This window comes from Aquipseudomonas alcaligenes, assembly GCF_003205495.1.
Classification (GTDB): Bacteria; Pseudomonadota; Gammaproteobacteria; order Pseudomonadales; family Pseudomonadaceae; genus Aquipseudomonas; species Aquipseudomonas alcaligenes_B.
On the sequence record NZ_QJRX01000008.1, the window covers coordinates 55235 to 110459 of the forward strand.

General features: G+C 69.3%; 53 protein-coding genes (2 of these 53 cut by a window edge). 30 read left to right on the plus strand and 23 right to left on the minus strand.

Annotated elements, in window-relative coordinates:
• The 3 genes from DMO17_RS19725 to creB all read left to right on the plus strand — a co-directional run.
• On the plus strand, nt 1-139 hold the 3' portion of the coding sequence (locus DMO17_RS19725) for a hypothetical protein (RefSeq protein WP_181418795.1). It extends 17 nt beyond the left edge of the window; only the last 139 of its 156 coding nucleotides appear in the window; its start codon lies off the left edge, out of view; the stop codon is at nt 137-139.
• Nucleotides 140-241: 102 nt separating this feature from the next.
• Nucleotides 242-1354 (plus strand): PEP-CTERM sorting domain-containing protein, encoded by a 1113-nt coding sequence (locus tag DMO17_RS19730; RefSeq protein WP_110683364.1) that lies wholly within the window; start codon nt 242-244, stop codon nt 1352-1354.
• Nucleotides 1355-1576: 222 nt separating this feature from the next.
• Nucleotides 1577-2263, plus strand: coding sequence for a two-component system response regulator CreB (gene creB / locus DMO17_RS15405; RefSeq protein WP_110683365.1), 687 nt, complete (start codon nt 1577-1579; stop codon nt 2261-2263).
• On the opposite strand, the gene DMO17_RS15410 is transcribed toward creB, so the two are convergent.
• Entirely contained in the window at nt 2260-6075 is a 3816-nt protein-coding gene (locus DMO17_RS15410; RefSeq protein WP_181418796.1) for an AAA family ATPase, read from the minus strand. The genes creB and DMO17_RS15410 overlap by 4 nt on opposite strands.
• A 241-nt stretch (nt 6076-6316) precedes the next feature.
• On the opposite strand from DMO17_RS15410, the gene creC reads away from it, so the two are divergent.
• The 6 genes from creC (at nt 6317) to DMO17_RS15440 (ending at nt 11511) form a co-directional block, all read left to right on the plus strand.
• The gene (gene creC / locus DMO17_RS15415; protein ID WP_110683367.1) at nt 6317-7741 is read left to right on the plus strand and encodes a two-component system sensor histidine kinase CreC; all 1425 of its coding nucleotides are present in this window, start codon (nt 6317-6319) and stop codon (nt 7739-7741) included.
• Nucleotides 7742-7805: 64 nt separating this feature from the next.
• Entirely contained in the window at nt 7806-8063 is a 258-nt protein-coding gene (locus tag DMO17_RS15420; protein ID WP_110683368.1) for a hypothetical protein, read from the plus strand.
• Nucleotides 8063-9076, plus strand: a complete 1014-nt coding sequence (locus DMO17_RS15425) for a hypothetical protein (protein WP_110683369.1) — start codon at nt 8063-8065, stop codon at nt 9074-9076. The genes DMO17_RS15420 and DMO17_RS15425 overlap by 1 nt, the downstream gene beginning before the upstream one ends.
• A 92-nt stretch (nt 9077-9168) precedes the next feature.
• Entirely contained in the window at nt 9169-9603 is a 435-nt protein-coding gene (locus DMO17_RS15430; RefSeq protein WP_110683370.1) for a CBS domain-containing protein, read from the plus strand.
• A gap of 207 nt (nt 9604-9810) precedes the next feature.
• On the plus strand, nt 9811-11157 hold the full coding sequence (gene creD / locus DMO17_RS15435) for a cell envelope integrity protein CreD (RefSeq protein WP_110683371.1): 1347 nt from the start codon (nt 9811-9813) through the stop codon (nt 11155-11157).
• A gap of 48 nt (nt 11158-11205) precedes the next feature.
• A complete protein-coding gene (locus tag DMO17_RS15440) occupies nt 11206-11511 on the plus strand; it encodes a hypothetical protein (RefSeq protein ID WP_110683372.1) in 306 nt (101 codons plus the stop codon).
• Nucleotides 11512-11593: 82 nt separating this feature from the next.
• Here the strand turns inward: DMO17_RS15440 and DMO17_RS15445 are convergent, their stop codons facing one another.
• Nucleotides 11594-12214, minus strand: a complete 621-nt coding sequence (locus DMO17_RS15445; RefSeq protein WP_110683373.1) for a glutathione S-transferase family protein — start codon at nt 12212-12214, stop codon at nt 11594-11596.
• 159 nt (nt 12215-12373) lie between these two features.
• Here DMO17_RS15445 and DMO17_RS15450 point away from each other — a divergent pair, with 159 nt between their 5' ends.
• Both DMO17_RS15450 and DMO17_RS15455 read left to right on the plus strand, forming a co-directional pair.
• Entirely contained in the window at nt 12374-12640 is a 267-nt protein-coding gene (locus DMO17_RS15450; RefSeq protein WP_110683374.1) for a DUF4212 domain-containing protein, read from the plus strand.
• Between the two features lie 8 nt (nt 12641-12648).
• Nucleotides 12649-14415, plus strand: coding sequence for a sodium:solute symporter family protein (locus tag DMO17_RS15455; protein ID WP_110683375.1), 1767 nt, complete (start codon nt 12649-12651; stop codon nt 14413-14415).
• A gap of 44 nt (nt 14416-14459) precedes the next feature.
• Here the strand turns inward: DMO17_RS15455 and DMO17_RS15460 are convergent, their stop codons facing one another.
• Together DMO17_RS15460 and DMO17_RS15465 are read right to left on the minus strand one after the other, a co-directional pair.
• Nucleotides 14460-15374 (minus strand): ion channel, encoded by a 915-nt coding sequence (locus DMO17_RS15460; RefSeq protein WP_110683376.1) that lies wholly within the window; start codon nt 15372-15374, stop codon nt 14460-14462.
• Between the two features lie 4 nt (nt 15375-15378).
• Entirely contained in the window at nt 15379-15939 is a 561-nt protein-coding gene (locus tag DMO17_RS15465; RefSeq protein ID WP_110683377.1) for an NADPH-dependent FMN reductase, read from the minus strand.
• A gap of 204 nt (nt 15940-16143) precedes the next feature.
• Between DMO17_RS15465 and DMO17_RS15470 the strand changes: the two genes are divergently transcribed.
• Nucleotides 16144-16323 carry a hypothetical protein gene (locus DMO17_RS15470; protein WP_110683378.1) on the plus strand — a complete coding sequence of 60 codons (180 nt, stop codon included), beginning with the start codon at nt 16144-16146 and terminating at the stop codon, nt 16321-16323.
• 24 nt (nt 16324-16347) lie between these two features.
• Here the strand turns inward: DMO17_RS15470 and DMO17_RS15475 are convergent, their stop codons facing one another.
• The 4 genes from DMO17_RS15475 to DMO17_RS15490 form a co-directional block, all read right to left on the minus strand.
• Nucleotides 16348-16779 carry a PaaI family thioesterase gene (locus tag DMO17_RS15475; protein ID WP_110683379.1) on the minus strand — a complete coding sequence of 144 codons (432 nt, stop codon included), beginning with the start codon at nt 16777-16779 and terminating at the stop codon, nt 16348-16350.
• Between the two features lie 29 nt (nt 16780-16808).
• Nucleotides 16809-17696, minus strand: a complete 888-nt coding sequence (locus DMO17_RS15480) for an alpha/beta hydrolase family protein (protein WP_110683380.1) — start codon at nt 17694-17696, stop codon at nt 16809-16811.
• Nucleotides 17686-18285 carry a TetR/AcrR family transcriptional regulator gene (locus tag DMO17_RS15485; protein WP_220034083.1) on the minus strand — a complete coding sequence of 200 codons (600 nt, stop codon included), beginning with the start codon at nt 18283-18285 and terminating at the stop codon, nt 17686-17688. Before DMO17_RS15485 ends, DMO17_RS15480 begins: the two co-directional genes overlap by 11 nt.
• A gap of 78 nt (nt 18286-18363) precedes the next feature.
• Nucleotides 18364-19248, minus strand: a complete 885-nt coding sequence (locus DMO17_RS15490; RefSeq protein ID WP_110683381.1) for a LysR family transcriptional regulator — start codon at nt 19246-19248, stop codon at nt 18364-18366.
• Nucleotides 19249-19390: 142 nt separating this feature from the next.
• Here DMO17_RS15490 and DMO17_RS15495 point away from each other — a divergent pair, with 142 nt between their 5' ends.
• Together DMO17_RS15495 and speB are read left to right on the plus strand one after the other, a co-directional pair.
• Nucleotides 19391-20464: an extracellular solute-binding protein gene (locus DMO17_RS15495; protein WP_110683382.1), complete on the plus strand. Its 1074-nt coding sequence runs from the start codon at nt 19391-19393 to the stop codon at nt 20462-20464.
• Between the two features lie 57 nt (nt 20465-20521).
• Nucleotides 20522-21484 (plus strand): agmatinase, encoded by a 963-nt coding sequence (gene speB / locus DMO17_RS15500; RefSeq protein WP_110683383.1) that lies wholly within the window; start codon nt 20522-20524, stop codon nt 21482-21484.
• 93 nt (nt 21485-21577) lie between these two features.
• On the opposite strand, the gene DMO17_RS15505 is transcribed toward speB, so the two are convergent.
• Nucleotides 21578-23755 carry a malate synthase G gene (locus DMO17_RS15505; protein ID WP_110683384.1) on the minus strand — a complete coding sequence of 726 codons (2178 nt, stop codon included), beginning with the start codon at nt 23753-23755 and terminating at the stop codon, nt 21578-21580.
• 203 nt (nt 23756-23958) lie between these two features.
• Between DMO17_RS15505 and DMO17_RS15510 the strand changes: the two genes are divergently transcribed.
• A complete protein-coding gene (locus DMO17_RS15510; protein WP_110683385.1) occupies nt 23959-24408 on the plus strand; it encodes a GNAT family N-acetyltransferase in 450 nt (149 codons plus the stop codon).
• Between the two features lie 14 nt (nt 24409-24422).
• The gene (locus tag DMO17_RS15515; protein ID WP_110683386.1) at nt 24423-24941 is read left to right on the plus strand and encodes a glycine cleavage system transcriptional repressor; all 519 of its coding nucleotides are present in this window, start codon (nt 24423-24425) and stop codon (nt 24939-24941) included.
• Nucleotides 24942-25642: 701 nt separating this feature from the next.
• On the opposite strand, the gene rarD is transcribed toward DMO17_RS15515, so the two are convergent.
• The 3 genes from rarD to DMO17_RS15530 form a co-directional block, all read right to left on the minus strand.
• Complete coding sequence (rarD, locus tag DMO17_RS15520; RefSeq protein WP_110683387.1) at nt 25643-26539, minus strand: EamA family transporter RarD; 897 nt, start codon at nt 26537-26539, stop codon at nt 25643-25645.
• 316 nt (nt 26540-26855) lie between these two features.
• A complete protein-coding gene (grxC, locus tag DMO17_RS15525; RefSeq protein ID WP_110683388.1) occupies nt 26856-27110 on the minus strand; it encodes a glutaredoxin 3 in 255 nt (84 codons plus the stop codon).
• Between the two features lie 13 nt (nt 27111-27123).
• The gene (locus tag DMO17_RS15530; protein WP_110683389.1) at nt 27124-27642 is read right to left on the minus strand and encodes a carboxymuconolactone decarboxylase family protein; all 519 of its coding nucleotides are present in this window, start codon (nt 27640-27642) and stop codon (nt 27124-27126) included.
• A gap of 129 nt (nt 27643-27771) precedes the next feature.
• On the opposite strand from DMO17_RS15530, the gene DMO17_RS15535 reads away from it, so the two are divergent.
• Nucleotides 27772-28596: an AraC family transcriptional regulator gene (locus tag DMO17_RS15535; protein WP_110683390.1), complete on the plus strand. Its 825-nt coding sequence runs from the start codon at nt 27772-27774 to the stop codon at nt 28594-28596.
• A gap of 60 nt (nt 28597-28656) precedes the next feature.
• On the opposite strand, the gene DMO17_RS15540 is transcribed toward DMO17_RS15535, so the two are convergent.
• Complete coding sequence (locus tag DMO17_RS15540; protein WP_110683555.1) at nt 28657-29535, minus strand: LysR family transcriptional regulator; 879 nt, start codon at nt 29533-29535, stop codon at nt 28657-28659.
• A gap of 107 nt (nt 29536-29642) precedes the next feature.
• Here DMO17_RS15540 and DMO17_RS15545 point away from each other — a divergent pair, with 107 nt between their 5' ends.
• Entirely contained in the window at nt 29643-30644 is a 1002-nt protein-coding gene (locus DMO17_RS15545) for a zinc-dependent alcohol dehydrogenase family protein (RefSeq protein WP_110683391.1), read from the plus strand.
• A gap of 108 nt (nt 30645-30752) precedes the next feature.
• On the opposite strand, the gene DMO17_RS15550 is transcribed toward DMO17_RS15545, so the two are convergent.
• From DMO17_RS15550 to DMO17_RS15590, 10 genes are all read right to left on the minus strand, one after another.
• Nucleotides 30753-31229: a nuclear transport factor 2 family protein gene (locus DMO17_RS15550; protein ID WP_110683392.1), complete on the minus strand. Its 477-nt coding sequence runs from the start codon at nt 31227-31229 to the stop codon at nt 30753-30755.
• A gap of 33 nt (nt 31230-31262) precedes the next feature.
• The gene (locus DMO17_RS19595) at nt 31263-31472 is read right to left on the minus strand and encodes a hypothetical protein (RefSeq protein WP_146224923.1); all 210 of its coding nucleotides are present in this window, start codon (nt 31470-31472) and stop codon (nt 31263-31265) included.
• A 45-nt stretch (nt 31473-31517) separates the two neighbouring features.
• Nucleotides 31518-33572 carry a pyridoxamine 5'-phosphate oxidase family protein gene (locus tag DMO17_RS15555; RefSeq protein WP_110683393.1) on the minus strand — a complete coding sequence of 685 codons (2055 nt, stop codon included), beginning with the start codon at nt 33570-33572 and terminating at the stop codon, nt 31518-31520.
• A gap of 50 nt (nt 33573-33622) precedes the next feature.
• The gene (locus DMO17_RS15560; protein ID WP_110683394.1) at nt 33623-34249 is read right to left on the minus strand and encodes a glutathione S-transferase family protein; all 627 of its coding nucleotides are present in this window, start codon (nt 34247-34249) and stop codon (nt 33623-33625) included.
• A gap of 144 nt (nt 34250-34393) precedes the next feature.
• Nucleotides 34394-35296 carry a LysR family transcriptional regulator gene (locus tag DMO17_RS15565; protein WP_110683395.1) on the minus strand — a complete coding sequence of 301 codons (903 nt, stop codon included), beginning with the start codon at nt 35294-35296 and terminating at the stop codon, nt 34394-34396.
• A gap of 3 nt (nt 35297-35299) precedes the next feature.
• On the minus strand, nt 35300-36196 hold the full coding sequence (locus tag DMO17_RS15570; RefSeq protein WP_181418797.1) for a LysR family transcriptional regulator: 897 nt from the start codon (nt 36194-36196) through the stop codon (nt 35300-35302).
• Between the two features lie 100 nt (nt 36197-36296).
• Nucleotides 36297-37271, minus strand: coding sequence for a serine/threonine protein kinase (locus DMO17_RS15575; RefSeq protein WP_110683397.1), 975 nt, complete (start codon nt 37269-37271; stop codon nt 36297-36299).
• Between the two features lie 97 nt (nt 37272-37368).
• The gene (gene modB, locus DMO17_RS15580) at nt 37369-38058 is read right to left on the minus strand and encodes a molybdate ABC transporter permease subunit (RefSeq protein ID WP_110683556.1); all 690 of its coding nucleotides are present in this window, start codon (nt 38056-38058) and stop codon (nt 37369-37371) included.
• Entirely contained in the window at nt 38045-38782 is a 738-nt protein-coding gene (gene modA, locus DMO17_RS15585) for a molybdate ABC transporter substrate-binding protein (protein ID WP_110683398.1), read from the minus strand. The genes modB and modA overlap by 14 nt, the downstream gene beginning before the upstream one ends.
• Before the next feature lie 61 nt (nt 38783-38843).
• Nucleotides 38844-39578: a ComF family protein gene (locus DMO17_RS15590; RefSeq protein WP_110683399.1), complete on the minus strand. Its 735-nt coding sequence runs from the start codon at nt 39576-39578 to the stop codon at nt 38844-38846.
• Between the two features lie 58 nt (nt 39579-39636).
• On the opposite strand from DMO17_RS15590, the gene bioB reads away from it, so the two are divergent.
• The 12 genes from bioB to DMO17_RS15650 form a co-directional block, all read left to right on the plus strand.
• Complete coding sequence (bioB, locus tag DMO17_RS15595) at nt 39637-40689, plus strand: biotin synthase BioB (protein WP_110683400.1); 1053 nt, start codon at nt 39637-39639, stop codon at nt 40687-40689.
• Between the two features lie 117 nt (nt 40690-40806).
• Nucleotides 40807-41976: an 8-amino-7-oxononanoate synthase gene (gene bioF / locus DMO17_RS15600; protein ID WP_110683401.1), complete on the plus strand. Its 1170-nt coding sequence runs from the start codon at nt 40807-40809 to the stop codon at nt 41974-41976.
• Entirely contained in the window at nt 41969-42700 is a 732-nt protein-coding gene (locus DMO17_RS15605; protein WP_110683402.1) for an alpha/beta fold hydrolase, read from the plus strand. Before bioF ends, DMO17_RS15605 begins: the two co-directional genes overlap by 8 nt.
• On the plus strand, nt 42693-43496 hold the full coding sequence (gene bioC / locus DMO17_RS15610; RefSeq protein WP_110683403.1) for a malonyl-ACP O-methyltransferase BioC: 804 nt from the start codon (nt 42693-42695) through the stop codon (nt 43494-43496). The genes DMO17_RS15605 and bioC overlap by 8 nt, the downstream gene beginning before the upstream one ends.
• Nucleotides 43497-43524: 28 nt before the next feature.
• Nucleotides 43525-44202, plus strand: coding sequence for a dethiobiotin synthase (bioD, locus tag DMO17_RS15615; protein ID WP_110683404.1), 678 nt, complete (start codon nt 43525-43527; stop codon nt 44200-44202).
• Between the two features lie 95 nt (nt 44203-44297).
• A complete protein-coding gene (locus tag DMO17_RS15620; protein ID WP_110683405.1) occupies nt 44298-44594 on the plus strand; it encodes a hypothetical protein in 297 nt (98 codons plus the stop codon).
• Between the two features lie 59 nt (nt 44595-44653).
• Entirely contained in the window at nt 44654-45415 is a 762-nt protein-coding gene (locus DMO17_RS15625; protein WP_110683406.1) for a putative metalloprotease CJM1_0395 family protein, read from the plus strand.
• Between the two features lie 168 nt (nt 45416-45583).
• Nucleotides 45584-47389, plus strand: coding sequence for a phenylacyl-CoA dehydrogenase (locus DMO17_RS15630; protein WP_110683407.1), 1806 nt, complete (start codon nt 45584-45586; stop codon nt 47387-47389).
• A 167-nt stretch (nt 47390-47556) separates the two neighbouring features.
• The gene (locus DMO17_RS15635) at nt 47557-48849 is read left to right on the plus strand and encodes a GGDEF domain-containing protein (protein ID WP_110683557.1); all 1293 of its coding nucleotides are present in this window, start codon (nt 47557-47559) and stop codon (nt 48847-48849) included.
• Between the two features lie 193 nt (nt 48850-49042).
• Nucleotides 49043-50821 (plus strand): acyl-CoA dehydrogenase C-terminal domain-containing protein, encoded by a 1779-nt coding sequence (locus tag DMO17_RS15640; protein WP_110683408.1) that lies wholly within the window; start codon nt 49043-49045, stop codon nt 50819-50821.
• Nucleotides 50822-51038: 217 nt separating this feature from the next.
• Nucleotides 51039-54605, plus strand: a complete 3567-nt coding sequence (locus DMO17_RS15645; RefSeq protein WP_110683409.1) for a DUF2339 domain-containing protein — start codon at nt 51039-51041, stop codon at nt 54603-54605.
• Nucleotides 54602-55225 carry the beginning of a DUF3999 domain-containing protein gene (locus tag DMO17_RS15650; RefSeq protein ID WP_110683410.1) on the plus strand. The gene runs 690 nt beyond the window's last position, so only the first 624 of its 1314 coding nucleotides appear in the window; it begins with the start codon at nt 54602-54604; its stop codon lies off the right edge, out of view. The genes DMO17_RS15645 and DMO17_RS15650 overlap by 4 nt, the downstream gene beginning before the upstream one ends.

Sequence of the window (55225 nt, forward strand, 5' to 3'; positions counted from 1 at the left end):
GGCCATCTGCCTGGCCCTGTCCTTCTCCCTCTCCGCCTGGGCCGCCGAGGCCGGCATCGACACGCCGCACGAGGCCGCCGGCGAGCTGCCGCCCAAACCCCACCAGCCCACCTCGCCGCACGCGCCCCGGCAGCAATAGGGCTGCGAACGCTGGGCGAACGTTGCGCCGGACAATGGCCCGGGCCGGTGATGCTCCCGAGGGCGTCACCGGCGTTATCCGGCAGATGAAAGGGTGACAAGGATGAAGGATTTGCAGTACCAGGCCTGGCCGACCAGCTCCGCGCTGACCGCCCGGCTGCTCGCGGTGGAACCCGAGTTCATTGGCCTCGAACGCATCGCCGGGCTGGCCGGCGACGGCTACCTGCGGATTGGCGCGGTGAGCGCGGACGGCCTGCACGTGGTCGGCATGCTCGCCGATCCCGCCGACGCCCTGCACCTGCGTGCGTTCATCTGGACCCGCGCCGGCGGCCTGCAGCCGCTGGCCGGCCTGAATGGCGGGCGCTATTGCGCGGCGGAGGGCATCAGCGCCTACGGCCGGGTGGTGGTCGGCACCGCCGAGGATGGCGAGGCCGGCGGCGCCGACCGCGCCTTCCGCTGGACCCGCCAGGGCGGCCTGCACAACCTCGGCACACTCAATGACGGCCGTTACTCCCAGGCCTATGCCTGCAGCGCCGACGGCCTGGTGGTGGTCGGCGATGCCGCCGACGGAGCCGCCGGCCATGCCTGCCGCGGCTTCTACTGGACCTTCGCCAGCGGCATGCGCAGCCTCGGCGTGCTCAACGGCGGCCTGACCAGCCATGCCTGCGCGATCAGCGCCAACGGTCGGGTGATCGCCGGCTACGCCGACGATGGCGCCCGCGACAACGCCCGCCGTGCCGTGCGCTGGACCGAGCAGGACGGCCTGCGCAGCCTGGGCACGTTGAACGGCGGCCACTATTCCACGGCCACGGCGATCAGCGCCGACGGCAGCACCGTAGTCGGGGTGGCCAGCGACGGCCAGGCCGGCGAGGCCCTGCGCGCCTTCATCTGGCGCGAGGACACCGGCATGCGCAGCCTCGGCGGGCTCAACGGCGGCCTGGTGTCGCGGGCCAACGCCCTCAGCGCCGATGGCGCGGTGGTGGTCGGGGTGGCCAGCGACGGTCATGCCGGCGACGAGGAGCGCGGCTTCGTCTGGACCGCCGAAGACGGCATGCGCACGGTCGAGGACTGGCTCTACGCGCACTCGCTGGCCGCCGCCGCGGTGCCGGTGGTGCAGGTCAGCGGCATCAGCGCCGACGGCCAGCTGCTGGTCGGTCAGCTGGAGGGCGAGCGCGCCTTCATCGCCAGCGTGCGACCGCGCTGGCCACTTGCCTGAGTTCGGGCGCCACGGACGGCGCCCTTGCTTTGCACTGTTTGTCACGGGTGGACAGGGACGTCGCCCACCTATTTCGGGAGACCTCACCATGGAGCAATGGCTGATCGCCGGCGCGCTGCTGCTGATCTACCTCAGCGGCCTGTATGTGGCCGGGCGCGATTGACGCCATGGGCGGCATGCGGCACCGTGCCCGGCAAGTTCCAGCCCGCCCGCACGGACGCCATGCCGCACATCCTCATAGTCGAAGACGAAGCCGCCATCGCCGACACCCTGGTGTTCGCCCTGCAGGGCGAGGGCTTCACCACCACCTGGCTGAACCTGGCCGAGGCCGCGCTGGAGTATCAGCGGCGCACCCCGGCGGACCTGCTGATCCTCGACGTCGGCCTGCCCGACATCAGCGGCTTCGAGGCCTGCAGGCGGCTGCGGCGCTTCTCCGAGGTGCCGGTGATCTTCCTCACCGCGCGCGACGCCGAGATCGACCGGGTGGTGGGCCTGGAGATCGGCGCCGACGACTACGTGGTCAAGCCGTTCAGCCCGCGCGAGGTGGCGGCGCGGGTGCGTGCCATCCTCAAGCGCATGGCACCGCGCCCGGCCGAGCCGCCGCTGGAGGCGCTCGGACCGTTCCGCGTGGATGCCGAGCGGGTGCAGATCCACTACCGCGAGCAGCTGCTGGTGCTGACCCGGCACGAGTTCCGCCTGCTGCAGGCGCTGCTGGCGCAGCCGGAGCGGGTGTTCTCCCGCGAGCAGCTGCTCGATGCCCTCGGCGTGCCGGCCGATGCCGGCTACGAGCGCAACATCGACAGCCACATCAAGAGCCTGCGTGCCAAGCTGCGCCAGGTGGCGGCCGACGCCGAGCCGATCCAGACCCATCGCGGCCTGGGCTACAGCTACAGCCCGAAGCGCGCCTAGCCGGCCAGCAGCGCCGCGGCGTCGCGCAGGTCCGGCGGCGCCACGCCCTCGTCGAAGCTCGCCAGCGCCTCGCGCAGCGCCTCGCGGTGGGCCGCCGTCGGCTGCCAGCGCAGGCGGGTCATGGCCAGGCGCAGGCGCCAGGCGTTGGCGCCCAGGCGTTCGGCCAGCGCCCCGGCCTCGTCCAGCAGCGCCGCCACGCCGGTGGCGCGGCCCAGCGCGAGCATGGCCTCGGCCTGCAGGCGCAGCACCTCCGGCAGCAGGTAGTAGTCGCCGCGGCGATGGGCGATCGGCACCAGGCGGCTGGCCAGCTGCAGCACCTCCTCGTGGCGCTGCAGGCGCAGCAGGGCGTCCAGCTGCAGGCTGCCGAGGGTCACCTCGATGCTCGACATGGACTGGCGGTTGCCGGCCACGCCGCGCTCGATGTCGGCCAGGCCGCCGGCGTCGCCCTGGGCCACCCGGGCCCAGCCGGCCATCACGTCGGCGATGTCGTGCCACACCTGCAGGCCGTTGCGCTGGCAGTGGCCGATGGTCTCCGCGGCCATCTGCGCCACCTGCTGTGGCTCGCGCAGCAGGCAGTGGAGCATGGAGGTGAACACCAGCGAATAGCAGATGGCGTTGGCGAAGCCGCCGCCGCGCACCTCTTCGAGCAGCTCGGCGCAGACCTGGCGCGCGCGTCCCGGCTGGCCGGCCACCCAGAGGCCGAGCAGCAGGTAGTTGCGCGCGTTGACCAGCGGGTCCTCGCCGTAGTCGCGCAGGCATTCCAGGCGCGCCTCCGGCTCGCACTGGCCGATCATCGCCTCGGCCAGCTCGCGGCTTTCGCGCAGCGGCTGGCCCCAGAAGGAGCCGACCAGGTAGCAGTTCTGTCCGAGCAGGCGGTTGGCCAGGCGCCCGGTGCGCTCGGCGGCCTCCAGCACCTGGCGGCCGAGCACCCGTACCTGGTCGTGCGACACCTGCGAGCCGGCGCCGCCCCACAGGCCGAACAGGGTGCGGAAGCGCAACTGCGGGTCCTCCACCGCGGCGGCCAGCGCCTCGGCGCGGGCGAAGGCGGCCAGGGTGGTGGGCGCGCCGTAGCCGTCGGCGGAGTTGAGCACCGTGCCCAGGGCCAGCTGCAGCTCCAGCTCCAGGCTGTCGCGTTCGGCGCCGGCCGGCAGCTCGACCAGGCAGGCCAGGGCGCGCTGCAGGCAGTCAGCGGCCTCGCGGTTGGCCGACAGGCGCCGGGCGTTGGCGGCGGCCCGCTGCCAGTGCGGGATGGCCTCGGCGGCCAGGCCGGCCTCGGCCAGGTGATGGGCGAGCTGGGCCGGCGCCTGCCGGGCCCGGGCCGGGAAGTGCTGCAGGAGGATCTCGGCGATGCGCCCATGGCCGCGTCGGCGCTGGGTACGGGTCTGCGACAGGTAGGCGGCCTGGTGGATCAGCGCGTGCTTGAACTGGTACAGGCTCGACTGCCGGCCGGGGTTGACCAGGCCGCTGCGCAGCAGGTCCTTGAGGTGGCCGTGCAGCAGCGCCGGGTCGCCCTCGTGCAGGGCCTCGAGCAGTTCGATATGGAACTCGCGGCCGATGCCGGCGGCCAGCTGGGCGGTGGCGCGGGCGGCGCCGAGCCGGTCGATGCGTGCCATCAGCAGGTCGTTGAGGGTCAGCGGCAGGCCCTGCTGGGCGTCGTCGCTGGCCGCCCACTGCACCAGTTCCTCGATGAACAGCGGCACCCCGTCGGCCAGCGCCAGCACCCGCTGCAGCTCGCCGCGCTCGAGGCCCTCGGCCAGCCCGGCGACCATGCCGCGGGCCAGCTCGGTACTCAGGTGCGGCAGCTCCAGGTGGTGCGCGCCGGCGTCGATCCAGGGCTGCGCGGCGAACTCCGGGCGCGCGCTGAGCAGGAGCAGCAGCGGGCGCTGCTGCGGCTCGCGCAGCAGGCGCTCGAACAGCTGCAGGGTCGAGGAGTCGGCCCAGTGGGCGTCCTCCAGCACCAGCAGCAGCGGTTGCTGGCGGTTGGCGCGGACGATGGTCAGCAGGGCCTCGTGCATGCGCTCGCGCCACAGCTCGGTGGGCATCCCGTGCACCGGCGAGGTCGGCGGCAGCGGCAGGTCGAGCAGGTCGGCGATCAGGTCGCGGCCCTCGGCGTCGAGGTCGAATACCCGCAGCACCTCGTCGAGCCGCTGGTAGCGCTGCTCCGCAGTGGTGTCCGGGCGGAAGCCGGCCAGGCCGCGGATCAGTTCGGCGCAGGGGTACAGCGGATCGCTGCGGTGCGGCTCCAGGCAGCGCAGCTCGACCTGGCGGCCGGGCAGGGTGACCGGTAGGCACTTGCCCAGCTCGTGGATCAGGCGCGACTTGCCCACCCCCGGGTCGCCCGACAGCAGCAGGCCCTGGCTGCGCCTCTCCTCGTGCACCTGCTGCCACAGTGCGAGCAGCTGCTGCAGCTCGGCGTCGCGGCCGACCAGCGGGGTCAGCCGCGGCTGCGCGGCCAGGCGGTGGCGTGCCGCGCTGGCCGCCTCGGCGCGGTAGATGGTGCCGGCGCTGGCGCCGGTGCCGAGCAGGCACAGCTGCAGCGGCAGGCAGCGGAAGTAGCCCTGCACCAGGCGGAAAGTGGCGCTGCTCAGGGTCACTTCCTGGTAGCCGGCGAGCTGGCGCACCTGGATCGCCAGGTCGGAGGTGAAGCCGGTGGCATCGGGCATCTGCTGGCCCGGCGCGGTGACGATCTGCCCGGTGTGCAGGCCGCAGCGCACCTGGGCCGGCTCGCAGGCGGCGGCCAGCGACAGGGCGGCCTGCACGGCGATGCGCGCGGCATCCTCGCGCGCCTGGGGATAGCCGAAGTAGGCCAGCAGGCCGCCGCCGTGGGCCTGCACCAGGTAGCCGCCGTGGGCGCGGATCACCTGGGCGCACTGCGCCTGGGGCTCGGCCAGCAGGGCTAGGGCTTCCTCGGGGTCGGCGCTGGCGCCGGTGGAAATCTCGCAGTACAGCACGGTGACCTGGCGCAGCTCGGCCGGTGGTGGCGGCAGCGCCACCGCGCGTGCCGGCGCCGGGATGGGCGCCGCGCCCAGCTCGCCGCGGCTGATGCGCTGCTGCAGGGTCTGGCACTCCCTGCTCGGGTGCACGCCCAGCTCCTTCCACAGCTGGTTGCGGAAGCTCTCGTACTGCGCCAGGGCGGCGGCGCTCTGGCCGTTGCGGCTGAGCAGGCGCATCAGGCGCTGTTGGCCGCTCTCCTGCCAGGGGTCGAGTTCCACCAGGCGGCGGGCGTGGGGCAGGGCGCGCTGCAGCTCGCCGTGCTGCTCGAAGTGGTTGCTCAGGTGTTCCAGCAGGGCCAGGGCGTGGCAGCGCAGCGACTCGCGCTGCAGCAGCAGCCAGTCCTCGAAGTCGGGGCAGTCGGGCAGGTCGAGGCCGGCGAGGAAGTCGCCGCGGTACAGCGCCACCGCCTCCTCCAGTTCCGCGATGCAGCTGGGGCACTGCTGGCAGGCCGGGCTCGCGCTGCAGCGCTGCGGCGTCTGGCGAAAGCGCAGGGCGTCGATGCGCCCGGCGGGCAGGAAGCGCAGGCTGTTCTTGCCGGCAGCGAACAGTTCCAGGCCGGTCGGCGCCTCTAGCACCCGGCGCAGGTCGGACAGGGTGCGCCGCAGGTTGCCGCGCCAGGTGCTGGCCGGGCTGGACTCCCAGAGCAGGGCGGCGAGGGTCTCGCGGCTGTGTTCGCGCGTGTGCTCCAGGCTCAGGTAGGCGAGCAGGGCGCGCATCTTGTCGTAGTTGAAGCCGTCCAGCGGCTGGCCGTGCCAGAGGGCGGCGAAGTTGCCGAGCAGGTTCAGCTGCAGCGGCGTGGCGGAGGTGACAGCATCCATGTCGGGGCTTTTCCGGCCGGTGGGCTCGGGCTCTGGGCGGGTGGGGCAGATCCGGTTCTGTTGTACGGTATGCTGGCCTTGTCGTTCGCGCATCCCGCCGCCCATTCGGGCGGTGTCGGCCATGACCGCGACGCTATTCTGCCACCGAAGCGGCGCGCGGCGACAGCCACGCCGGGCGCCCGCCACAGCACAGGGACGTAAGCATGTCATCGAGCCAGCTGCAGCGCACGGGAGGGCGGCCATGCCGCTAGGCGTCCGGATCTTCCTGGTGTACTTCCTGTTCGTCGGCCTGGCCGGCTGGTTCGTGCTGAGCACGGTGATGGACGAGATCCGCCCCGGCGTGCGCCAGTCCACCGAGGAGACCCTGGTGGACACCGCCAACCTGCTGGCCGAGATCCTGCGTGACGAGGTCAGGAGCGGCCAGCTGGCCCAGGGCCGCCTGCCGGCGCTGCTGGAGTCCTATGGCCGGCGCCAGCCGCAGGCGCAGATCTGGGGCGTGGAGAAGCGCGCGGTGAACCACCGCATCTACGTCACCGACGCCCGCGGCATCGTCCTGCTCGATTCCAGCGGCGTGGCCGTGGGCCAGGACTATTCGCGCTGGAACGACGTCTACCTGACCCTGCGCGGCCAGTACGGCGCGCGCTCGACCCGCGAGGACCCGGCCGACGAGGACAGCTCGGTGATGTACGTGGCGGCGCCGATCAAGGATGGCGAGCGGATCATCGGCGTGGTCTCGGTGGCCAAGCCGAACCAGTCGCTGCAGCCCTACATCGAGCGCTCTCAGCGGCGCCTGGGCTGGCTCGGCGCCGGGCTGATCGGCCTCGGCCTGCTGATCGGCGGGGTGTTGTCCTGGTGGCTCAGCGGCTCGCTGCGCAAGCTCACCCGCTACGCCCAGGCGGTCAGCCAGGGCCAGCGCGCCGAGCTGCCGGCCCTGCGCGGCGGCGAGCTGACCCAGCTGGCCCAGGCGGTGCAGAAGATGCGCACCGAGCTGGAGGGCAAGGCCTACGTCGAGCAGTACGTGCACACCCTGACCCACGAGCTGAAGAGCCCGCTGGCGGCCATCCGCGGCGCCGCCGAGCTGCTCGAGGGCGAGATGCCGGCCGAGCAGCGCCAGCGTTTCGTGGCCAACATCGCCAGCGAGGGCGCGCGCCTGCAGCAGCTGATCGAGCGCCTGCTCAACCTGGCCCAGGTGGAGCAGCGCCAGGGCTTGGAGGAACGCGTGGCGATAGCGCTGCATGATCTGGTCGACGAACTGCTGCAGGCCCAGGCGGCGCGCATCCAGGCCGCCGGGCTGCAGGTGGAGAACGCCATCCCGGCCGCTCTTGGCGCGCTGGGCGAGCGCTTCCTGCTGCGCCAGGCGCTGGCCAACCTGCTGGACAACGCGCTGGACTTCAGTATCCCCGGCGGCCAGCTGCGCTTCACCGCCCAGCTGCAGGGCAGCGACGTGGAGCTGGCGCTGTTCAACCAGGGCGAGGCGATTCCCGAGTACGCCCTGCCGCGCCTGACCGAGCGCTTCTACTCGTTGCCGCGCCCCGCCAGCGGGCGCAAGAGCACCGGTCTGGGGCTCAACTTCGTGCAGGAGGTGGCGCTGCTGCACGGCGGCGCGCTGGCCCTGGCCAATGTCGCCGGCGGCGTGCGTGCCAGCCTGCGCCTGCCGGCGGCCTGAACGATCCGCGAACGCTGCGGCGCCACAGTGCGGCTCCCGATCCCTGCCGCTCAGGAGCCGCCCGATGATCCGCCCGCTGTCGTCCCTCGTCCTCGTCACCCTGCTCGCCGGCTGTGCCAGCGCCGAGCAGAACCAGTTGCTCGGCGACATGCTCAGCCGCGCCATGCAGGAAACCTCGCTCAGTGGCGCCGACCAGGGCCTGGCGGTGAAGACCGTGCAGGTGGCGGCGCAGGGGGCCGGCCAGGCCAGCAGTGCGACGCGCAGCGAAGGCAACGGCAGCGCCGCCGCCGAGCCGGCCGCCGACGCCGAAGCGGACTGGTAGTGCGCCTGCCGTCGCTGCAGGCGCTCGGCCTGCTGCTGGTGCTCGGCGCCTGGGGCAGCGCCTGGGCGACCGTCCCGGTGCCCCTGCTCGACGCGCCCGGCTCGGTCGGCGTCGCCCGCCTGGATATCCAGGGCCGTCCGTTGCCCCAGGCCGAGGTGCCGCGCCTGCGCGCGCGCCTCGACGACCTGCTGGCGCAGCTGCGGCAGACCCCGGCGCTGGCGCCCCTGCGCGGCTTCGCCATCGACCAGGGGCTCGGCCTGTTCGAGCAGGACGCCGGGCTGCCCGGCGCGCCGGCGATCGGCCAGGCGCTGCTGCTGGTGCGGCGGGTCGATCCGGCGCGCAGCGAGCCGGCCGCCCAGGGCGGCTGGCGCGGCTATGGCGAGGGGCCGGGCATAGTGCTGCGGGTCAACGACCCGCGCGCGCTGTTCGGCTACCCGGTGGGCCGGGATGCGCTTGGCGACTACTACCAGGTGGCGGTCAAGCCGCGGCGCCTGCAGGGCATGCCGGTGCTGCAGGTCGGCAACAAGGATGTGGTGGTGGTGCACAAGCCGGGGCGCAAGCCGTTCACCCATGTCAGCCGGCAGCGTTATCTCGAGGGCCTGCTGGCCAGCGAGCGCGAGCACCTCGCCGGGCTGCAGCAGCAACTGGCCGAGGCCGGCGATGCCGAGAGCCGCCAGCAGCTGCAGCAGTTCATCCGCCAGTGGCAGGGCACGGTGGCGCAGAAGCAGGCGCTGCTCGACGGCATGGGCGAGGCCGAGCGGCGCGCGCCGACCTGCCAGAGCAGCAGCCAGCGCCTGGGCCAGCTGTTCGCCGCCTGCAGCGACCCCGCCGCGGTCTACTATGTCAGCCCCGCCGCCGACTACTTCCAGACGGGCCTGCCGGCCAGCAGCGTGCAGCTGCTGACCCTGAGCGTGGTCAACAAGGGGTTCCTCAACGACCACACGCTGGGCCTCAAGGTACGCCAGGCCGTGGCCCAGCTCGATCTGCCGGCCCTGCAGCGGAGTCTCGACTGAGCTGCGCTATGCTTCGTCACAGGCGGGGCCGGCCGGCAGGCTGGCAGGAATCCTGCTTGATGGGGAACGACCACAGCCCGGGGAGGCGATGCATGAAGACCGTTGCAGAACTGCTCAGAACCAAGACCAATGCCTATCTCTACAGCGTCACACCGGACAGCTCGGTACTCGACGCGGTCAAGCAGCTGGCCGAGAAGCGCATCGGTGCGCTGGTGGTGATGGCCGGAGGACGCCTGGTGGGCATCGTCAGCGAGCGTGACTATGTGCGCAAGCTGGCCGAGCTGGAGCGCGCCGCCTTCGATGCCAAGGTCAGCGACATCATGACTGCCGAGGTGATCACCGTCGGCCCGCGCGACAGCGTGCAGCACTGCCTGCAGCTGATGAGTGATAGGCGCCTGCGCCACCTGCCGGTGGTCGCCGAGGGCGAGGTGATCGGCCTGTTGTCGATCGGCGACCTGGTCAAGCAGACCATCGACGACCAGGCCAGCCTGATCCAGCAGCTGGAGCAGTACATCCGCGGCGAGTGACAACGGGCTTTGCGCCGGCCCGGCGTGGTTGAAGCCAGCCGCGGGATGCTCACCACGCCACAGTGATTTCCGCTCCTTCGGCCCGCCTGGTCTGACTCCGGCAGTCCTCGCGGCCACACAAACTCCACACAGTCTCCACATTTCGCGCACGGCGCCGCCACGGGCGCCGTCGAGACTCTCCCCACGGTCCAACCCAAGGAGAGTCCCATGAACCGCAACCTGCTGCTCAAGCTCGGCGCCATCGCCGCGCTGATCTTCCTGCTGATGATTCCCATCCTGATGATCGACGGCATGATCGAGGAGCGCCAGAGCCTGCGCGACGGCGTGCTGGAAGACATCGCGCGCAGCTCCAGCTACAGCCAGAAGATCACCGGCCCGCTGCTGGTGGTGCCCTACCGCAAGACGGTGCGCCAGTGGAAAACCCACGCCAAGACCGGCGAGCGCTACCTGGAGGAGGGCGAAGCCAGCGGGCGCCTGTACTTCCTGCCGGAGCGCCTGGCCCTGGGCGGCGACATCAGCACCGAGCTGCGCGCCCGCGGCATCTACCAGGCGCGCCTGTACCACAGCAACAGCCGCCTGGCCGGCCACTTCGCCCTTCCGGCCAACTTCGGCGTGACCGAGGATATCGGCGACTACCGCTTCGGCGAGCCCTTCGTCAGCGTCGGCATCAGCGACATCCGCGGCATCAAGAACAATCTGGTGCTGCAGCTGGGCGAGCGCCGGCTGCCGTTCCAGCCGGGCAGCGCCGACCCGCTGCTGGGCGCCGGGGTGCATGCGCCGCTGCCGCTGGCCGTGGCGGACACCCACCAGGCGCAGCGCCTGGAGTTCGCCTTCGACCTGCTGCTGCAGGGCACCGGCCGGCTCGACATCGCCCCGGTCGGCCGCGAGACCCTGGTCGACCTCAGTGCCGACTGGCCGCACCCGAGCTTCGTCGGCGAGTACCTGCCGAGCGAGCGCGAGATCACCGCCACGGGCTTCTCCGCGCGCTGGCAGACCAGCTTCTTCGCCACCAACATGGAAGAGGCCCTGGCCGCCTGCACCAGCGGCGGCGAGTGTCACGCCTTCGAGAGCCGCCAGTTCGGCGTCAGCTTCGTCGACCCGGTGGACCAGTACCTCAAGAGTGACCGCGCGCTGAAGTACGCCCTGCTGTTCATCGCCCTGACCTTCGCCGGCTTCTTCCTCTTCGAGGTGCTCAAGCGCCTGGCCGTGCACCCGGTGCAATACGGCCTGGTCGGCCTGGCGCTGGCGATGTTCTACCTGCTGCTGCTGTCGCTGGCCGAGCACATGGCCTTCGCCCAGGCCTATGTGCTGGCGGCCGCGGCCTGCGTGCTGCTGATCGGCTTCTACGTCAGCCACGTGCTGCACAGCTGGTTGCGCGGCGCCGCCTTCACCGCCGTGCTGGCCGGGCTCTACGCCATGCTCTACGCCCTGCTGTCCGCCGAGGACTACGCCCTGCTGATGGGCTCGCTGCTGGTGTTCGGCCTGCTCGCCACGGTGATGCTGCTGACCCGCAAGCTGGACTGGTACGGCCTGGGCAAGCCGGCCGCCGCCTGATATCGACCGGGCGCGGCGGCTGCCGCGCCCCTCTGCGAGGAGATCGCCATGTTTCGTCTGCTGCTGCAGTTCTGCGCCTGCTTCGCCCTCGGCCTGGTGGTGGCCGGGCTGTTGCTGATCGGCCTGATGTTCTTCGGCCAGTTCGACCTGATCCACGGCCTCAACTTCACCGGCCGGCCGCTGGCCTGGCTGGCCCTGCAACTGCTGCCGGCCGGCTTCTGGGCCGACCTGACCGGGCTCGCCGACGCCGCGACCAACCCCCACGTGCAGTCCTTTCTGCAGCTGTGCGCGGCCCTGGGGCAGGTGGCCCTGCTGCTGGCCGCCGGCTTCTTCCGCCTGTGGTACCGGCCATGAGCGGGCATCTGGGCCTGCGCGAGGAAGCGCGCCGCGCGCACCTGCTGGCGCGGCGCATCGCCCGCCTGTTCCCGCGTGCGCCTCAGGCGGGGGCGCTGGCCTGCATCGAGGGGCGCCGCTCGACCTCGGCGAACCAGGCGGCCAGGCCGGGGTAGCGCTGGCGCCAGCCCAGTTGCGGCTGGCGCAGATCGAGGTAGCCGAGGGCGCAGGCCAGGCCGATGGCGGCGATGTCGAAGTGACTGGCGAGCTCGGCCAGGCAGTCGTGTTCGAAGTAGGCCAGGCTGCGTTCGATCTTGTCCTGCTGCGCGTCTTCCCAGAGCTCCCAGCGCTTGTCCGCGGGGCGCAGGAAGGTCTCGTAACGCAGCAGCACGGCGGCGTCGAGGATGGCGTCGGCCAGTGCGGCCAGGCTCAGGCGGCGCCAGCGTGCATGGCCGCTCGGCGGGATCAGCGGCGCGCCGACGTGCTGGGCGTCGAGGTAGTCGAGGATCACCCGGCTGTCGTAGAGCAGCGAGCCGTCGGCCAGGCGCAGGACGGGGATCTTGCCTGCCGGGTTGCCCTGCAGCACCGCGCTGCTGGGGCTCACCGGGGTCAGCTGCACCTCGTGCAGGGCCACGCGGTCCTGCTGGCCGGTCTCGTGCAGCAGGACCCGCACCTTGCGCACGAAGGGCGAGGCAGGGGAGTGGAACAGGGTCATGGTGCTCATGGGGCCTCCGCGGCGTCTGTGGCTGTGTTCAGGCTGGCACCCGGAGCCGCGCTGGGCAATGCCGGGGGCGTATGCGACCAAAGTCTAGTGGCCGATAGCGAACGGCTTGCTAGGGTCTAACCGGCTCCAGAACAAAAACAACAATCCCCGGAGGTCCCCATGTCCTTGTCCAAGCAAGAGGCAGCCGCTGCGTATTGGAAAGCCAACCTGCGCCTGATGCTGTCGCTCCTCGTGGTCTGGTTCGCCGTGTCCTACGGCGCCGGCATCCTGTTCGTCGAACAGCTCAACGCCATTCAGTTCTTCGGCTTCCCCCTGGGCTTCTGGTTCGCCCAGCAGGGTTCCATCTACACGTTCGTGGCGATGATCTTCTTCTACGTGTGGAAGATGAATGCCTACGACCGCAAGTACGACGTCCACGAAGACTGAGGCCGCGCATGGATACCCAAACCCTGATCTACCTGATCGTTGGCGCCACCTTCGCCCTCTACATCGGTATCGCCATCTGGACCCGTGCCGGCTCCACCAGCGAGTACTACGTGGCCAGCAAGGGCGTGAGCCCGGTGATGAACGGCATGGCTACCGGCGCCGACTGGATGAGCGCCGCCTCCTTCATCTCCATGGCCGGCATCATCGCCTTCGCCGGCTACGACGGCTCGGTCTACCTGATGGGCTGGACCGGCGGCTACGTGCTGCTGGCCATGTGCCTGGCGCCCTACCTGCGCAAGTTCGGCAAGTTCACCGTGCCCGAGTTCGTCGGCGAGCGTTACTACTCGCAGACCGCGCGGGTGGTAGCGGTGATCTGTGTGATCTTCATCTCCTTCACCTACGTGGCCGGGCAGATGCGCGGCGTTGGCATCGTCTTCTCGCGCTACCTGGAAGTCGACATCAACACCGGCGTGATGATCGGCATGGCCATCGTGTTCTTCTACTCGGTGCTGGGCGGCATGAAGGGCATCACCTACACCCAGGTGGCGCAGTACTGCGTGATGATCTTCGCCTACATGGTGCCGGCCATCTTCATCTCGATGATGATCACCGGTAACCCGATCCCGCAGCTGGGCTTCGGCAGCGAAGTGACCGGCACCGGCCAGAGCGTGATCGAGCGTCTCAACGGCCTGGGCGCCGAGCTGGGCTTCAGTGCCTACACCGATGGCAGCAAGTCGACCATCGACGTGTTCTTCATCACCATGGCGCTGATGGTCGGCACGGCCGGCCTGCCGCACGTGATCGTGCGTTTCTTCACCACCCCGACGGTGAAGGACGCGCGCAAGTCCGCCGGCTACGCCCTGCTGTTCATCGCCATCCTCTACACCACCGCGCCGGCCGTGGCGGCTTTCGCCCGTACCAACCTGTTCACCTCGGTGCCGAACGTGGCCTACCAGGAAGCACCGGCCTGGCTGAAGACCTGGGAGAACGCCGGCCTGATCGCCTGGATGGACAAGAACCAGGACGGCGTCATCCAGTACGGCCCCGGTGCGCCCTTCGCCGGCAAGCCGGAGTTCAGTGCCGAGCGTGGTGCACACAACGAACGCCTGCTCACCAACGCCGCCACCCCGGCAGCCAACGAACTGTATGTCGACAACGACATCATGGTGCTGGCCAACCCGGAAATCGCCGACCTGCCGGGCTGGGTGATCGCCCTGATCGCCGCCGGTGGCCTGGCCGCCGCGCTGTCCACGGCCGCCGGCCTGCTGCTGGTGATCTCCACCTCGATCTCCCACGACCTGCTCAAGAGCAACATCCGGCCCAACATCAGCGAGAAGGGCGAGCTGCTCGCCGCGCGCATCGCCGCCGGTGTCGCGGTGGTAGTGGCCGGCCTGTTCGGCATCTACCCGCCGGCCTTCGTCGCCCAGGTGGTGGCGTTCGCCTTCGGCCTGGCGGCGGCCTCGTTCTTCCCGGCCATCGTCATGGGCATCTTCTCCAAGACCATGAACAAGGAAGGGGCGATTGCCGGCATGGTGGTGGGGCTGGCCTTCACCTTCAGCTACATCGTCTACTTCAAGTTCATCGAGCCGACCGCCACCGCGGCCGACTGGTGGTTCGGCATCTCGCCGGAGGGTATCGGCACACTGGGCATGCTGTTCAACTTCGCCACCGCCGTCGTGGTGGCCAAGCTGACCAGCGCACCGCCGGAGCGCATCCAGCACCTGGTAGAGGACATCCGTGTGCCGCGTGGCGCCGGCGCTGCCATCGACCACTGAGCCCTGTCACAGACCGCGCCCCGGCTCGCCGGGGCGTTGGCATTTCAGCGCGTCATCTTCTTCACGAACACCACCACGAACAGGGCCATGGTGAAGCTGCCGGCGAACGCCTCGAAGGCGGCGATGGGGCGCGCCAGGCCGTGCGGGGTGATGTCGCCATAGCCCAGGGTGGTGAAGGTCACCACGCTGTAGTACAGGCAGTCGAGCAGGTCGCCCAGGTTGGCCGCCCAGCCGCGCTCCAGGGCCAGGCCCAGCGGCAGGTCGCCGTGGCGCACGCCGACCAGGAAGAACAGCAGGCCGCAGACCAGGATCAGGCCGAGGGAGAACAGCACCACGTTGAGCGGCTTCTCGCCATAGCCGCAGAACAGGTCGACCAGCCAGGACAGCAGGCGTCGTCCGCTCAGGCGCGGCATCTGCAGGCGGCGCATGACCATCTCGCGGTGGAAGAACTGCCCGGCCTGCTCGAACAGGCCGGCCTTTTCCAGGCGCAGGCGCAGGTTGCGGTAGGTCTCCTCGGCCTCCTCGAACAGCTGCCGCGCGCCCGCCGCGTCGCCGCCCCGGCGGCGCTCGCGGCCGCGGCGCTCCTGGATCAGCTGGCGGTCCCAGACCACGTTGTCCAGCCGCGCACCCTCCAGGCGCACGCCCAGCAGGTTGCAGTCGCGCAGGTCGGCGCAGTGCAGGTTGGCGCCGCGCAGGTCGGCCTTCATCAGCGAGCTGCCGCGCAGGTCGAGGGCGAACAGGTGGGCGTTCTGCAGATCGGCGCGGTACAGGTCGGCGCCCTGCAGCTCCCAGCCTTGGCGCTGGCCATGGTTGACCAGGTCGATGCCAGCGAGGTCGGCGTACTTGAGGCGGAAGCCATGCATCGGCTGGCCGCTGCGCGCTCGCGCCTGCAGCGCCTCGACCAGCGACCCGGCCTGGCGCCGGTCCTGGTCCGGGTCGAGCCAGTCCTGCTCGGTCATGGCCTCAGCCCTTCACATGCCGCTCCACCCAGGCGGCGTAGGCGTCGATGAACTTCTGCAGGAGGCCCTCGATGCCGGCGTCCAGCTTGCCGCTCTCGTCGAAGAACTTGCCGGCACCGCCCAGGTAGGACTCGGGCTGCTGCAGCATGTAGACGTCGAGGAAGACCATCGACTGGCGCAGGTGGTGTTTGGCGCCGAAGCCGCCGATGGCGCCCGGCGAGGCACTCAGCACGGCCCCCGGCTTGCCGCCGAAGACGCTCTGGCCGTAGGGGCGCGAGCCGACGTCGATGGCGTTCTTCAGCACGCCCGGCACCGAGCGGTTGTATTCCGGGGTCACGAACAGCAGGGCGTCGGCGGCCTTCACCTGCTGGCGAAAGCGCGTGTAGGCCTCGGGCGCCGGGCTGACGTCGATGTCCTCGTTGTACAGCGGCAGCTCGCCGATCTCGACCAGCTCCAACTGCAGCGAGGGCGGCGCCAGTTCGGCCAGGGCCAGGGCCAGCTTGCGGTTGATCGAGGCCTGGCGCAGGCTGCCGACCAGGACGGCGACCTTGTAGGGCGTGCTCATGCGGATTCCCTCGCGGGTGGGCGGAGCTGAAACTATAGCCCCGGCTCGGTTGACGCGACCGCCGATTGCGCAGAAATTGATCAGGCGCCAGTGCCGAGCTGGCCACGCGAACAATGGTCATCTGCGATGCACAGACTGACCCGACAAGAACAAGACCGATGCCTACCGAACTGCCGACAGTCCACCACTGTTGAGGAATTCGTCATGGATACGTTCGATCTGTTCGACCCGCGCTACCAGCTGGAAGCCGAGGAGCCCGCGCCGGCGCCGCGGGTGCACGAGGAAATCCAGCTGACCCTGCTGTCCCTCGAACGCCTGGCCGGGCAGCTGCGCGAGCGCGTCGGCGAGCCCGCGGCGCCGCGCGGCCGGCACCGCTCGGACTGACCGCGGCCAGGCGTCCCCGGCCGGCTAGCGCAGGATCATGCAGGTGGCGGTGCCGTAGGCGTAGAGGGTGCCGTCCTCGTCGCGGATGCTGCCTTCGGAGATGACTAGGCGCGAGCTGACGTTGATCACCTTGCCTTCGGCGCGCAGCGTGCGGTTGAAGGGGATGGCCTTGCTCATCTTCACGTTCAGCTCGATGGTGCCGTAGCTCTCGCCCGCGCCGAGGGCGGTGTGGGTGGCGCAGCCGGTCACCGAGTCCAGCACGGTGGCGGCGAAGCCGCCATGCACGCCGCCCAGGGGGTTGGTGTGGCGCTCGTCGGCGGTGACGGCGAAGACCACGCGGTTGGCCTCCACGATTTCCACTTCCATCGGCATGGTCTTGGCGATGCCGGGCTTGGGGAAGTGGCCGGCGGCGAAGGCCTGCATGATCTGCAGGCCGGTCATCTGTTGCGGGTTCATCACGCGGTTCTCCGGGTAGGGGCGGCCGCTCAGGCGGCCTGGCGGTTGTGCTGCAGTTGTTCGAACCAGCCCAGCGCCTCGTCCCACAGGGCGCTGGCGCTGCTGCGGAAGTAGCCCATGTGGCCGATGGCGCCGAGGCCTTCGGCCTGGGAGTCGATGGTGCGGGCCTGGTAGGGCGCGGCGCTGTAGGCGGCCATGAAGGCATCGCGCGAGCTGGGTGGTGCCCACAGGTCGTCGAGGCTGTTGGCGGCGACGATCGGCGTGCGCACGCTGGCGAAACGGGCGGCCAGGTGCTGCTGCTCGGGGTCGTCGAAGAAGTAGCGCGGGTAGCGGCACCAGCGCTTCCACTGGCGGTACACGCCGAGCGGCAGGTCTTCGCCCATGCCCAGCCTGCTCCAGGCCAGATAGCCCTTGCGCAGGACGATCAGCGGGCCGACCAGGTTCCACATCAGCTGCACGCGCAGGCGCTCCAGCGGCGGCATCCAGCCATGCCAGCCGGCGCCGGTGCCGAAGGTGTAGAAGCCGGTGACGCGCTCGTGCCCCGGCAGTAGGCCGAAGGCATGGCCGCCGAAGGAGTGGCCGATCATGAAGGTCGGCAGGTCGTCGGCGTGCAGGTGGTCGAGGGCGGCGGCCAGGTCGAGGTGGGCCCAGTCCAGGTAGCGCATCTCGAAGCCGCGCAGGCGCGCCGGCCTGGACTGGCCGATGCCGCGGTAGTCCAGGCTCAGGGTGCTGTAGCCGCGCTGCGCGGCGTACTCGGCGAAGCGCCGGTAGAAGCCCTGCGGCACGCCGGTGGCGCCGCCGATCAGCAGGCGCGCGCGTGGCTGCGGGGCGTGGTAGAGGGTGGCGCGCAGCGGGTAGCCGTCGGCGGCGGCGAGCTGCAGCTCCTCGCGGCGGATGTCCTGGGTGTCACTGGTCATGGCGGTTCTCCCGCGGGTAGTCATGCAGTAGCTGGAAAAGCGCCGCGCTGGCGCGTTGCAAAGGCTCGCTGCTGCCGGCTACGCGGGCCTGCAGCAAGCCGCCCTCATAGAGCGAGATGAACAGGTTGGCGAAGCCTTCCGCGCTGTCGCCGTGGAAGCCGACGCCGCGCAGCTGGGTGGCCAGGGCCTGGCGCAGGCGGGTGAAGCAGCCGGACAGGGCGGCGCGGATCTCGACATCCTCCGGTCCGCTCTCCAGGGCCACAGTGGCCAGCGGGCAGCCGCGCTCGAAGCGGCTGCCCTCGAGCTGCTGCAGGGTGTTGTCGAGCCAGCGCTGCATGGCCCGCAGCGGGTCCGGATGGTCGCGGAACAGCTGGGCGAAGAAGCCGTCGATGCGCTGGCCGATGTGCTCGATGGCGGCCACCGCCAGCTCGTTCTTGCCGCCGGGGAAGTGGTGGTAGAGGCTGCCCTTGGGCGCCTGGGCCTGGGCCAGCAGCTCGTTGAGACCGGCGCCATGCAGCCCCTTGCGTTGCAGGGTGTCGGCCATGGCGGCGATCAGTTTGTCGCGGGTGCTGAGGTTGGATGCGTGCATGGCGCTATATGTAGACCAGTCGGTCCAGTGATGGAAAGCGTCAGTTAGGCCGATTCAGCGGGTGAATCGGTCGCCATATCAGGCGAAGGCCGCCAGCAGGTCCTCGCAGAGCGCCCGCTGCGCCTCGCTGGGTAGGCGCGCGCGGTGCTGCGCCAGGTGGAACTCGACGACGAAGCCGAGGCGCTCCGGCAGCAGCGCGCGCAGCTGGCCGCGGCGCTCCCAGGGCGCGGCGATGTGGTCGGGCAGGTAGCCGACATGGGCGCCGGAGAGGATGAAGGCCAGGCTGCCTTCCACCTGCTCGCTGTGCGCGCTGCTGGCGCCGGTCTGCCAGGGGGCGACGAAGCGGTAGGGGTGCAGCACGCCGTCGCAGGCCAGCAGCGCGCTGTCATCCCGTGGCGGGCGCTCGAACAGCGGGTGGCCGCGGCCGCAGTACAGCTGCTGCTGTTCGCGGAACAGCGGGTGATAGTCGAGCGCCGTCTGGCGACCGGAGAAGTAGCCGATGGCCAGCTGCAGCTGGCCCTGCAGCAGGCGCCGCTCCAGCTCGGCGGGCATGGCGCTGAGCAGCTCGATCTGCACCGCCTGGTTGCGCCGGCGGAAGGCGCCGAGGGCCGCGCCGAGGCGCTCCAGCACCTCGTCGGCGAGGGCCTCGGAGAGGCCGACGTGCAGCTCGCCGAGCAGCTTGTCGGCCATGCCCTGGGCCTCGCCCTTGAAGGTCTCGATGGCGGCGAACAGACGCCGGGTGGCGGCCAGCACCTGCTCGCCCTTGGGTGTCAGGCGAAAGCCGGCCTTGCCGCGCTCGCACAGGCGAAAACCCAGGCGCGTCTCCAGCTTGGCCATCTGCGTGCTGATGGTCGACTGGCCGATCCCCAGCTCGCCCTGGGCGGCGCTGAAGCCGCCACTCTCCACCACGGTGACGAACAGGCGCAGCAGTTGCAGGTCGAGGTCGCGCAGCTGGCTGAGCATGGCGGCTCCATACATTGATTTCTGTAGATGCTGGAGTAGATCACTTCGTATTTATCCGAAGCAAATGCCGGCGCAGGATGCCGCCATCGCCCAGGTCGCCGCAGCGCGGCCGGCACACCGCCCACGCCGGAGGAAAACCGCCATGCGCCTTGCCGCCAGTCTGTTGCTCACCGCCCTCGCCCTGCCGCTGCAGGCCGCGGAGCAGACCCTCAACCTGTACAACTGGGCCGACTACGTGGCGCCGCAGGCGCTCAAGCGCTTCCAGGCCGAGAGCGGCATCCGGGTCAAGTACGACACCTTCGACAGCGCCGAGGTGCTGGACGCCAAGCTGCTCACCGGCGGCAGCGGCTACGACGTCGTGTTCCCGGCCTCCAGCGGCCTGGCCCGGGCCATCCAGGCCGGGGCCGTGCAGCCGGTGGGCGCGCTGGGCAACGCCGCCAACCTCGATCCGGAGATGCTCGCCAAGCTGGCCTTCATCGACCCCGGCAACCGCTACGGCGTGCCTTACACCTGGGGCACGGTCGGCCTCGGCCTCAACAAGCAGGCGGTGGAAAAACGCCTGCCCGGGGTGGCGCTGGACAGCTTCGACCTGCTGTTCAAGCCGGAGTACGCCGGCAAGCTCAAGGACTGCGGCATCGCCGTGCTCGACTCGCCGCAGGAGGTGGTGGCCATCGCCCTCAACTACCTGGGGCGCAAGCCCTACTCCCACGACGCGCAGGACCTGCAGGCGGTGAAAGGACTGCTCGCCGGGCTGCAGCCCAACCTGCGCTATGTCGCCACCGCACGGCACATCGACGACCTGGCCAAGGGCGAGATCTGCCTGGCGCTGACCTATACCGGCGACGCCGGCATGGCCGCCGCCCGCGCCGCCGAGGCCGGGCAGCCGTTCGAGGTGGTCTACCGCATCCCGCGCGAGGGCACGCTGATCTGGTTCGACACCATGGCCATCCCCGCCGACGCGCCGCACCCCGCGGCCGCGCGCGCCTTCATCGACTACATGCTCAGGCCCGAGGTGATCGCCGAGCTGACCAACTCGCTGTACTTCGCCAACGCCAACCGCGCCGCCACCCCGTTGCTGGATGCGGCGGTGAGTGGCGATCCGCACATCTACCCGCCCAGGGCGGTGCGCGAAAAGCTGTTCGCCGAGCAGATCCTGCCGCTGCGCGTGCAGCGCGAGCGCACCCGCCTGTGGGCCGCCTTCCGCACCCAATATTGATTAGCCGTATGGCTGCTCCGGCACTGAGCGGCTTTTGAGTACATCGAGAACCCGACCATGGACCACGCCTTCGACAACGACCAGGCCATCACCCGCGACAGCCTCTACGGCACCTGTGCCGAGCCGACCTACGCCGGCATCACCAGCTTCATGCGCCGCCGCTACACCCGCGATCTGCGCGGCGTGGACCTGGTGGTCAGCGGCGTACCCTTCGACACCGCCACCACCAACAGGCCCGGCAGCCGCTTCGGCCCGCGCGCCATCCGCGCCGCCTCGATCCAGTCGGCCTGGGCCCGCCACTACCCCTGGGAGTTCGACCCCTTCGACCTGCTGGCCTGCGTCGACTACGGCGACTGCCACTTCGACCACGGCACCCCGCAGGCCATCCCGGCGGCCATCGAGGCCCATGCCGACAGGATTCTCGCCGCCGGCTGCGCCATGCTCACCCTGGGTGGCGACCACTTCATCAGCTACCCGCTGCTCAAGGCCCACGCCCGCAAGCATGGCCCGCTGGCGCTGATCCACTTCGACGCGCACAGCGACACCTGGCCGGACGAGGAGGGCGCGCGCATCGACCACGGCACCATGTTCTACCACGCCGCCCGCGAGGGCCTGGTCGACCCGGCGCGCTCGGTGCAGGTCGGCCTGCGCACCACCAACGACGACGTGATGGGCTTTGCGGTGCTGGATGCACGGCAGGTCAACCGCAGCACCCCGGAGCAGATCGCCGAGCAGATCCGCGCCCGTGTCGGCGACCAGCCGGTGTACCTGACCTTCGACATCGACTGCCTCGATCCGGCCTTCGCCCCCGGCACCGGTACCCCGGTGTGCGGCGGCCTGTCCAGCCACCAGGCCCTGGAAATCCTGCGCGGCCTGCGCGGCATCAACCTGGTCGGCATGGACGTGGTGGAGGTGGCGCCGCCCTACGACCACGCCGAGGTCACCGCCCTGGCCGGTGCAGCCCTGGCGATGGAGATGGTCTGCCTGTATGCCGCGCGGCATAAGCTGGGCGAGCGCTGAGGGGGCAAGCCGCTGCCGTAACGACTGAGTCACGAGAATATTGCCCGGCATAAAAAAGCCGCCCCGAGGGGCGGCTTCTGCGTTGCGGCGCGATCAGAGGCCGTTGGCGGCCTTGAACTCGCGGCGGCGACGGTGCAGGACCGGCTCGGTGTAGCCGTTCGGCTGCTTGGTGCCTTCGACCACCAGTTCCAGGGCGGCCTGGAAGGCGATGTTGCTGTCGAAGTTCGGCGCCAGCGGGCGGTACAGCGGGTCGTTGGCGTTCTGCCGGTCAACCACCGGGGCCATGCGCTTGAGGCTCTCGACGATCTGCGCCTCGGTGACCACGCCATGGCGCAGCCAGTTGGCCAGCAGCTGGCTGGAGATGCGCAGGGTGGCGCGGTCTTCCATCAGACCGACGTCGTTGATGTCCGGCACCTTGGAGCAGCCGACGCCCTGGTCGATCCAGCGCACCACGTAGCCGAGGATGCCCTGCGAGTTGTTGTCCAGTTCGTTCTGGATTTCCTCGGCCGACCAGTTGGTGTTCGGTGCCAGCGGGATGGTCAGGATGTCGTCGATGGACGCCGGGGTGCGCTTGGCCAGCTCGGCCTGACGGGCGAACACGTCGACCTTGTGGTAGTGCAGGGCGTGCAGGGTGGCGGCGGTCGGCGAGGGTACCCAGGCGGTGTTGGCGCCGGCCATCGGGTGGACGATCTTCTGCTCGAGCATGCCGGCCATCAGGTCGGGCATGGCCCACATGCCCTTGCCGATCTGCGCGCGGCCCTGCAGGCCGGTGGCCAGGCCGATGTCGACGTTGTTGTTCTCGTAGGCGCCGATCCACTTCTCGCTCTTCATGGCGGCCTTGCGCACCATGGCGCCGGCTTCCATGGAGGTGTGGATTTCGTCACCGGTGCGGTCGAGGAAGCCGGTGTTGATGAACACCACGCGCTCGCTGGCCGCCTTGATGCAGGCCTTGAGGTTGACGGTGGTGCGGCGCTCTTCGTCCATGATGCCGACTTTCAGGGTGTTGCGCGGCAGGCCGAGGACGTCCTCGACGCGGGAGAAGATTTCGGCGGCGAAGGCCACTTCTTCCGGGCCGTGCATCTTCGGCTTGACGATGTACACCGAGCCGGTGCGGCTGTTCTTGCGGCTGGTGTTGCCATTCAGGTTGTGGATGGCGATCAGGCTGGTAAACAGGCCGTCCTGGATGCCTTCCGGAATCTCGTTGCCGGCGGCGTCGAGGATGGCCGGGTTGGTCATCAGGTGGCCGACGTTGCGCACGAACAGCAGGCTGCGGCCGTGCAGGGTCAGCTCGGAACCGTCGGCCTTGGTGTAGACGCGGTCCGGGTTCATGGTGCGGGTGAAGGTGGTGCCGCCCTTGCTGACTTCTTCAGCCAGATCGCCTTTCATCAGGCCCAGCCAGTTGCGGTAGACCAGGACCTTGTCGTCGGCATCGACGGCGGCCACCGAGTCTTCGCAGTCCATGATGGTGGTCAGCGCGGACTCCATCAGTACGTCCTTCACGCCGGCGGCGTCGGTCTGGCCGATCGGGCTGGTCGGGTCGATCTGGATCTCGAAGTGCAGGCCGTTGTGCTTGAGCAGCACGGCCTTCGGCTTGGCGGCTTCGCCCTGGAAGGCGACGAACTGGGCGGCGTTCTGCAGGCCGACTTCGCTGCCGTTCTTCAGGGTCACGGCCAGCTGGCCGTTCTTCACCACGTAGGCGGTGGCGTCGACGTGGGACGCGCCTTCCAGCGGGGCGGCTTCGTCGAGGAAGGCGCGGGCGAAGGCGATCACCTTGTCACCGCGGACCTTGTTGTAGCCCTTGCCCTTCTCGGCGCCGTTCTCTTCGCTGATCACGTCGGTGCCGTAGAGGGCATCGTACAGCGAGCCCCAGCGGGCGTTGGAGGCGTTCAGGGCGAAACGCGCGTTCATCACCGGCACTACCAGCTGCGGGCCGGCCAGGCGGGCGATTTCTTCGTCGACGTTCTGCGTGGTGGCCTGGAAGTCGGCCGGTTCCGGCAGCAGGTAGCCGATTTCCTGGAGGAAGGCCTTGTAGGCGGCGGCGTCATGCGCCTGGCCCTTGCGGGCCTGGTGCCAGGCGTCGATCTGGGCCTGCAGGGCATCGCGTTTGGCCAGCAGGGCGCGGTTCTTCGGAGCCAGCTCGTTGATCACGGCTTCGGCGCCGGCCCAGAACTTGTCGGCAGCGATGCCGGTGCCGGGGATGGCTTCGTTGTTGATGAAGTCGTAAAGGGCCTTGGCGACCTGCAGACCACCTACTTGAACGCGCTCAGTCATTGCTTGCCTCACTTGATGCAGAACAGGGCCGGAAGGCCATGTAGTAAGAGTCGGCGGATACTACATGACTCGTCTGGAAAAATCAGTCACAAACTGTGCTCGCCTGTCGGTCCGTGCGGCCGCTGCCGGGCTGGCCGGGGCCTTGCCGGACGGGGCTCCCCGCCCGGGCCTATACTCGGTGCTTTTCCGACCCTGGAGGCAGCATGCCGATCAGTTGTGCCCAACCCGCCGATCTCCCCGAACTGGCCGAGCTGTTTGCCGGCTACCTGGACTTCTACCAGGTGCCGCGCCCGCTGCCCGAGGTCAGTGCCTTCCTCGCCGCACGCCTTGAGCGCGGCGACTCGGTGCTGTTCATCGCCCGCGACCAGGCCGGCCAGGCGCTGGGCTTCGTCCAGCTGTATCCCTTTTTCGCCTCGTTGCACATGGCGCCGGCCTTTCTCCTCAGCGATCTCTACGTGCATCCGCAAGGCCGCCGCCAGGGCCTGGCCGAGCAGCTGATGAACGCCGCCCGTGGCCATGCCGAGGCCAGTGGCGCCTGCGGCCTGCAGCTGGAGACGGCGAAGGACAATCTGGCCGGCCAGGCGCTCTACGAAAAGCTTGGCTATGTGCGCGATGAGGTGTTTTATACCTACTGGCTCGGCCTCAAGCCCTGAACAAGGAGTTGCACGTGGATCATCTGGTACTCACCGTCATCGCCCCCGACCAGCCCGGCCTGGTCGAACGTATCGCCCAGTGCATCGCCGCGCACGGCGGCAACTGGCTGGAGAGCCGCATGTCGCGCATGGCCGGGCAGTTCGCCGGCATCCTCAAGGTGGCGGTACCCGCCGAGGGTTACGACGAGCTGGTCGAAGGCCTGCAGGCCCTCAACAGCCAGGGCATCCGCGTGCTGGTGGCGGAGAGCGGCATCGAGCCGGTCTGCACCTGGAAGCCGATCCACCTCGATCTGGTGGGTAACGACCGCCCCGGCATCGTCCGCGACATCACCCGCCTGCTCGCCGAGCACGGCGTCAACCTGGAGAGCCTGACCACCGAGGTGGCGCCGGCGCCGATGAGCAGCGAGCCGCTGTTCCATGCCGAGGCGCTGCTGGCCGTGCCGCTGGACCTGTCGCTGGACCAGCTGCAGGACAAGCTGGAAACCCTGGCCGACGACCTGATGGTGGAGCTGAACCTGCGCAGCGAGGAGTGATCCCCAGAATGCGTGGGTGAAGCTGTGGATAGTCTGGGGAGCCCCGGCGCACTGCCTAGTGCCCCGGGGCTTTTTCATGCCTGGTCAAAAAAGCTGCAGATTCAAGGGCTTGTGCACAAATGGCGGGGATGGCTCTGTGGGCGGCATGGGGATAAGTCGGCCCATCCCGCGGGCGGCGTGGCCTGCGGCCTGTTGCGCGTTTTTCAGCCAGCGCCCGGTGTCGGGTGGATATCCCCGAAAGTTGTGGATGAAACTGTGCGCAGGCTGGGGGATGGCCGCTGCGCGCCAGGCCTGCCGCGGGCTCCCGCGTTTCGCTCAGAAAACCAGCAATATCAAGCGCTTGTGCACAAAGACTGGGGATGAGGCTGTGGATAGCCGGCGGACTTATCGCTGTGCGCCAGGCCGGGCGCGGCCTGCAGCAACCTGGGCGTTTCCTGATCAGTCGTCCGGCCGGCGCGTCGCGGTGGATAAGGCCGGGGCGCAGGCTGGGATTCCTATCCCCGGGAAACGGGGAAAGAGCTGTGGACAGTCTGCGGACTCCTTGCTGCAGCCCGCGCCTGGCGTGGGTTGCAGCGGTTCGCTCAGCAAATGCACAGCTACGTCGGGCTTGTGCACAGAGCCTGGGGATGGCCCTGTGGAAAAGCTCGGGAATAACCGCGCCAGCCCCCGGCCGATCAGGCTTCGCCCGGGTTGGTCGTTTTCTAGGCGACCTGGCCGCGCCGGCGCAGGCCCAGCCAGATGTCCAGGCTGTAGATGAACAGCGCCGCCCAGATGCACACGAAGGACAGCAGCTTGCTCGATTCCAGCGTCTCGCCGAACAGCAGCACCGCCTGCAGCAGCACCAGGGTGGGTGCGAGGTACTGCAGGAAGCCCAGGGTGGTGTAGGGCAGGTGGCGCGCCGCGGCGTTGAAGCACAGCAGCGGCACCAGGGTGATGGGGCCGGCGGCGATCAGCCAGAGCGCCTCGCTGCTGCTCCAGAAGCCGGGCTGGGTGCTGGCTGCGGCCGGGTGCAACCACAGCCAGCCGAGCGCCAGCGGCAGCAGCAGCCAGGTTTCCACCACCAGGCCGGGCAGGGCGGCCACCGGCGCCTGCTTGCGGATCAGGCCGTAGAAGCCGAAGGTCAGCGCCAGCACCAGCGACACCCAGGGCAGGCTGCCGACCTGCCACAGCTGCTGCAGCACGCCGAGGGTGGCCAGGCCCACCGCCACCCACTGCAGGCGGCGCAGGCGCTCGCCGAGCAGCAGCATGCCGAGCAGCACGTTGATCAGCGGGTTGATGTAGTAGCCCAGGCTGGCCTCCAGCATGCGCCCGTTGTTCACCGCCCAGACATACACCAGCCAGTTGCTGGCGATCAGCAGGCCGCTGGCGGTGAGCACCGCCAGGCGCCTGGGGTTGTCGCGCAGCTCGCGCCACCAGCCGGGGTGTTTCCACAGCGCCAGCAGCAGCGCGCCGAACAGCGCCGACCAGATCGCCCGGTGGGCGATGATCTCCAGCGCTGGCACGGCCTGGATGGCCTTGAAGTACAGCGGGAACAGGCCCCAGATCAGATAGGCGGCGATGCCGAGGGCATAGCCGCGGCTGGGGTGGGCGGAAGGCATGGCAGTCCTTGATGGATAGGCGGCTAACTAAAGACTGCTGATTCTAGTGCGGCCGGGTAGGGGTTGTCTGGATGATCAGCTTTGCTGGCGGGGTGGTGGTGCAAACTCGATGTCATGAAAGGTTTACAGGCGTGCGGCTCGCCATGCTTCCCGGTTCGGTTTGGACCTGGGGCAGTTTCATCTGTCGATCAATGTGCACGTCAAGGAGGGGGCAGCGCGCTTCGCCCAGGATTGCCCACGAACTACTGGCAACACGGGCGCCGTGTGGAAGAAAAAGTGCTCCGGATGGAATCCCATTCCGGAGCACTCTGGCACATCAGGCGTGCAGCAGTGCATCGAGCCCGCCCTTGTGGTCGAGGCTTGCCAGATCATCGAAACCCCCGACATGCACCTCACCCACGAAGATCTGCGGGACGGTTCTGCGCTGGGATCGCTGCAGCATTTCCGCCAGAGACTGTGGAGACTCCTCGACATTGATTTCGAGGGGGGTGACCCCCTTGCTCGCCAGCAGTCGCTTGGCACTCACGCAGTAAGGGCAGTGTCGGGTGGTGTAGATAGTCACTTGGCTCATGGTGGTTACCCTCCTAGCGTGCCGACGGCGGGAAATCGATATCGGTGGTGGCGATGTTGTTCAGGTAGTTGGTCAGGGTCAGCAGCGTGACCTGGGCCACCACCTCGACGATCTGGCCATCGCTGAGGCCGGCCTCGCGCGCTGCAGCGATCTGTTCGTCACTCAGTTGCCCGCGGCTTTCGGTGATCTGCTGCGCCAGCGTTGCGACCGCGCTGAGGGTACCGCTACGGGCTTGGCGAATGGCCTCGTCGTTCAAGCCAGCCTTGGCGCCAAAGAAGCTGTGTGCGGCCAGGCAGTAGTCACAACCGTTGACTTGCGAGGTGGCGAGGGCGACGACTTCGCGCTCGGCGGCGCTCAGCGAGCTTTTACCCAGGGCCTGGGCGAGTCCCAGGTAACCGCTGAGTGCGGCCGGGGAGTGGGCCAGGGTCTTGAATGCGTTGGGAATGAAGCCGAGACCTTTCTGAATGCCTTCGAGGGCAGCGCGCGAGCCAGCGGGGGCCTGGTCCAGCGAGAGAGCGGCGATACGAGTCATGGTAGTTCTCCAGTAGGTTGATTAACCGGCTTGTCGATCAAGCTTGGAGTCCATACTAGGAAGGCTGTCTTTCCTTTCGGATTCAGATCGTCGAACTTATGCAACAGATCGTCTAAATCTGGGCGCGCCATGGACCGTCTGTCGACACTGCTCAAACACTTCAACCTGCACGCTTCCACCTTTCACCAGGGTGGGTTCTGTGGAACGACCAGCCTTTATGGGCAGCACAGCGTCGGCCACGCCCATCTGCTGCGTTCGGGGCGCCTGGCCTTCAGGGACAAGCGCGGCCAGCTCACCGAGCTGACCGAGCCGAGCCTGATTCTGGCGGTGCGCCCGCAGGAGCATCAGCTGTTGGCGAGCGAGGCTGATGCCGCGGAGTTGGTGTGTGCCACCTTGCAGTTCGATGGCGGGGCCAGCAACCCGCTGACCCTGGCGTTGCCGGACTTCATCATCAAGCCGCTGCGCGAACTGCAGGGCCTCGATGGCACCCTCGACTGGCTATTCGATGAAGCCTTCGGCGCCGAGTGTGGGCGGGATGTCATCCTCAATCGCCTGTTCGAGCTGATGGTGATCCAGCTGCTGCGCCACCTCCTCGCCAGCCGCAGCATCGACTCCGGGATGATGGCCGGGTTGGCCAACCCTCAGTTGTCCCGCGCGCTCGTGGTCATCCACAACGAGCCTCAGCACAACTGGTCGGTGGCGGAACTGGCGAATCGCTCGGGCATGTCGCGGGCGAGCTTTGCTGCGCACTTTCGCGAGACCGTGGGGGTCACCCCGGCGGATTACCTGGCGAACTGGCGCATCAGCCTGACGCAGAAGCGCCTGCGCGAGGGCCGTCCCATTGCCCTGATCGCCGATGAGGTCGGCTACGAAAGTCCGTCTGCGCTGGCCCGCACCTTTCGCCGCAAGGTCGGCGCAAGCCCGCGGGAATGGCTGCAGCAGAGCACGGCATGATACCCGGCAGGCTTGCCCGTAACGGCAATGCGCGCGGGCCCGCGCCCCGCTCGTGGGCAGCTACAAATGCTCGCGGAGAAAATCGATGAAGGCCAGTGTCCGTGCCGAGCGTCGTCGCTCACGGCTGAACACGGCGCTGACCGGCAGCGCGGTGGTCTGGTAATCGTCGAGCACGCTACGCACGCGACCCTGTTCGACGTCCGCGGCGAACAGCCATTGTGGCGAGAGGGAAATGCCCAGGCCGCCAAGGACCATTTCCCGGATGGCCTCGCTGCTGTTGCTGGTGACGTTGCCGGTGATGGCGACAGCGAGCGCCTGCGCTCCGCGGGTGAAGTGCCAGCGGTCGTAGTGCTCCAGCAGGGTGAAGGCGATGCAGTTGTGGCCTGCCAGTTCGGCGGGCTCGCGGGGCAGGCCGTGGCGTTCCAGATAGGCCGGCGCGGCATACACCCGCCGGGGGCTGCTGCCGAGGGACACGGCTACCAGGCCCTCGCTCTTGACCACCCCGATGCGGATCGCCAGGTCGATGTTTTCCTTGAGCAGGTCTTCGTTCTGGTCGCTCAGGCGCAGGTCGATCCGCACCCCCGGATAGCGCTGCAGGAAACTCGCGATCAGCGGCGCAATGCTCAACCTCCCGTAGCTGACGGGTGCGGTGATGCGCAGCGGGCCGGCGATCTGCTCCTGGCCGCTGGCGAAGCTGCGGGTGGCAGCGTCGAGCTGACCGAGGATGTCCTGGCAGTGCCTGTAGAAACCCTGCCCCTGGTCGGTGAGGGCCAGGTGCCGGGTGCTGCGGGCGAACACCGGGCCGCCCAGGTAGTGCTCCAGGGCACGGATCTGCTTGCTCACCGCGGGTTGCCCCATGTTCAGTTCGCGCGCGACCGCCGAGAACGAACCACGTTCCACCACGCGGACGAAGATGCGCATGCTGTCGAACAGATCCATCGCCATTAGGCCTCTTCGAGGAATAAGTGATATGAAAATTTAGTTTCTTATCGGAATGGGGAAGGCGGAGCAACCTGTAAGCGTCCACTCAATCAGAGGTTTCCGCCATGAATCAGACCATGCTTGCTGCCATCGCCGAATCCGCCCAGGCCCCGCTGGCCGTGCGCCACATCACTCGCCCTGTTCCTGGCAAGGGCCAGGTGCTGGTCAGGGTTCACGCTGCGGGGGTCAACCCGCTCGATACCAAGATCGCCGCCGGCGCCGGCGCGCATGCTCGCCAGGCGTTGCCGGCGGTGCTCGGCCTGGACCTGGCCGGCACGGTCGTCGAGCTGGGCGAGGCGGTCGAGGGTTTCACCGCTGGCCAGGAGGTCTTCGGCATGGCCGGCGGTATCGGCGGCGCCCAGGGCACCATGGCCGAGTACATCGCCGTGGATGCCCGGCTGATCGCGGCAAAACCGCACGCACTGGGCATGCACGAGGCGGCCGCCTTGCCGCTGGTATTCATCACCGCCTGGGAAGGCCTGGTGGATCGCGCCAACGTCCGTGCCGGCCAGCGCGTGCTGGTCCATGGCGGTGCGGGTGGAGTCGGCCAGGTCGCCGTGCAACTGGCCAAGGCGCGCGGCGCCGAAGTCTACGCCACCGGTTCGGCGGCCAGTCTCGACTTCATTCGTTCGCTGGGGGCCACGGCCATCGACTACCAGACGCAGAGCGTGGAGTCCTACGTCGAGCACTACACGGCCGGCGAAGGTTTCGACATCGTCTACGACACCGTGGGCGGCAGCACGCTGGATGCGTCGTTCCAGGCCGTGAAGCCTTATACCGGGCACGTCCTGAGTTGCCTCGGCTGGGGCCAGCACAGCCTTGCGCCGCTGTCGTTCAAGAGCGCCACCTACTCGGGCGTATTCACCCTCACTCCGCTGCTTACCGGCCAGGGGCGCGAGCACCACGGGGCCATCCTGCGCGAGGCCGCTGGGCTGGCCGATGCCGGGCAGCTGACCATTCGAGTCGATCCGCAGCAGTTTGCCCTGGATGAGGTCAACGAGGCATTTCGCCAGGTTGCCGAGGGCCGCGGCCAGGGCAAGACGGTCATTCGCTTGGTGAATGAATAGTCGGCGCTGCTGTTCTAGCCAGGGCTTTCGGCCGAAAGAAACCCGTCATGGATATCTCTTGATCAGACGGGCAGCCGATTGCCCCTGTGCTCGACTGGGCATGTGACCTTACAGGCCCAGCTCCGACAGGCCCGGATGCTCATCCGGACGGCGACCCAGCGGCCAGCGGAACTTGCGCTCCGCCTCGGCGATGGGCAGGTCGTTGATGCAGGCGAAGCGGTGGGCCATCAGGCCGTTGTCGGCGAATTCCCAGTTCTCGTTGCCGTAGGAGCGGAACCAGTTGCCGGAGTCGTCGTGCCATTCGTAGGCGTAGCGCACGGCGATGCGGTTCTCGGTGAAGGCCCACAACTCCTTGATCAGGCGGTACTCGTGTTCCTTCTGCCACTTGCGGGTGAGGAAGGCCTCGGCCTCGGCGCGGCTGGTGGCGAACTCCACGCGGTTGCGCCAGCGGGTGTCGGGGGTATAGGCGAGCGCCACCTTGCCGGCGTCGCGACTGTTCCAGCCGTCCTCGGCCAGGCGCACCTTGAGCATGGCGGTCTCGCGGGTGAAGGGCGGCACCGGTTGGCGGATTTCGGGCGTGGACATGGGCATGCTCCTGTTGGCGAAGGTGATTGGTGCTCAGTGGCGCACGGCGCCGGCCTGCGGCTGGCGAATGCCGGTGCGCAGCGCGCGCCACAGGCTGGCCAGGCGGCCGGCCGAGGCGGCGGAGCAGGGGTGTTCCAGCGCCGCAGCCATCTGCGGCAGCAGCAGGTTCGCCTCCCACTCCATGGCGTCGCGGCTCGGCGACGAAGATGTGGGTGCGTCGTGCCACTGCACGGGCGTTTGCATTTGCCGGCTACGCCAATCGCTTCTGTTCATCTCGCGGCCTCCTCGTCAGATATCCAGCACCAGGGGTTGTGGGCTGTCTGCGCTTTGCGCCGGCACGGCGCAGCAGATCAGCACCTTGTCGCTATCCGGCAGCTGCGCCGGTGGATTGGGGTAGTGCACGGCGCCGCTGACCAGCCGGGCGGCGCAGGTGCCGCACGAGCCGCCGCGGCAGCTGAACTCGGGCGTCAGGCCGCGGCTCTCGGCCAGCTCCAGCAGGCTGCCGCTGTCAGGCTTCCAGCGCGCCTCGGTGGCCGAGGCGGAAAAGTACACCGGCACCGGCTGCGTGGCTGCCGGTGGCTGCTCCAGGCTTGGATGTTGCCCGCTCTGTGAACGGCGCAGGGCGGAGGGGCCGAAGGCCTCGGCATGGATGCGCTGGTCGGCGATGTTGAGGTCGCGCAGGCCGTCGTACATGTCCTGCAGAAAACCGCTGGGGCCGCACAGGTAGAAGTCGTAGTCGTCCAGCGGCAGGCGCGCCTTGACCTGGGCGAAGCCCAGGCGGCCGGCCAGCTGGTAGTCGCGGCCGAGCTGCGCCTCCGCGCCGGGGCTGCTCAGGGCTCGGTGGATGTGCAGGAGTCCTTCCGCCTGCTGTTGCAGCGCGTTCAGCTCGTCGCGGAAGGGCAGGTCGGCCAGGCTGCGGGCGCTGTGGAACAGATGGATGTGCCGCGCGCGCTGGTGCTGCCGGTTCTGCGCCACCAGCTCGCGGGCCATGGCAATCAGCGGGGTGATGCCGACGCCGGCACCAATCAGAACCGCAGGTCTGGCCAGCTCATCGACCAGGGTGAAGCTGCCCAGTGGCGGGCGTACCTCCAGCAAGTCACCTTCCTGTACCTGCTCGTGCAGGTGGCGCGAGGCCTTGCCCTGCAGCTTCACGCTGATGCGGATATGCCCGTCGGATGGTGCGCTGGAGACGCTGTAGGTCCTGACCAGGGCCTCATCGCCGGCCTGTAGGCGCATCGGCAGGTGCTGGCCGGCGGTGAAGGGCACGCGGGAATGGTCCAGTGGGGCGAGGAACAGCGAGCGGATGTCGCGGCTCTCCTGCTGCACGTGCGTGACCCGCCATTGCTGCCATTGCCGGCGCTGTTCGGATTGGCGCACGCGCTCGTCGGCTTCGGCCCAGGTGCCGGTCGCCAGGCTGGTGGGGGCGTAGTCATGGAACCGCCAGCGCACGCTCACGGCCGCCGGGCGCAGCACCACCTGTTCGACCTCGACCGTCCACAGCCGCTCCGCGCCTTCGAAGGCCTTGATCAGAGGGCTGTCGAGCAGCAGCTCGGTGCGCCCGCTGAGCTGCAGCATGTCGCCGCTGGCGAAGTCGACGAACAGCAGGCCGGCGATCGGATTGACCTGCAGGTTGCCCAGGGTGTTGAAGAACAGGTTGCCGGCGTAGTCGGGAATGGTCAGGCGGTTGCCTTCGACCCTGACGAAGCCGGCGCGGCCGCCACGGTGGGAGACGTCCACGGAGCGATGCCCCGCGTCATGCTCGACGTAGCTGGCGACGAAGAAGGTGTCGGCGGCGCGGATCAGCGCGCTGCTGTAGTCGTCCAGGCCGGTGAAGTCCCGGCGTGGCGGTTTGCCGTTTGCCGGCGCGGTGACGCGGCTGTAGGAGCGCTCCTGGATGTACTTGGGGCAGTTTCCGTAGGAGTGTTCGACCTCCACGGCGAAGCCTGCGGCCGAGGCCTGCTGGATCACGCCGTTGATGCGGTTGCGCCGGCGCGTATGCAGCTCGATGCCGAGCAGGCCGATGGAGTTGCCCGCCTGCAGGCCGGCGGCGGCCGGGTCCTGCGGGTCGGGTTGAGTGGCGAGGAACAGGTGCTGCGGATCGGCGGAGGTGACAAAGCCTTCCGGTCCTTCGAGCAGCGTCGCCCAGGGGCGGCCGTCGGCATCCACCGCGCCGACCACCATGAACGGCAGCTGCTGATAGAACTCCCGGTGCTGGTCGGGCATGTAGTCGCGGATGACCTTCTGCCCGATCACTTCCATCCGCTCGGTGGCGTGAACGCTTTCCTGAAGCAGTCTTTCCCCGGCATGCCAGGGTGACTTGCGGTGCTTGGGCAGATGGTCCATGACGCTGCTCCTTGAGCGAGCTGCCGGGAGGCCCGGCAGCGGGGCGGTACTCAGGCGGCTTGCAGGCCCGCGGCGGTGCGCTGCATGGGCACGAAGCCGGGCAGGGCCTCGATGCGTTGCAGCCAGGCCCGCACATTCGGGTAGGCCTCCAGCGCGACGTTGCCTTCCGGGGCATGGGCGATGTAGCTGTAGTTGGCGACATCGGCGATGCTCGGTGCGCTGCCCGCGAGGAACGGGCTGGCCGCCAGCTCGTGCTCCATCACCTTGAGCAGGGCATGGGCCCGGTTGATGACTTCGTCGGCATTGAAGGCGGCGCCGAACACCGTGATCAGTCGCGCCGCGGCCGGGCCGTAGGCGACCTGGCCGGCGGCCACCGACAGCCAGCGCTGCACGCGTGCCTCGGTGAGCGGATCGTTCAGCTGCCAGCTGCCGCTGCCGTACTTCTTCGCCAGGTAAACGAGGATCGCGTTGGAGTCGCTGATGACGGTGCCGTTGTCATCGATCACCGGCACCTGACCGAAGGGGTTGATGGCCAGGAACTCGGCCTTCTTGTGCTCCCCGTTGGCCAGGTCGACGAACACCAGCTCGGTGGGCAGTTTGAGCAGCGAGAGCAGCAGTTCGACGCGGTGGGCGTGGCCGGACAGCGGGTGGCGATAGAGTTTGATGGCGTTGGACATGGGCATGGCTCCGGAACGGTGGGTGGTCAGCGCGAGGTCGGGGGGTTGCGCTGGTGGAGCCATGCTGCGCCTGTGCGAGTTCGAGCAGAATCACCACGCTGGGCAATCCATAATTCCGTTTTCTGAAAGAGTGGCGGTCGGGCCTCAGTCGCAGAAGGCGGGATGGGCGCGCAGCCGCGGTGCGGCGAAATCGATGAAGCTGCGTACCCGTGCATCGGCGCGGCGGCCATGCCGGTAGATCAGGTGCGCCGGCACGCCAGGGCCGGCGAAGGGCTGCAGCACGGCTTCGAGCTGGCCGCTCTGCAGCTCGGCATGGGCCTCGTAGCTCATGCAGCGGACCAGGCCCAGGCCCAGGGTGGCGGCATGGATGGCCGCGCGCTGGGTGGTGCAGGTCAGCACCGGCACAGGCCTCGCCTGCTGCGTGCGGCGCACTCCGCGGAACTGCCAGGAAGCGTCGTAACCGGGGGCCGAGGCCAGCACGGCGCGGTGGCGGCCGAGTTCTTCCGGCGTCTGCGGCCGGCCCCATTGGGCCAGGTAGGCGGGGGCGGCGCAGACGATGGGGCGAACCGTGCCCAGCGCCATGGCGAACTCGGACGAACTGGCCAGATGGCCCACCACCAGGGCGGCATCGAGACCGTCCTCCAGCAGCCTGGGCATGCCGTGACTGGCCCGGGTGGCCAGGTGCATGTCGGGAAAGGCGTCCAGGTAAGCCAGTGCTATGGGGGTGAGTACCTGCTGGTCCATCAAGGGGGGCAGCGCCAGGCTCAGCAGTCCGCTGGGGCAGGCATGCACGCCCGCGGCGGAACGCTCGGCCTCCTCGGTTTGCTCCAGCAGCTGTCGAGCGCTCAGGGCCAGCCGGGCGCCGGCCGGGCTGAGGCTGACGCCCCGGTGGCTGCGGATGAGCAGCCTGGCGTTGAGGCGGGCCTCGAGGGCACCGATGTTGCGCATGATGGTCGCCACCGACAGTTCCAGCCGGCGCGCCGCCGCGGCCAGGCTGCCGGCCTGCGCCACGGCATCGAACACCTGCAGCTGCCGGTAGCGGTCCATGCCTCAGGCCGCCGGCGTCGTCTGCAGCGCCGGGTCTTGCTGGAAGCGCCGGGTACAGTGGTCGACGAAGGTGCGCACCTTGGCCGATATCCGGCGGCTGCCCTGATACAGCACATGCACGGGGAACGCCGCGGTCTCGTAGTCGGCGAGGACGACCTCCAGCTCGCCCTTGGCCACCAGCTCGGCGACCTGGTACGACAGCACCCGCGTCAGCCCCCAGCCCAGGCGCGCGGCATTGATGGCGGCCTGGTTGGAGCTGACCACCAGGCGCGGCTTGGGATGCAGGGTGAGGGCGCCCTGGGGGCTCTCGAAGTGCCAGTCGGTGAGCAGGCTGCTGGCCGACGACATGACGATGGGGGCGTTCATCACATCCTCGGGAACCCGTGGCCGGCCGGCCCGTTCGAGAAAGGCGGGAGCGGCGCAGATGACCGGGCGGATTGCCCCGACCTTCACCGCCTGCAGGCCGGTGTCGGGCAGTCTGCCGATGCGGATCGCCACGTCCACCCCTTCTTCGACCATGTTCACCAGGCGATCCACCAGCAGGGCGTTGATCGACACCTCCGGGTGCGCGGCGAGGTATTCGGTGATCAGCGGGATCAGGAACAGCTCGCCAAACATCACCGGCGCCGTCACGGTCAGGTTGCCGCGGGCCCGGCTGGCGCTGCCGGCGGCCAGCTCCTCGGCTTCCTCGAGGTCCAGCAGGATGCGCCTGCAGTCATCGACATAACGCCGGCCGGCCTCGGTCAGGCGCAGGCTGCGGGTGCTCCTGGCCAGCAGCAGGGTGCCGAGGCGGTTCTCCAGGCCGGCGATCACGCGCGTCACGCTCGGCGCCGACAGGCCCAACAGCTTGGCGCCGCCGGCAAAGCTCTCCGCTTCCGCGACGGCCACCAGCACCTTCATTTCCTGAAACCTGTCCACAGTCACCGCCAGTCAGCACAAGGGATCGATGGTCAACAGCCTAGCGCCTGACGATAGCCCGGTAGCGCCGGCGCCGACGGCATCAGAACAAGCGCAACGGCTCCTCGTCCAGCGCCGCCAGCTGCTCGCGCAGCATCAGTATCTGGTCGCCCCAGTAGCGCTCGTTGGCGAACCAGGGGAAGGCCAGCGGGAAGGCCGGGTCGTCCCAGCGCCGGGCGATCCAGGCGCTGTGGTGCATCAGGCGCAGGGCGCGCAGGCCTTCGATCAGCGGCAGCTCGCGGGCCTCGAAGTCGTGGAACTCGTTGTAGCCGTCGACCAGTTCGGACAGCTGGCCGAGGCGCTCCTGGCGGTCGCCGGCGAGCATCATCCACAGGTCCTGCACGGCCGGGCCCATGCGGCAGTCGTCGAGGTCGACGACATGGAAGGCGTCGTCGCGGTGCAGCAGGTTGCCGGGGTGGCAGTCGCCGTGCAGGCGGATCGGCGTGTAGCGCACGCGGGCGAACAGCTCGTCCAGGCGTTTGAGCAGGTCGCGCGCCACCGATTCGTAGGCCGGTAGCAGGCTGCGCGGCACGAAGCCGCCGTCCAGCAGGGTGGCCAGCGAGGCGTGGCCGAAACCCGCCACCGTGAGTGTCTCGCGGTGCTCGAAGGGGCGGCTGGCGCCCACCGCGTGCAGGCGGCCGAGCAGCTGGCCGAGGCGGTACAGCTGGTCCAGGTTGCCCGGCTCCGGGGCGCGGCCGCCGCGGCGGGGGAACAGGGCGAAGCGGAAGCCGGCGTGCTCGAACAGGCTCTCGCCGTCCTGCCGCAGCGGCGCCACCACCGGCACTTCGCACTCGGCCAGCTCGTGGCTGAAGGCGTGCTCCTCGCGGATCGCCGCATCGCTCCAGCGGTCCGGGCGGTAGAACTTGGCGATCAGCGGCTCGCTGTCCTCGATGCCAACCTGGTAGACGCGGTTCTCGTAGCTGTTCAGTGCCAGCACGCGGGCGTCGCTGAGGTAGCCGAGGTTCTCCACGGCGTCGAGCACCAGGTCGGGGGTGAGGGTGGCGAAGGGGTGGCTCATGGCGGGCTCCAGTCAGGGCGCCCAGTGTAGCGCCAAGCGCGGGCGTGCAGGCCGTCGGCGCGGGCAACCGGCTGGCGAGGGCCGCCTGAGCCGGCGCTCAGCTGCGCATCGGCGTGGCGCGGCGGGTGTCGCCCAGGCCGTAGACCAGCAGCAGGAGCAGGAACGACAGCCCCAGCAGGCAGGCCGCCAGGCGGTGCGCCTCGCCGTAGCGCAGCGCCTCGACGTGCTGGAACAGGGCGATGGACACCACCTGGGTCTCGCCGGGGATGCTGCCGCCGAGCATCAGCACCACGCCGAACTCGCCCAGGGTGTGGGCGAAGCCGAGGGTAGCGGCGACCAGCAGGCCGCGCCGCAGCAGCGGCAGCACCACCCGCAGCAGGCGTTGCCAGCGGTTGGCGCCGAGGCTGGCGGCGGCCTCCAGCAGGCTCTGCGGGATCTCGCGCAGGGCCACGGTCAGCGGCTGCACCACGAAGGGCAGCGAATAGATCACCGAGCCCAGCACCAGGCCGGCGAAGCTGAAGGCCAGGCCCTGGCCGGTGAGCCAGTGCCAGGCCTGGCCGAGCGGGGTGTCCGGGGCGAACAGCACCAGCAGGTAGAAGCCCAGCACCGTGGGTGGCAGCACCAGCGGCAGCGCCAGCACGGCATCGAGCATGCGCCGCAGCGGCGTCTGCTTGCGCACGCGCCAGGCCGCCAGCGGCAGGCCGATGGCCAGCAGCAGGGCGGTGGAGATCGCCGCCAGCTGCAGGGTGATGGCCAGCGCCTGCCAGTCGCTGTCAGTCAGCAGCACAGCCAGCCTCGCCCGGCAGGCCATAGCCTGCCGTCTTCAGGGTGTCGTGCTGGGCATCGAAAAAGGCCGCGAAGGCTGCGGCGGCGGCCTGGCGCTCGCCCTTGCCCAGCAGTACGCGCTTCTGCACCAGAGGCTCGTAAAGCGCGGCGTCGACCTGGCTGTACTGCGCGACGGGTGTCCCGGCCGCGCTCAGCTGGCTGAGGGCGACGAAGCCGCTCGGGGCATTGCCGCTGTGCACGAACTGGTAGGCCTGGCCGATGTCCTGGGCGTACACCAGGTGCGGCTTGAGCCGCGCCAGCTGGCCGCTGCGCTCCAGCGCCTGCAGGGCGGCGCGGCCGTAGGGCGCGGTGTCCGGCTGGGCGATGGCGATCTTGCCGGCCGGCAGCTCGGCGAGCGCGGGCGCGGCCCTGGGCGTCCACAGCGCCAGGCGCCCGCAGGCATAGGTACGGCTCGCCGTGGCGGCGCCGCTGGCGGCCAGCAGGTCCGGGCGCTCGGCGTCGGCCGAGTAGAACAGGTCGAAGGGCGCGCCGCGGCGGATCTGCTCGAAGAAGGCGCCACTGGAACCACCGGCCAGCTGCACGGCGTTGCCGGTCTGCTGGCGGTAGTCCCTGGCGATCTGCTCCATCACCGGCAGCAGGTTGGCGGCCACGGCGATGCGCAGCGGTTCGCCGGCCTGGGCGGTGGCGCTCAGCGCGAGGGTGAAGAACAACAGCGGCAGACGCATGCGCGGGCTCCGGCGAAGACGTGCGCCGAGTATCGGTCAAAGGCGCACTCCGGCGCCACGCTCAGTCGCCCGGCTTGGGCGTGCGCGCCAGGCAGTAGATGTCCACCCGCACCGCCCCGGCCCGCAGCAGCAGGCGCGCCAGCGCCTCGGCGGTGGTACCGGTGGTGAGCACATCGTCGACCAGCGCGACATGCCGGCCCGCCGGCGTGGCCTGCGCATGCAGGGCGAAGGCTCGGCGCAGGTTGCGCTTGCGCGCGGCGGCGTCCAGTTCCTGCTGGTGTGCCCCCTCCTGCGGGCGCAGCAGCCAGTGGCGCTGCAGCGGCAGGTCCAGCGCCGCCGCCAGCCAAGCGGCGAGCATCTCGGCCTGGTTGAAGCCGCGGCGGCGCAGGCGCTTGCGCCCGAGCGGCACCGGCAGCAGCAGGTCGGGGCGCGGCAGGCCCTCGGCAAAGGCGTGCTGCAGGTGATGTGACAGCAGGGCGGCCAGCAGACGTCCCATGGGCCACTGCGCCTGGTGCTTGAAGCGGGTGATCAGGCTGTCGAGCGGGAAGGCATAGCGCCACGCGGCTTCGACCCGGCTGAACGCCGGCGGCCGCCTGAGGCAGGCGCCGCAGGTCAGCCCCTCGCCCGGCAGGGGCAGGGCGCAGATCCGGCAGTGTCCGCCGAGCCAGGGCAGCTCGCCCTCGCAGGCACTGCACAGCGGCTGTCCGGTATCCGCCGGTTCATCGCACAGCAGGCAGATTTGTTTGTTTTTTGTCCAGATGTAAACCTGGTCGTCCGTGAATGGTTGACAGCGCATGGTCCTTCCCTTGACGATGCTTCAGCCGTGTTGCACAGCCTAGAACAAGGAATACCCGATGAGCGCCACCACCGCCGCCACCCGTCACGACTGGACCCTCGCCGAGGTCCGGGCGCTGTTCGAGCAGCCGTTCAACGACCTGCTGTTCCAGGCCCAGACCGTGCACCGCGCGCATTTCGACCCGAACCGCGTGCAGGTTTCCACCCTGCTGTCGATCAAGACCGGCGCCTGTCCCGAGGACTGCAAGTACTGCCCGCAGTCCGGCCACTACAACACCGGCCTGGACAAGGAAAAGCTGATGGAAGTGCAGAAGGTGCTGAAGGCCGCCGAGGAGGCCAAGGCCATCGGCTCCACGCGCTTCTGCATGGGCGCGGCGTGGAAACACCCCTCGGCCAAGGACATGCCCTACGTGCTGGAGATGGTCAAGGGCGTGAAGAAGCTCGGCCTGGAGACCTGCATGACCCTGGGCAAGCTGACCCAGGAGCAGACCCAAGCGCTGGCCGAGGCCGGCCTCGACTACTACAACCACAACCTGGACACCTCGCCGGAGTTCTACGGCAACATCATCACCACCCGCACCTATTCGGAGCGCCTGCAGACCCTGGCCTACGTGCGCGAGGCGGGGATGAAGATCTGCTCCGGCGGCATCCTCGGCATGGGCGAGTCGGTGGACGACCGCGCCGGCCTGCTGATCCAGCTGGCCAATCTGCCGGAGCATCCGGAGAGCGTGCCGATCAACATGCTGGTCAAGGTCAAGGGCACCCCGCTGGCCGAGGAGAAGGACGTCGACCCCTTTGACTTCATCCGCACCCTGGCCGTGGCGCGCATCATGATGCCCAAGTCGCACGTGCGCCTGTCCGCCGGCCGCGAGCAGATGAACGAGCAGATGCAGGCCCTGGCCTTCATGGCCGGCGCCAACTCGATCTTCTACGGCGAGAAGCTGCTGACCACCGCCAACCCCCAGGCGGACAAGGACATGGCCCTGTTCAAGCGCCTCGGCATCCAGCCGGAGGAGCGCGAGGAGCACGCCGACGAGGTGCACCAGGCCGCCATCGAACAGGCGCTGGTCGAGCAGCGCGACTCCAAGCTGTTCTACGACGCCGCGGTCTGACGCAAACACCCCTCTCCTGTTGATGGGAGAGGGTGGGAAGAGGGCGGTCTCAACCCTCTTCCCCGGCTCCTCTCCCGCACACGGGAGAGGAGAGTCAAAGCCTCATTCGAGATAGCCATGCCTTTCGATCTCGCCACCCGTCTCGCCGAGCGCCGCGCCGCTCACCTGTATCGCCAGCGCCCGCTGCTGGACGGCCCGCAGGGGCCACTGGTGCGGGTCGACGGCCGCGAGCTGCTGGCCTTCTGCGCCAACGACTACCTGGGCCTGGCCAATCACCCCGAGGTGATCGCGGCCCTGCGCGCCGGCGCTGAAACATGGGGTGTCGGTGGCGGCGCCTCGCACCTGGTGATCGGCCACAGCACCCCGCACCACGCGCTGGAAGAAGCCCTGGCCGAGTTCACCGGACGGCCCCGCGCGCTGCTGTTCTCCACCGGCTACATGGCCAACCTGGCGGCGGTGACGGCGCTGGTCGGGCAGGGCGACACGGTGCTGGAGGACCGCCTCAACCACGCCTCCCTGCTGGACGCCGGCCTGCTGTCCGGCGCGCGCTTCTCGCGCTACCTGCACAATGACGCGGCCAGCCTGGGCAAGCGCCTGGACGGTGCCTCCGGCAACACCCTGGTGGTGACCGACGGAGTGTTCAGCATGGACGGCGACCTGGCCGACCTGCCGGCGCTGTGCGCCGAGGCGCGCAGCAAGGGGGCCTGGGTGATGGTCGACGACGCCCACGGCTTCGGCCCGCTGGGCGCCACCGGCGGCGGCATCGTCGAGCACTTCGGTCTGGGTATGGAGGACGTGCCGGTGCTGGTCGGTACCCTGGGCAAGGCCTTCGGCACCGCCGGCGCCTTCGTCGCCGGCAGCGAGGAGCTGATCGAGACGCTGATCCAGTTCGCCCGCCCCTACATCTACACCACCAGCCAGCCGCCGGCCGTGGCCTGCGCCACGCTGAAGAGCCTGGAGCTGCTGCGCACGGAAGGCTGGCGCCGCGAGCACCTCAGCCGGCTGATCGCCCGTTTCCGTGCCGGCGCCGCCGAGATCGGCCTGAGCCTGATGGCCAGCCCGACGCCGATCCAGCCGATCCTGGTCGGCGACAGCGCGCGCGCCCTGCAGCTCTCGGCGCTGCTGAAAGAGCGCGGCCTGCTGGTCGGCGCCATCCGTCCGCCGACCGTGCCGGCCGGCAGCGCGCGCCTGCGCGTGACCCTGTCCGCCGCCCACAGCGAGGCGCAGCTGGAGCGCCTGCTGCAAGCCTTGGCCGAGTGCTGGCCGCAGGTGGCCCGCGATGCGTGACCAGCTGATCCTGTTGCCCGGCTGGGGCCTGGGTAGCCTGCCGCTGGAAGTGCTGGCCGAGGCCCTGCGCGGGCTCGACCCGGCACTCAGGGTGGAAATCGAGCCGCTGCCGGAGCTGGCGTCAGGCGAGCCGCGCGACTGGCTGCTGGAGCTGGACGAGCGCCTGCCGCCGCACACCTGGCTGGGCGGCTGGTCGCTCGGTGGCATGCTCGCCAGCGAGCTGGCGGCCCTGCGCGGCGAGCGTTGCCGCGGCCTGCTGACCCTGGCCAGCAACCCCTGCTTCGTCGCCGGGGCGGACTGGCCCTGCGGCATGGACGAGGCCACCTTCGCCGCCTTCGTCGCCGGCTGCCGCGACAATCCCGCCGCCACCCTCAAGCGCTTCAGCCTGCTCTGCACCCAGGGCTCGGCCGAGGCGCGCGGCCTGGCCCGCCAGCTGCAGGCCGCGGCGCCGCACCTGGCGCCCGAGGTGCTGCTGGCCGGGCTGGAAGTGCTCGGCAACTTCGACGGGAGCAGCGCCCTGCAGCGCTTCGCCGGGCCGCAGCTGCACCTGCTGGCCGGCGCCGATGCGCTGGTGCCGGCCGAGGTGGCCGGCGAGCTGCTGATGCTGCAGCCGGACATCGAGGTCGGGCTGATCGAGGACGTCAGCCACGCCTTCCCGCTGGAGCGCCCGCACGAGGTGGCGGCGGCGGTACTGGCCTTCCTCGGCGAGGCCGACCATGACTGACTGGCACGAGCAGAGCGGCCTGCCGGACAAGCGCCGGGTCGCCGAATCCTTCTCCCGCGCGGCGGACAGCTACGACAGCGTCGCCGCCCTGCAGCGCGATGTCGGCATCGAGCTGCTGGCACGCCTGCCGCTGAGCCTGGCGCCGCGGCGCTGGCTCGACCTCGGCTGCGGCACCGGGCATTTCAGTCGGGTGCTGGCCGCGCGCTACCCGGCGGCCGAGGGCGTGGCCCTGGACCTGGCCGAAGGCATGTTGCGCCATGCCCGTCCGCTGGGCGGGGCGCAGCACTTCGTCGCCGGCGACGCCGAGCGCCTGCCGCTGCGCGAGGCCGGCTGCGACCTGATCTTCTCCAGCCTGGCCGTGCAGTGGTGCGGCGACTTCGCCGCCGTGCTGGCCGAGGCGCGCCGTGTGCTGCGCCCTGGCGGCGTGCTGGCCTTCAGCAGCCTGTGTGTCGGCACCCTGCAGGAGCTGCGCGACAGCTGGCAGGCGGTGGACGGCTTCGTCCACGTCAACCGCTTCCGCCGCTTCGCCGACTACCAGCAGCTGTGCGCGGCCAGTGGCCTGCAGCCGCTGGCGCTGGAACGGCGGGCCAAGGTGCTGCACTTCCCCGACCTGCGCGCGCTGACCCACGAGCTCAAGGCCCTCGGCGCGCACAACCTCAACCCGGGGCGTCCCGGCGGCCTGACCGGGCGCGCGCGCATCCGCGCCCTGGTCGAGGCCTACGAGCGTTTCCGCCATCCGCAGGGGCTGCCGGCCACCTACCAGGTGGTCTACGGCGTGCTGCAGCGCCCCGAATAGGCGCGCCGCGATTCCGAGGAACTACTTCATGTCCCAGGCCTTCTTCGTCACCGGCACGGATACCGAGATCGGCAAGACCACCATCGCCGCCGGCCTGCTGCACGCCGCGCGCCTTGCCGGGCTGAGCACGGCGGCGGCCAAGCCGGTGGCTTCCGGCTGCGAGCAGACGCCCGAGGGGCTGCGCAACGACGATGCCCTGGCCCTGCTCGGGCAGTGCTCGCTGGCGCTGGACTACGCCGAGGTCAATCCGTTCGCCTTCGCGCCGGCCATCGCCCCGCACCTGGCGGCGCGCGAGGCGGGTGTCGAGCTGAGCGTGGCGCGCCTGCAGCCGGCGGTGCGCCACGTGCTGCAGCGCGGCGCCGATTTCACCCTGGTCGAGGGCGCCGGCGGCTGGCGCGTGCCGCTGGCCGGTCGCGAGACCCTGGCCGACCTGGCCGTGGCGCTCGGCCTGCCGGTGATCCTGGTGGTCGGCGTGCGCCTGGGCTGCATCAACCACGCGGTGCTGACGGCCGAGGCCATCGCCCGCGACGGCCTGCGCCTGGCCGGCTGGGTGGCCAATATCGTCGACCCGCACACCTCGCGCCTGGAGGAGAACCTGGCGACCCTCACCGAGCGCCTGGCGGCGCCCTGCCTGGGGCGGGTGCCGCGCCTGGCGCAGGCGAGCCCGGCGGCGGTGGCGAGCCATCTGCAGCTCCCCGCGTTATAAGCCGCTGATCGACCATAGCGCATTGCTTGTACGTTTTTTGAGCGTTTTCTGCTTCAATTGCTGCATGAGTCTGTCCCCATCAGGGAGTCGCAAGCATGGAAATCTCCGGTAACGCCTTCAGCGCGGGTCTCAGCGGCATCCAGGCCGGGCAGCGTCGCGTCGAGCAGGCCGCCAGCGAAATCGCCAGCAACACCCTGCCGACCCAGCCGCCGGCCGAGACACCCCCTGCCCAGCAGGTCGAGCCGAGCCAGCAGAGCCAGGCCAACACCCAGGCCGATCTGGCCGAGAGCCTGGTCGGCCTGACCCAGGGCCGCAACGAGGTGCAGGCCAGTGCCCGCGTGGTCGAGACCGCCGACGAGGTGCTGGGCACCCTGATCGACACCCGCGCCTGACCGGAGCGTCGGCGCCGCAGTAGATAGAGGGCTCGCCCGCCCGGGCGAGGAGGAGTCCGATGCAGATCGGCAGCGCCACGTCCTATGTTGCGCCTCTGCCGTTGTCCCAGGCGGCCCGTCCTGTTTCGTCCAGTCTTTCCCAGCCCGCTCCCTCCGAGGAATCGCTTCCTGCTGGCCAGTCAGTCGCCGCCGGCGATGATGCTGCCCTGCGCGACGAGGCGGCCAGCCCTGCACGCGGCGAGGCGGAGGAGGAAAAGGCATCCCCCCGCGAAGCCCAGCAGCAACGCCAGGAGCAGCTGGAAATCGCCGAGCTGGCCAGCCGCGACCGCGAAGTGCGTGCCCACGAGCAGGCCCACGCGGCGGTCGGCGGCGCCTATGCCGGCGCGCCCACCTACACCTTCGCCCGTGGTCCCGATGGCAAGCGCTACGCCGTCGGCGGCGAAGTGAGCATCGACACCAGCCCGATTCCCAACGACCCCGAAGCCACCCTGCGCAAGATGGAGCTGGTGCAGCGCGCGGCTCTGGCCCCGGCCGAGCCTTCGGCCCAGGATCGCCGGGTCGCCGCCCAGGCCGCCGCCCAGGCCGCCGAGGCGCGCGCCGAGCTGGCCCAGCTGCGCCGCGAGGAACAGGCCGCGAGCGCCGAGGAGCGCGCGCTGCAGCGCGAGGAACGGCTGGCCGCGGAGGAAGAGCGCCAGGCCCGCGAGGAGGAGGTGCGCGAGGAGGAAGAGCGGCAGGCGCTGCCGCCAGCGCCTAGACTGGATCTGTATCTGCGTCTGGCCCAGCTGCAGGCCCCGGTGCCAGCGGTCGACCTGCTGGTCTGAAAGGTCGCTGGCGGGTGCTTGACAAGGGTAGGGCGTAAACGTATGTTTCAAACGCCTGTTTGATTGCCAGGCCGGTTCGTGCCTGCCGGGCGTCGGGAGAAATCCCGCGAACGACCGCTCCAGACGGTCACCCCCACACTAAGGAATCCACCGTAGAGGTTTACCGCTATGCCTGAGTACAAGGCCCCCTTGCGTGATATCCGCTTCGTTCGCGACGAACTGCTCGGCTACGAAGCGCACTATCAGAGCCTGCCGGCTTGCCAAGATGCTACCCCGGACATGGTCAACGCCATCCTCGAAGAAGGCGCCAAGTTCTGCGAGCAGGTAATCGCTCCGCTGAATCGTGTGGGTGACATCGAGGGCTGCACCTGGACTCCGGAAGGCGTGAAGACCCCGACCGGCTTCAAGGAAGCCTACCAGCAGTTCGTCGAAGGCGGCTGGCCGAGCCTGGCCCATGACGTCGATCACGGCGGTCAGGGCCTGCCGGAATCCCTGGGCCTGGCCATCAGCGAAATGGTTGGCGAAGCCAACTGGTCCTGGGGCATGTACCCGGGCCTGTCGCACGGCGCCATGAACACCATCTCCGAGCACGGCACCGACGAGCAGAAGCACACCTACCTGACCAAGCTGGTCTCCGGCGAGTGGACCGGCACCATGTGCCTGACCGAGCCGCACTGCGGTACCGACCTGGGCATGCTGCGCACCAAGGCCGAGCCCCAGGCCGACGGTTCCTACAAGGTATCCGGCACCAAGATCTTCATCTCCGCCGGCGAGCACGACATGTCGGGCAACATCGTCCACATCGTGCTAGCCCGCCTGCCCGACGCCCCGCAGGGCACCAAGGGCATCTCCCTGTTCATCGTGCCGAAGTTCCTGCCGAACGCCGATGGTTCCGCCGGTCAGCGCAACAGCGTTTCCTGCGGCTCGATCGAGCACAAGATGGGCATCCACGGCAACGCCACCTGCGTGATGAACTTCGACGGCGCCACCGGCTTCCTGATCGGCCCGCCGAACAAGGGCCTGAACTGCATGTTCACCTTCATGAACACCGCTCGCCTGGGTACCGCTCTGCAGGGCCTGGCCCACGCCGAGATCGCCTTCCAGGGCGGCCTGAAGTATGCCCGCGAGCGTCTGCAGATGCGTTCCCTGACCGGTCCGAAAGCGCCGGACAAGGCCGCCGACCCGATCATCGTCCACCCGGACGTGCGTCGCATGCTGCTGACCATGAAGGCCTTCGCCGAAGGCAACCGCGCCATGGTCTACTTCGCCGCCAAGCAGGTTGACCTGGTCAAGTACAGCCAGGACGAAGAGCAGAAGAAGGCCGCCGACGAGCTGCTGGCTTTCCTCACTCCGATCGCCAAGGCCTTCATGACCGAAGTCGGTTTCGAAGCCTCCTCCCACGGCATGCAGATCTATGGCGGCCACGGCTTCATCGCCGAGTGGGGCATGGAGCAGAACATGCGCGACTGCCGTATCTCGATGATGTACGAAGGCACCACCGGCGTTCAGGCCCTCGACCTGCTGGGTCGCAAGGTACTGATGACCCAGGGCGGCGCGCTGAAGAACTTCACCAAGATCGTGCACAAGTTCTGCCAGGCCAACGAAGGCAACGAGTCCGTCAAGGAATTCGTTGCACCGCTGGCTCAGCTGAACAAGGAGTGGGGCGACATCACCATGAAGATCGGCATGGCTGCGATGAAGGATCGCGAAGAAGTCGGCGCCGCTTCCGTGGACTACCTGATGTACTCCGGTTACGCCTGCCTGGCCTACTTCTGGGCCGACATGGCGCGCCTGGCCGCCGAGAAGCTGGCTGCCGGTACCGACGACGAAGCCTTCTACAAGGCCAAGCTGCAGACCGCGCGCTTCTACTTCCAGCGCATCCTGCCGCGTACTCGCACCCACGTGGAAGCCATGCTGTCCGGCGCCAACAACCTGATGGACATGAACGAAGAGCACTTCGCTCTGGGCTACTGAGTCCGGTTCGACCTCGGGTCAGAAAACCGCAGCCTTCGGGCTGCGGTTTTTTTTCGCCCGCGCCAGGGCGCTGCGTCGCGCAATCGTCAGAATGAGAAGGATTGCCGCTGCCCTTTGCGTCCGATACAGGCAGAATGCCGCATCTTCCGCTGCTCACGACTCCGACCTTGCCGCCACTCAGTGCCTACCGCCCCGCCCATCTGCTGACCGCCCTGCCGCTGCTGCTGGCCGGCCTGCTGGTGGCTCGCCTGGGCGAGCTGAGCGAGTTCTTCCTGTCGCTGTTCAACGTGTTGCCGACCCTGCTCCTGCTGCTCGGTGGCACCTTCTGTGTGGTTTATGGCCGCCAGCGCGAGTTCTCCCTGCTGGCGGTGGTCTACCTCGCCTACTTCCTGCTGGATATCCAGACCGACCATTTCCGCGAGCAGGGCCAGGTGCGTGCCGATGCGGCCCTGGTGTTCCACCTGTGCAGCCTGCTGTTGCCGCTGCTCTACGGCCTGTATGGCGCCTGGCGCGAGCGTAGTCACCTAGTGCAGGACCTGGTCGCCCGCGCCGCCGTGCTGCTGGCTGTCGGCGGCACCGCGCTGGCCCTGGCGCGGCGCTTTCCCGCACAGCTGCAGGGCTGGCTCACCGAAGTCCACTGGCCGCTCTGGCATGGCCAGTGGATGAGCCTGGTCCAGCTGGCCTACCCGCTGTTCCTGCTCGCCGGCGGGCTGCTGTTGGTGCAGTACTTGCGTCAGCCACGGCCACTGCATGCGGCGCTGCTGCTCGGCCTGCTCGGTCTGCTGTGGATGCTGCCCAATACCTTCATCCTGCCGCATGCGCTGCAGGTGATGAGCAGCCTGGTGATGCTGATGATCGTGGCGGCGGTGGTCCATGAGGCCTATCAGATGGCCTACCGCGACGAGCTCACCGGCCTGCCCGGGCGCCGCGCGCTGAACGACCGCCTGGAGCGCCTGGGGCGCAGCTACGTGATCGCCATGGCCGACGTCGACCACTTCAAGAAATTCAACGACACCCATGGCCACGACGTTGGCGACCAGGTGCTCAGGCTGGTCGCCAGTCAGCTGCGCAAGGTCGGCGGCGGTGGCAAGGCCTACCGCTACGGCGGCGAGGAGTTCACCCTGGTGTTCCCCGGCAAGTCCATCGACGAGTGCCGGCCGCACCTGGAGGCGGTGCGCCAGGCGGTGGAAGGCTATCCGCTGCAGCTGCGCGACAAGCGTCAGCGGCCGCAGAACGACAAGGAGGGGCGCCAGCGGCGCAAGGCCGCCAGCACGGCCAGCGTGTCGGTGACCATCAGCATCGGAGTGGCCGAGCGCGAGGCGCACCAGCGCGGTGCCGAGGAAGTGATCCGCAACGCCGACAAGGCGCTCTACGCGGCCAAGCGCGCCGGGCGCAACTGCGTGGTGGCCCAGGGTGAGAACCGCCGTGGCGCGGTGCGGGTGAGCGAGGCGCAGGGCTAGGCGGCCGACGTCCGGTCAGGGCGGCAAGTGCCTGTTTTTTCAGGGCTACCACAGTCCGGTCTAGGTGTGAGCGCGGCGTGAATTATTGGTCACTATTCGACCTCTTATCTCCTATTGGTTGTTCCGCTAAACTCGATCGCCTCTGTGTTCGCGGTCCGTCGACCGCACCGTCGTCTCGTTCGAGGATTGCTCCATGGCCGACTACAAAGCTCCCCTGCGCGACATGCGCTTCGTTCTCAATGAAGTCTTCGACGTCTCCAAGCTGTGGGCCGAGCTGCCCGGCCTGGCCGAAGTGGTCGACGCCGACACCGCCGCCGCCATCCTCGAAGAGGCCGGCAAGGTCACCGCGGGCACCATCGCCCCGCTGAACCGCAGCGGCGACGAGGAAGGCTGCAGCTGGACCGACGGCGCGGTGAAGACCCCGGTCGGCTTCCCCGAGGCCTACCAGACCTACGCCGAAGGCGGCTGGGTCGGCGTTGGTGGTTCGCCGGAGTTCGGCGGCATGGGCATGCCCAAGGTGATCGGCGCCCAGGTCGAGGAGATGGTCAACTCGGCCAACCTGTCCTTCGGCCTGTACCCGATGCTGACCGCCGGCGCCTGCCTGTCGATCCTCAACCACGCCAGCGAAGAGCTGAAGCAGCAGTACCTGCCGAACATGTACGCCGGCGTCTGGGCCGGTTCCATGTGCCTGACCGAGCCGCACGCCGGTACCGACCTGGGCATCATCCGCACCAAGGCCGAACCGCAGGCCGACGGCAGCTACAAGATCAGCGGCACCAAGATCTTCATCACCGGCGGTGAGCACGACCTGACCGAGAACATCATCCACCTGGTGCTGGCCAAGCTGCCGGACGCCCCGGCCGGCCCGAAAGGCATCTCGCTGTTCCTGGTGCCGAAGGTGATGGTCAATGCCGATGGTTCGCTGGGCGCGAAGAACTCGCTCGGCTGCGGCTCGATCGAACACAAGATGGGCATCAAGGCTTCGGCCACCTGCGTGATGAACTTCGACGGCGCCACCGGCTACCTGGTCGGTGAAGTGAACAAGGGCCTCAACGCCATGTTCACCATGATGAACTACGAGCGCCTGGGCGTCGGCATCCAGGGCCTGGCCCTGGGCGAGCGCTCCTACCAGAGCGCCGTCGAGTACGCTCGCGAGCGTATCCAGAGCCGCGCGCCGACCGGCCCGGTGGCCAAGGACAAGGCGGCCGACCCGATCATCGTGCACCCGGACGTGCGTCGCATGCTGCTGACCATGAAGGCGCTGAACGAGGGCGGCCGCGCCTTCTCCAGCTATGTCGCTATGCAGCTGGACACCGCCAAGTACAGCGAAGACAAGGAAACCGCCAAGCGCGCCGAGGAGCTGGTCGCCCTGCTCACCCCGGTGGCCAAGGCCTTCCTCACCGACATGGGCCTGGAAACCACCGTGCACGGCCAGCAGATCTTCGGCGGCCACGGCTTCATTCGCGAGTGGGGCCAGGAGCAGCTGATCCGTGACTGCCGCATCACCCAGATCTACGAAGGCACCAACGGCATCCAGTCGCTGGACCTGATGGGCCGCAAGATCGTCGGCAGCGGTGGTAGCTTCTACAAGCACCTGTCCGACGAGATCAAGGGCTTCGTCGCTTCCGCCGATGCCTCGCTGGCCGAGTTCACCGGCCCCCTGAAGGCCGCCGTGGAGAACCTCGATGCCCTGACCCTGTGGGTGATCGAGCAGGCCAAGGCCAACCCGAACGAGATCGGCGCCGCCTCGGTGGAGTACCTGCACGTGTTCGGCTACACCGCCTACGCCTACATGTGGGCGCTGATGGCCCGCGCCGCGCTGGGCAAGGAAGGTCAGGACGACTTCTACGCCAGCAAGCTGGGCACCGCGCGCTTCTTCTTCGCCCGCCTGCTGCCGCGCATCCACTCGCTGACCGCCTCGGTCAAGGCCGGTAGCGAGTCGCTGTACCTGCTGGACGCCGCGCAGTTCTAAGCACTGTCCGGTGACGAAAGCCCCGCCTCGGCGGGGCTTTTTCATTTCCGTGGGCCAGGCCCTGTGCAGCGGCGATCCGCAGCCCGGAGGAACGTAAGCAAGCGAAGCGTTGTGTCTGTGCGCCAGTTGGCCTACGTCTTTGTAGTGTCTCGCAGGTGCGCCGATATACTCGCAGCTCCTCCCAGGGACTTCGCCTCAACGGCTCGGGAATTACTGCATGCAATGGATCTTCATGCTGGTCGGCCTGGTGCTCGGTGCACTGGCCGGAGAATCGGTGACCTCTGCCCTGCTCGGCGGGCTGATCGGTCTGGGCCTGGGCCAGGCACTGCGCCTGCAGCAGCTGGCGGCCGACAATGCGCGGTTGCGCCAGGAGCTGAAGGGCTTCGCCGAGCGCTTCGAGCGCGGCACCACGGCCGTGGTCGAGCGCCTGGTCCGGCTGGAGAGTGGCCAGCCGGCGGGCGCCGCAGCCACTCCACCCAGGCTTGAGCCCGAACCGGCACCGGTCGAGGCAGGGCCTCTGCCTGAGAGCCCGGCCGACGAGCTGGTCTGGGAGCTGCCGGAACTGCCCGCCGCTACGGCCGCCGAACCCCAAGTGCAGGTCGAGCCGGTCGCTGCACCTGTCGAGCCTTCGCCATCTCCCCGCCCGGCTACCCCGCGTCAGCCGGCGCCGCCGCGCGAACCCTCGCCCATCGCCCGCGCTTTTGCCCTGGCCAAGGCCTGGTTGCTCGGTGGCAATACCGTGCTGCGCGTTGGTGTGGTGCTGCTGTTCCTCGGCCTGGCCTTCCTCCTGCGTTACGCCACCGAAGGCATGGTGGTGCCGGTGGAACTGCGCTATGCCGGCGTGGCGGCCAGCGCCATCGCTCTGCTCGGCCTCGGCTGGTGGCTGCGCCGGCGCAACCCCAGCTATGGCCTGATGCTGCAGGGCACCGGCATTGCCGTGCTGTACCTGACGGTGTTCGCCGCCATGCGCCTGCATCCGCTGCTCGATCCGAAGATGGCGCTTGGCCTGCTGGTGCTGGTCACCGCCTTCTCGGCCATTCTCGCCGTGGCGCAGAACGCCCTGGGCCTGGCGGTGGCGGCGGCACTCGGCGGCTTCGCCGCGCCGATCCTCACCTCCACCGGCAGTGGCAACCATGTGGCGCTGTTCAGCTACTTCATCCTGCTCAACGCCGGCATCCTCGCCATCGCCTGGTTCAAGGCCTGGCGCCTGCTCAACCTGGTCGGCTTCCTCGGCACCTTCGGCATCGGCTTCGCCTGGGGCCTGCGCTCCTACACCCCGGAGCTGCTGTGGAGCAGCGAGCCGTTCCTCATTGTGTTTTTACTGATGTACGTGGCCATCGGCCTGCTGTTCGCCCGGCGCAAGCTGCACGAGGCGGCGGATGCCCCCGAGGATCGTGAGGAGCTGCTGCGCTGGAGCCGCGGGCGCGCCGACTATGTCGACGGCACCGTGCTGTTCGGCCCGCCGCTGGTGGGCTTCGGCCTGCAGTACGCCATTGTCCAGCACATCGAGTTCGCCGCCGCCTTCAGCGCCCTCGGCCTCGGCCTGTTCTACCTGCTGCTGGCGCGACTGCTGCGCGGGCGCAACGTGCTGCTGTTGATGGAAACCTGCCTGGCCCTGGGCGTGGTGTTCGCCACCCTGGCCATCCCGCTGGGCCTGGACGCGCGCTGGACTTCCGCCGCCTGGGCGGTGGAGGGCGCCGGCATCTACTGGTTGGGGCTGCGCCAGGGGCGGCCGCTGGCGCGCATCTTCGCCCTGCTGCTGCAGGCCGGTGCGGCGCTGGCCTTCCTCGGCCAGGTCGATATCGGCTACGACAACCTGCTCGACGGTGCGCCGCTGGGGGCGCTGATGCTCGGCGTGGCGTTGCTGTTCAGCTACTGGCAGCTGCGCCGGGCGCCGCTCGAGGCGATTCGCGACTGGGAGCGTCGTGGCCTGCCCTGGCTGGCGGTAGCGGGCCTGCTGTTTCTCTACCTGATCGCGCCGCTGTGTTTCGGCGCCGAGGGTACGGCCATCGCCTGGGCGCTGGCGGGGCTGACCACTCTGTTCATCGGCCTGCGCCTGCAGGCGCGCAGTTTCCTGTTCACGGCCTTCGCCGTGCAGCTGCTCGGTGGCGCGGTGTTCCTCACGCAGATGCAGGGCAGCGGGCTGGGCGAGTCCGGGGTGTTCTACTCCGGCTGGCGCGGCCTGCTGGTCTGCTCGCTGATCGGTCTGGCATTGGTCGCCGGCATGCTGATCGCGGTGCGCGACAAGCTGGTCAGCGAGGATCGCCGGCTGATGCGCGGCCTGTCGCTGGTGATGCTGGTCGGCCTGGTTTTCGTCAACCTCGCCGTGCTGTTCGTGCTGCCCTGGCAGAGCGCCGCGGCGGTGTGGGCCGGCAGCGGCCTGCTGATCCTCTTGCTCAGCCTGCAGCTGCAGCTGCGCGCGAGCTTCCTGTTCGGCCTGCTGCTGCAGGTGGTCGGTGGCATCGCCTTCCTCGCCGCCAGCCCATTGCTGCTCGGTTATTTGCCCAGCGAGGGGCTGCGTCCGCTGGCCCATGCCGGCTTCTGGGCGCCGCTGGTGCTGGGCCTGGCCGCGCAGGTCGGCGCCTGGCGCCTGCGCCATGTGCTACAGCGCCAGCAGGCGGGTGCCTTGGGCAGCCTGAGCCTGCAACGGCTGGCGCAGCTGCTGCTGGCCTGGGGCGCCGGCTGGTGGGCGCTGGCCCTGGCCAGCGAGGTGCTGCGTTTCGTCGCGGCCGAGTTGCAGGGCGCCGCGCTGCTGGCGCTGGCCGCGCTCAGCGTGGCGCTGTGGGCCTGGCTGGCCGGGCGCCTGCGCTGGCGTTCGCTGGCCCTGCTGTGCACGTTGCTGGTGCCGGCGGCCGTGGTCATCCTGCTGCACCTGGCGCATCGTACCTACCATCCGGCGGCCGGTTTCGGCTGGCTCGGCTGGGGCCTGGTGTTCGCCGTGCACCTGTGGTCGCTCCGGCGCCTGGCCGAGCTGCTGCCGGCGGGCCTGCGCAGCGCCGCCCACGTGCTGGGTTGCTGGCTGATCCTCGGCGTGCTGGCCCTGGAGCTGCGCTATGGGTTGATGCTGCTGGCCGAGCAGTACAACGCCTGGCGCTGGCTGGGCTGGGCCGTGCTGCCGAGCGCCTTCCTCCTGGCCATGGCCGCGCCGCGCGCCTGGCCCTGGCCAGTGGCGGCCTACCCGCGCGAGTACCGGGTGCTGGCCGCCGCGCCGCTGGCGCTGCTGATGCTTGGCTGGCTGTGGCTGGCCAACATCGCCAGCGACGGCAGCGCCGAGCCGCTGCCCTACCTGCCGCTGCTCAACCCGCTGGAACTGGGCATGCTGCTGGTGCTGCTGGCGATCTACGCCTGGCTGCGCAGCGGCCTGCCACAGCTGGGGCTGGCGACATACGGCGAGCGCATCGCGCAGACAGTGGCAGGTGCCTCGCTGTTCGTCGTGCTGACCGCCAGCGTGTTCCGCGCCGCTCACCACTGGGGCGGGGTGCCCTACGAGCTGGATGCGCTGCTCGACTCGATGCTGGTGCAGGCCGGTCTGTCCATCGTCTGGACCCTGATCGCCCTGCCGCTGATGATCCTCGGCCACCTGCGTGGCCGCCGCGAGCTGTGGCTGCTGGGCGCGGCGCTGATCGCCGTGGTGGTGGCCAAGCTGTTCTTCGTCGAGCTGGGCAACCGCGGTGGCCTGGAACGCATCGTTTCCTTCATCGGCGTCGGCGTGCTGCTCCTGGTGGTCGGCTACTTCGCCCCGCTGCCTCCGCGCAAAGCCGAGCCCACACAGGTGAACTCATGAACAAGTACCTCTCGATTGCCCTCGCGGCGCTGCTCATGGCGCCGCTGGCGCGGGCCGACTATGCGACTCAGGTGCCGCTGGCGCTGGAAGGCGAGGGACCCTGGTATCGTCTGGAGCTGCCGCTGGCCCTGCAGATGGCTGCCCGCCACGCCGACCTGCGTGACCTGCGGGTGCTCAATGCCGAGGGCGAGGAGCTGGCCTATGCCCTGACCCTGGGCAGCGCCCAATCTGAGGAAAAACGCCAGGAGGCGGCGGTGAAGTGGTTTCCGCTGCGCGGCACGGCCGATACCCAGGCGGTACCGGCCATTCGCGTGCAGCGCAGTACCAGCGGCACCCTGGTGGAGGTGGCGCCGGAGCAGGCCGGGCAGGACGAGCAGATCCTGCGCGGCTGGCTTCTGGATGCCAGCACCTTCGATCAGCCGCTGCACCGTCTGCAGCTGGACTGGAGCGCCGAGCAGGAGGGCTTCCAGCGCTTCTCCATCGAGGCCAGCGACGACCTGCAGCACTGGCAGCGCTGGGCGGATGGGCAGATCGCCCGCCTGAGCTTCGATGGCGAGCGTGTCGAGCAGCGCGAGGTGGCGCTGCCGGGCGCCAAGGCGCGCTACCTGCGCCTGCTCTGG

Bases quoted from the DNA above. Each gene is read 5' to 3' on its own strand.
- DMO17_RS19730 (WP_110683364.1), top strand. From the start codon at position 242: ATGAAGGATTTGCAGTACCAGGCCTGGCCGACCAGCTCCGCGCTGACC.
- creB (WP_110683365.1), top strand. From the start codon at position 1,577: ATGCCGCACATCCTCATAGTCGAAGACGAAGCCGCCATCGCCGACACC.
- DMO17_RS15410 (WP_181418796.1), bottom strand. From the start codon at position 6,075: ATGGATGCTGTCACCTCCGCCACGCCGCTGCAGCTGAACCTGCTCGGC.
- creC (WP_110683367.1), top strand. From the start codon at position 6,317: ATGCCGCTAGGCGTCCGGATCTTCCTGGTGTACTTCCTGTTCGTCGGC.
- DMO17_RS15420 (WP_110683368.1), top strand. From the start codon at position 7,806: ATGATCCGCCCGCTGTCGTCCCTCGTCCTCGTCACCCTGCTCGCCGGC.
- DMO17_RS15430 (WP_110683370.1), top strand. From the start codon at position 9,169: ATGAAGACCGTTGCAGAACTGCTCAGAACCAAGACCAATGCCTATCTC.
- creD (WP_110683371.1), top strand. From the start codon at position 9,811: ATGAACCGCAACCTGCTGCTCAAGCTCGGCGCCATCGCCGCGCTGATC.
- DMO17_RS15440 (WP_110683372.1), top strand. From the start codon at position 11,206: ATGTTTCGTCTGCTGCTGCAGTTCTGCGCCTGCTTCGCCCTCGGCCTG.
- DMO17_RS15445 (WP_110683373.1), bottom strand. From the start codon at position 12,214: ATGAGCACCATGACCCTGTTCCACTCCCCTGCCTCGCCCTTCGTGCGC.
- DMO17_RS15450 (WP_110683374.1), top strand. From the start codon at position 12,374: ATGTCCTTGTCCAAGCAAGAGGCAGCCGCTGCGTATTGGAAAGCCAAC.
- DMO17_RS15455 (WP_110683375.1), top strand. From the start codon at position 12,649: ATGGATACCCAAACCCTGATCTACCTGATCGTTGGCGCCACCTTCGCC.
- DMO17_RS15460 (WP_110683376.1), bottom strand. From the start codon at position 15,374: ATGACCGAGCAGGACTGGCTCGACCCGGACCAGGACCGGCGCCAGGCC.
- DMO17_RS15465 (WP_110683377.1), bottom strand. From the start codon at position 15,939: ATGAGCACGCCCTACAAGGTCGCCGTCCTGGTCGGCAGCCTGCGCCAG.
- DMO17_RS15470 (WP_110683378.1), top strand. From the start codon at position 16,144: ATGGATACGTTCGATCTGTTCGACCCGCGCTACCAGCTGGAAGCCGAG.
- DMO17_RS15475 (WP_110683379.1), bottom strand. From the start codon at position 16,779: ATGAACCCGCAACAGATGACCGGCCTGCAGATCATGCAGGCCTTCGCC.
- DMO17_RS15480 (WP_110683380.1), bottom strand. From the start codon at position 17,696: ATGACCAGTGACACCCAGGACATCCGCCGCGAGGAGCTGCAGCTCGCC.
- DMO17_RS15485 (WP_220034083.1), bottom strand. From the start codon at position 18,285: ATGCACGCATCCAACCTCAGCACCCGCGACAAACTGATCGCCGCCATG.
- DMO17_RS15490 (WP_110683381.1), bottom strand. From the start codon at position 19,248: ATGCTCAGCCAGCTGCGCGACCTCGACCTGCAACTGCTGCGCCTGTTC.
- DMO17_RS15495 (WP_110683382.1), top strand. From the start codon at position 19,391: ATGCGCCTTGCCGCCAGTCTGTTGCTCACCGCCCTCGCCCTGCCGCTG.
- speB (WP_110683383.1), top strand. From the start codon at position 20,522: ATGGACCACGCCTTCGACAACGACCAGGCCATCACCCGCGACAGCCTC.
- DMO17_RS15505 (WP_110683384.1), bottom strand. From the start codon at position 23,755: ATGACTGAGCGCGTTCAAGTAGGTGGTCTGCAGGTCGCCAAGGCCCTT.
- DMO17_RS15510 (WP_110683385.1), top strand. From the start codon at position 23,959: ATGCCGATCAGTTGTGCCCAACCCGCCGATCTCCCCGAACTGGCCGAG.
- rarD (WP_110683387.1), bottom strand. From the start codon at position 26,539: ATGCCTTCCGCCCACCCCAGCCGCGGCTATGCCCTCGGCATCGCCGCC.
- grxC (WP_110683388.1), bottom strand. From the start codon at position 27,110: ATGAGCCAAGTGACTATCTACACCACCCGACACTGCCCTTACTGCGTG.
- DMO17_RS15530 (WP_110683389.1), bottom strand. From the start codon at position 27,642: ATGACTCGTATCGCCGCTCTCTCGCTGGACCAGGCCCCCGCTGGCTCG.
- DMO17_RS15535 (WP_110683390.1), top strand. From the start codon at position 27,772: ATGGACCGTCTGTCGACACTGCTCAAACACTTCAACCTGCACGCTTCC.
- DMO17_RS15540 (WP_110683555.1), bottom strand. From the start codon at position 29,535: ATGGATCTGTTCGACAGCATGCGCATCTTCGTCCGCGTGGTGGAACGT.
- DMO17_RS15545 (WP_110683391.1), top strand. From the start codon at position 29,643: ATGAATCAGACCATGCTTGCTGCCATCGCCGAATCCGCCCAGGCCCCG.
- DMO17_RS15550 (WP_110683392.1), bottom strand. From the start codon at position 31,229: ATGTCCACGCCCGAAATCCGCCAACCGGTGCCGCCCTTCACCCGCGAG.
- DMO17_RS19595 (WP_146224923.1), bottom strand. From the start codon at position 31,472: ATGCAAACGCCCGTGCAGTGGCACGACGCACCCACATCTTCGTCGCCG.
- DMO17_RS15555 (WP_110683393.1), bottom strand. From the start codon at position 33,572: ATGGACCATCTGCCCAAGCACCGCAAGTCACCCTGGCATGCCGGGGAA.
- DMO17_RS15560 (WP_110683394.1), bottom strand. From the start codon at position 34,249: ATGTCCAACGCCATCAAACTCTATCGCCACCCGCTGTCCGGCCACGCC.
- DMO17_RS15565 (WP_110683395.1), bottom strand. From the start codon at position 35,296: ATGGACCGCTACCGGCAGCTGCAGGTGTTCGATGCCGTGGCGCAGGCC.
- DMO17_RS15570 (WP_181418797.1), bottom strand. From the start codon at position 36,196: ATGAAGGTGCTGGTGGCCGTCGCGGAAGCGGAGAGCTTTGCCGGCGGC.
- DMO17_RS15575 (WP_110683397.1), bottom strand. From the start codon at position 37,271: ATGAGCCACCCCTTCGCCACCCTCACCCCCGACCTGGTGCTCGACGCC.
- modA (WP_110683398.1), bottom strand. From the start codon at position 38,782: ATGCGTCTGCCGCTGTTGTTCTTCACCCTCGCGCTGAGCGCCACCGCC.
- DMO17_RS15590 (WP_110683399.1), bottom strand. From the start codon at position 39,578: ATGCGCTGTCAACCATTCACGGACGACCAGGTTTACATCTGGACAAAA.
- bioB (WP_110683400.1), top strand. From the start codon at position 39,637: ATGAGCGCCACCACCGCCGCCACCCGTCACGACTGGACCCTCGCCGAG.
- bioF (WP_110683401.1), top strand. From the start codon at position 40,807: ATGCCTTTCGATCTCGCCACCCGTCTCGCCGAGCGCCGCGCCGCTCAC.
- DMO17_RS15605 (WP_110683402.1), top strand. From the start codon at position 41,969: ATGCGTGACCAGCTGATCCTGTTGCCCGGCTGGGGCCTGGGTAGCCTG.
- bioC (WP_110683403.1), top strand. From the start codon at position 42,693: ATGACTGACTGGCACGAGCAGAGCGGCCTGCCGGACAAGCGCCGGGTC.
- bioD (WP_110683404.1), top strand. From the start codon at position 43,525: ATGTCCCAGGCCTTCTTCGTCACCGGCACGGATACCGAGATCGGCAAG.
- DMO17_RS15620 (WP_110683405.1), top strand. From the start codon at position 44,298: ATGGAAATCTCCGGTAACGCCTTCAGCGCGGGTCTCAGCGGCATCCAG.
- DMO17_RS15625 (WP_110683406.1), top strand. From the start codon at position 44,654: ATGCAGATCGGCAGCGCCACGTCCTATGTTGCGCCTCTGCCGTTGTCC.
- DMO17_RS15630 (WP_110683407.1), top strand. From the start codon at position 45,584: ATGCCTGAGTACAAGGCCCCCTTGCGTGATATCCGCTTCGTTCGCGAC.
- DMO17_RS15640 (WP_110683408.1), top strand. From the start codon at position 49,043: ATGGCCGACTACAAAGCTCCCCTGCGCGACATGCGCTTCGTTCTCAAT.
- DMO17_RS15645 (WP_110683409.1), top strand. From the start codon at position 51,039: ATGCAATGGATCTTCATGCTGGTCGGCCTGGTGCTCGGTGCACTGGCC.